Origin of the sequence: Pandoraea pneumonica (assembly GCF_049918595.1) — a bacterium.
GTDB lineage: Bacteria > Pseudomonadota > Gammaproteobacteria > Burkholderiales > Burkholderiaceae > Pandoraea > Pandoraea pneumonica_A.
On record NZ_JBNCRZ010000007.1, the window covers coordinates 115344 to 171746 of the forward strand.

The 56403-nt window shown below is 61.7% G+C and carries 57 protein-coding genes, 1 tRNA gene and 1 riboswitch (2 of these 59 running past the window's edge); of the genes, 13 read left to right on the top strand and 45 right to left on the bottom strand.

What is annotated here, in order from left to right:
• Nucleotides 1-755: the 5' portion of a CobW family GTP-binding protein gene (locus ACPWR9_RS23520; protein ID WP_426301232.1), read on the bottom strand. Its footprint begins 340 nt before the window's first position; 755 of the gene's 1095 nt are visible here — the first part of the coding sequence; its start codon is at nucleotides 753-755; the stop codon falls past the left edge of the window.
• Between the two features lie 359 nt (nucleotides 756-1114).
• Here ACPWR9_RS23520 and ACPWR9_RS23525 point away from each other — a divergent pair, with 359 nt between their 5' ends.
• The 7 genes from ACPWR9_RS23525 to ACPWR9_RS23555 all read left to right on the top strand — a co-directional run bounded on the left by ACPWR9_RS23525 (nucleotide 1115) and on the right by ACPWR9_RS23555 (nucleotide 9325).
• Nucleotides 1115-2512 (top strand): Rieske 2Fe-2S domain-containing protein, encoded by a 1398-nt coding sequence (locus ACPWR9_RS23525; protein ID WP_426301234.1) that lies wholly within the window; start codon nucleotides 1115-1117, stop codon nucleotides 2510-2512.
• On the top strand, nucleotides 2505-3527 hold the full coding sequence (locus tag ACPWR9_RS23530) for a protocatechuate 3,4-dioxygenase (RefSeq protein ID WP_426301236.1): 1023 nt from the start codon (nucleotides 2505-2507) through the stop codon (nucleotides 3525-3527). Before ACPWR9_RS23525 ends, ACPWR9_RS23530 begins: the two co-directional genes overlap by 8 nt.
• A gap of 63 nt (nucleotides 3528-3590) precedes the next feature.
• Nucleotides 3591-4868: a Rieske 2Fe-2S domain-containing protein gene (locus ACPWR9_RS23535; RefSeq protein WP_426301238.1), complete on the top strand. Its 1278-nt coding sequence runs from the start codon at nucleotides 3591-3593 to the stop codon at nucleotides 4866-4868.
• A gap of 79 nt (nucleotides 4869-4947) precedes the next feature.
• Nucleotides 4948-5967: an amidohydrolase family protein gene (locus ACPWR9_RS23540; protein ID WP_150682298.1), complete on the top strand. Its 1020-nt coding sequence runs from the start codon at nucleotides 4948-4950 to the stop codon at nucleotides 5965-5967.
• A gap of 18 nt (nucleotides 5968-5985) precedes the next feature.
• Nucleotides 5986-6969 (top strand): PDR/VanB family oxidoreductase, encoded by a 984-nt coding sequence (locus tag ACPWR9_RS23545; protein ID WP_426301240.1) that lies wholly within the window; start codon nucleotides 5986-5988, stop codon nucleotides 6967-6969.
• Nucleotides 6970-7020: 51 nt separating this feature from the next.
• Nucleotides 7021-8514 carry an aldehyde dehydrogenase family protein gene (locus tag ACPWR9_RS23550; protein WP_426301242.1) on the top strand — a complete coding sequence of 498 codons (1494 nt, stop codon included), beginning with the start codon at nucleotides 7021-7023 and terminating at the stop codon, nucleotides 8512-8514.
• Entirely contained in the window at nucleotides 8498-9325 is an 828-nt protein-coding gene (locus ACPWR9_RS23555) for an HD domain-containing protein (protein ID WP_426331128.1), read from the top strand. Before ACPWR9_RS23550 ends, ACPWR9_RS23555 begins: the two co-directional genes overlap by 17 nt.
• A gap of 135 nt (nucleotides 9326-9460) precedes the next feature.
• Here ACPWR9_RS23555 and ACPWR9_RS23560 read toward each other — a convergent pair whose 3' ends face one another.
• The 10 genes from ACPWR9_RS23560 to petA all read right to left on the bottom strand — a co-directional run bounded on the left by ACPWR9_RS23560 (nucleotide 9461) and on the right by petA (nucleotide 22305).
• A complete protein-coding gene (locus ACPWR9_RS23560; protein ID WP_426301246.1) occupies nucleotides 9461-10378 on the bottom strand; it encodes a restriction endonuclease in 918 nt (305 codons plus the stop codon).
• Between the two features lie 4 nt (nucleotides 10379-10382).
• Complete coding sequence (locus ACPWR9_RS23565; RefSeq protein ID WP_426301248.1) at nucleotides 10383-11678, bottom strand: hypothetical protein; 1296 nt, start codon at nucleotides 11676-11678, stop codon at nucleotides 10383-10385.
• Nucleotides 11675-13141, bottom strand: coding sequence for an N-6 DNA methylase (locus tag ACPWR9_RS23570; RefSeq protein WP_426301250.1), 1467 nt, complete (start codon nucleotides 13139-13141; stop codon nucleotides 11675-11677). Before ACPWR9_RS23570 ends, ACPWR9_RS23565 begins: the two co-directional genes overlap by 4 nt.
• Nucleotides 13142-16519 (bottom strand): type I restriction-modification system endonuclease, encoded by a 3378-nt coding sequence (hsdR, locus tag ACPWR9_RS23575; RefSeq protein ID WP_426301252.1) that lies wholly within the window; start codon nucleotides 16517-16519, stop codon nucleotides 13142-13144.
• Between the two features lie 1578 nt (nucleotides 16520-18097).
• Nucleotides 18098-18173: transfer RNA gene (locus ACPWR9_RS23580), tRNA-Thr, on the bottom strand.
• A gap of 125 nt (nucleotides 18174-18298) precedes the next feature.
• Nucleotides 18299-18760, bottom strand: a complete 462-nt coding sequence (locus ACPWR9_RS23585; RefSeq protein WP_426301254.1) for a ClpXP protease specificity-enhancing factor — start codon at nucleotides 18758-18760, stop codon at nucleotides 18299-18301.
• Nucleotides 18761-18858: 98 nt separating this feature from the next.
• The gene (locus ACPWR9_RS23590) at nucleotides 18859-19470 is read right to left on the bottom strand and encodes a glutathione S-transferase N-terminal domain-containing protein (protein ID WP_426301256.1); all 612 of its coding nucleotides are present in this window, start codon (nucleotides 19468-19470) and stop codon (nucleotides 18859-18861) included.
• 83 nt (nucleotides 19471-19553) lie between these two features.
• Nucleotides 19554-20273, bottom strand: coding sequence for a cytochrome c1 (locus tag ACPWR9_RS23595; protein WP_426301258.1), 720 nt, complete (start codon nucleotides 20271-20273; stop codon nucleotides 19554-19556).
• 29 nt (nucleotides 20274-20302) lie between these two features.
• A complete protein-coding gene (locus tag ACPWR9_RS23600) occupies nucleotides 20303-21688 on the bottom strand; it encodes a cytochrome b (RefSeq protein WP_426301260.1) in 1386 nt (461 codons plus the stop codon).
• Between the two features lie 2 nt (nucleotides 21689-21690).
• Entirely contained in the window at nucleotides 21691-22305 is a 615-nt protein-coding gene (gene petA, locus ACPWR9_RS23605; RefSeq protein WP_150682382.1) for a ubiquinol-cytochrome c reductase iron-sulfur subunit, read from the bottom strand.
• 306 nt (nucleotides 22306-22611) lie between these two features.
• On the opposite strand from petA, the gene mscL reads away from it, so the two are divergent.
• A complete protein-coding gene (gene mscL / locus ACPWR9_RS23610) occupies nucleotides 22612-23058 on the top strand; it encodes a large conductance mechanosensitive channel protein MscL (protein ID WP_426301262.1) in 447 nt (148 codons plus the stop codon).
• 58 nt (nucleotides 23059-23116) lie between these two features.
• Here the strand turns inward: mscL and ACPWR9_RS23615 are convergent, their stop codons facing one another.
• Nucleotides 23117-23866 carry a Nif3-like dinuclear metal center hexameric protein gene (locus ACPWR9_RS23615; RefSeq protein ID WP_426301264.1) on the bottom strand — a complete coding sequence of 250 codons (750 nt, stop codon included), beginning with the start codon at nucleotides 23864-23866 and terminating at the stop codon, nucleotides 23117-23119.
• A gap of 18 nt (nucleotides 23867-23884) precedes the next feature.
• Between ACPWR9_RS23615 and ACPWR9_RS23620 the strand changes: the two genes are divergently transcribed.
• Entirely contained in the window at nucleotides 23885-25102 is a 1218-nt protein-coding gene (locus ACPWR9_RS23620) for a Do family serine endopeptidase (RefSeq protein ID WP_150682306.1), read from the top strand.
• A 135-nt stretch (nucleotides 25103-25237) separates the two neighbouring features.
• On the opposite strand, the gene tatC is transcribed toward ACPWR9_RS23620, so the two are convergent.
• The 26 genes from tatC to ACPWR9_RS23750 form a co-directional block, all read right to left on the bottom strand.
• On the bottom strand, nucleotides 25238-26032 hold the full coding sequence (gene tatC / locus ACPWR9_RS23625; RefSeq protein WP_426301266.1) for a twin-arginine translocase subunit TatC: 795 nt from the start codon (nucleotides 26030-26032) through the stop codon (nucleotides 25238-25240).
• Nucleotides 26033-26097: 65 nt separating this feature from the next.
• The gene (gene tatB, locus ACPWR9_RS23630; protein ID WP_426301268.1) at nucleotides 26098-26640 is read right to left on the bottom strand and encodes a Sec-independent protein translocase protein TatB; all 543 of its coding nucleotides are present in this window, start codon (nucleotides 26638-26640) and stop codon (nucleotides 26098-26100) included.
• A gap of 12 nt (nucleotides 26641-26652) precedes the next feature.
• A complete protein-coding gene (gene tatA, locus ACPWR9_RS23635) occupies nucleotides 26653-26895 on the bottom strand; it encodes a Sec-independent protein translocase subunit TatA (RefSeq protein ID WP_150682309.1) in 243 nt (80 codons plus the stop codon).
• A 276-nt stretch (nucleotides 26896-27171) separates the two neighbouring features.
• Nucleotides 27172-27546 (bottom strand): histidine triad nucleotide-binding protein, encoded by a 375-nt coding sequence (locus ACPWR9_RS23640; RefSeq protein ID WP_426301270.1) that lies wholly within the window; start codon nucleotides 27544-27546, stop codon nucleotides 27172-27174.
• Between the two features lie 36 nt (nucleotides 27547-27582).
• The gene (locus ACPWR9_RS23645) at nucleotides 27583-27900 is read right to left on the bottom strand and encodes a hypothetical protein (RefSeq protein WP_150682383.1); all 318 of its coding nucleotides are present in this window, start codon (nucleotides 27898-27900) and stop codon (nucleotides 27583-27585) included.
• Nucleotides 27901-28039: 139 nt separating this feature from the next.
• Nucleotides 28040-28396, bottom strand: a complete 357-nt coding sequence (locus tag ACPWR9_RS23650; RefSeq protein WP_426301272.1) for a phosphoribosyl-ATP diphosphatase — start codon at nucleotides 28394-28396, stop codon at nucleotides 28040-28042.
• 5 nt (nucleotides 28397-28401) lie between these two features.
• A complete protein-coding gene (gene hisI / locus ACPWR9_RS23655; RefSeq protein WP_426301274.1) occupies nucleotides 28402-28800 on the bottom strand; it encodes a phosphoribosyl-AMP cyclohydrolase in 399 nt (132 codons plus the stop codon).
• Nucleotides 28801-28817: 17 nt separating this feature from the next.
• A complete protein-coding gene (gene hisF, locus ACPWR9_RS23660) occupies nucleotides 28818-29591 on the bottom strand; it encodes an imidazole glycerol phosphate synthase subunit HisF (protein WP_150682313.1) in 774 nt (257 codons plus the stop codon).
• A 38-nt stretch (nucleotides 29592-29629) separates the two neighbouring features.
• Nucleotides 29630-30379, bottom strand: coding sequence for a 1-(5-phosphoribosyl)-5-[(5-phosphoribosylamino)methylideneamino]imidazole-4-carboxamide isomerase (gene hisA, locus ACPWR9_RS23665; protein WP_426301276.1), 750 nt, complete (start codon nucleotides 30377-30379; stop codon nucleotides 29630-29632).
• A gap of 188 nt (nucleotides 30380-30567) precedes the next feature.
• Complete coding sequence (hisH, locus tag ACPWR9_RS23670) at nucleotides 30568-31206, bottom strand: imidazole glycerol phosphate synthase subunit HisH (protein ID WP_426301278.1); 639 nt, start codon at nucleotides 31204-31206, stop codon at nucleotides 30568-30570.
• Complete coding sequence (locus ACPWR9_RS23675) at nucleotides 31203-31829, bottom strand: MarC family protein (RefSeq protein WP_426301280.1); 627 nt, start codon at nucleotides 31827-31829, stop codon at nucleotides 31203-31205. The genes hisH and ACPWR9_RS23675 overlap by 4 nt, the downstream gene beginning before the upstream one ends.
• 110 nt (nucleotides 31830-31939) lie before the next feature.
• Entirely contained in the window at nucleotides 31940-32527 is a 588-nt protein-coding gene (hisB, locus tag ACPWR9_RS23680) for an imidazoleglycerol-phosphate dehydratase HisB (RefSeq protein ID WP_150682317.1), read from the bottom strand.
• A 27-nt stretch (nucleotides 32528-32554) separates the two neighbouring features.
• On the bottom strand, nucleotides 32555-33619 hold the full coding sequence (gene hisC, locus ACPWR9_RS23685; protein WP_426301282.1) for a histidinol-phosphate transaminase: 1065 nt from the start codon (nucleotides 33617-33619) through the stop codon (nucleotides 32555-32557).
• A gap of 113 nt (nucleotides 33620-33732) precedes the next feature.
• Nucleotides 33733-34143, bottom strand: coding sequence for a hypothetical protein (locus ACPWR9_RS23690; protein ID WP_426301284.1), 411 nt, complete (start codon nucleotides 34141-34143; stop codon nucleotides 33733-33735).
• 166 nt (nucleotides 34144-34309) lie between these two features.
• On the bottom strand, nucleotides 34310-35632 hold the full coding sequence (hisD, locus tag ACPWR9_RS23695; protein ID WP_426301286.1) for a histidinol dehydrogenase: 1323 nt from the start codon (nucleotides 35630-35632) through the stop codon (nucleotides 34310-34312).
• Nucleotides 35629-36309 (bottom strand): ATP phosphoribosyltransferase, encoded by a 681-nt coding sequence (gene hisG, locus ACPWR9_RS23700; protein ID WP_150682321.1) that lies wholly within the window; start codon nucleotides 36307-36309, stop codon nucleotides 35629-35631. Before hisG ends, hisD begins: the two co-directional genes overlap by 4 nt.
• Nucleotides 36306-37646: a UDP-N-acetylglucosamine 1-carboxyvinyltransferase gene (murA, locus tag ACPWR9_RS23705; RefSeq protein ID WP_426301288.1), complete on the bottom strand. Its 1341-nt coding sequence runs from the start codon at nucleotides 37644-37646 to the stop codon at nucleotides 36306-36308. The genes hisG and murA overlap by 4 nt, the downstream gene beginning before the upstream one ends.
• Nucleotides 37643-37882: a BolA family protein gene (locus ACPWR9_RS23710; RefSeq protein WP_150561111.1), complete on the bottom strand. Its 240-nt coding sequence runs from the start codon at nucleotides 37880-37882 to the stop codon at nucleotides 37643-37645. Before ACPWR9_RS23710 ends, murA begins: the two co-directional genes overlap by 4 nt.
• 19 nt (nucleotides 37883-37901) lie before the next feature.
• Complete coding sequence (locus ACPWR9_RS23715; RefSeq protein ID WP_150682322.1) at nucleotides 37902-38657, bottom strand: ABC transporter permease; 756 nt, start codon at nucleotides 38655-38657, stop codon at nucleotides 37902-37904.
• Nucleotides 38654-39580 carry an ABC transporter ATP-binding protein gene (locus ACPWR9_RS23720; protein ID WP_426301291.1) on the bottom strand — a complete coding sequence of 309 codons (927 nt, stop codon included), beginning with the start codon at nucleotides 39578-39580 and terminating at the stop codon, nucleotides 38654-38656. The genes ACPWR9_RS23715 and ACPWR9_RS23720 overlap by 4 nt, the downstream gene beginning before the upstream one ends.
• A 319-nt stretch (nucleotides 39581-39899) precedes the next feature.
• Nucleotides 39900-40157, bottom strand: coding sequence for an STAS domain-containing protein (locus tag ACPWR9_RS23725; protein WP_150682324.1), 258 nt, complete (start codon nucleotides 40155-40157; stop codon nucleotides 39900-39902).
• Nucleotides 40158-40161: 4 nt separating this feature from the next.
• On the bottom strand, nucleotides 40162-40782 hold the full coding sequence (locus tag ACPWR9_RS23730; RefSeq protein WP_426301293.1) for an MlaC/ttg2D family ABC transporter substrate-binding protein: 621 nt from the start codon (nucleotides 40780-40782) through the stop codon (nucleotides 40162-40164).
• A 193-nt stretch (nucleotides 40783-40975) separates the two neighbouring features.
• The gene (locus ACPWR9_RS23735; protein ID WP_426301295.1) at nucleotides 40976-41860 is read right to left on the bottom strand and encodes an MlaA family lipoprotein; all 885 of its coding nucleotides are present in this window, start codon (nucleotides 41858-41860) and stop codon (nucleotides 40976-40978) included.
• A gap of 5 nt (nucleotides 41861-41865) precedes the next feature.
• Nucleotides 41866-42429 (bottom strand): outer membrane lipid asymmetry maintenance protein MlaD, encoded by a 564-nt coding sequence (gene mlaD, locus ACPWR9_RS23740; RefSeq protein WP_426301297.1) that lies wholly within the window; start codon nucleotides 42427-42429, stop codon nucleotides 41866-41868.
• A gap of 55 nt (nucleotides 42430-42484) precedes the next feature.
• The gene (gene mlaE, locus ACPWR9_RS23745) at nucleotides 42485-43252 is read right to left on the bottom strand and encodes a lipid asymmetry maintenance ABC transporter permease subunit MlaE (protein ID WP_426301299.1); all 768 of its coding nucleotides are present in this window, start codon (nucleotides 43250-43252) and stop codon (nucleotides 42485-42487) included.
• Nucleotides 43249-44061 carry an ABC transporter ATP-binding protein gene (locus tag ACPWR9_RS23750; protein ID WP_426301421.1) on the bottom strand — a complete coding sequence of 271 codons (813 nt, stop codon included), beginning with the start codon at nucleotides 44059-44061 and terminating at the stop codon, nucleotides 43249-43251. Before ACPWR9_RS23750 ends, mlaE begins: the two co-directional genes overlap by 4 nt.
• Before the next feature lie 269 nt (nucleotides 44062-44330).
• Here ACPWR9_RS23750 and ACPWR9_RS23755 point away from each other — a divergent pair, with 269 nt between their 5' ends.
• Nucleotides 44331-44885 (top strand): GNAT family N-acetyltransferase, encoded by a 555-nt coding sequence (locus ACPWR9_RS23755; protein WP_426301301.1) that lies wholly within the window; start codon nucleotides 44331-44333, stop codon nucleotides 44883-44885.
• 2 nt (nucleotides 44886-44887) lie between these two features.
• Here ACPWR9_RS23755 and ACPWR9_RS23760 read toward each other — a convergent pair whose 3' ends face one another.
• Genes ACPWR9_RS23760 through ACPWR9_RS23775 form a run of 4 tightly spaced genes read right to left on the bottom strand, consistent with a single transcriptional unit; the run spans nucleotide 44888 to nucleotide 48302 of the window.
• Entirely contained in the window at nucleotides 44888-46117 is a 1230-nt protein-coding gene (locus tag ACPWR9_RS23760) for a thiamine phosphate synthase (protein WP_426301303.1), read from the bottom strand.
• A complete protein-coding gene (locus ACPWR9_RS23765) occupies nucleotides 46114-46956 on the bottom strand; it encodes a thiazole synthase (protein WP_426301305.1) in 843 nt (280 codons plus the stop codon). Before ACPWR9_RS23765 ends, ACPWR9_RS23760 begins: the two co-directional genes overlap by 4 nt.
• Before the next feature lies 1 nt (nucleotide 46957).
• Entirely contained in the window at nucleotides 46958-47155 is a 198-nt protein-coding gene (gene thiS, locus ACPWR9_RS23770) for a sulfur carrier protein ThiS (RefSeq protein ID WP_150682331.1), read from the bottom strand.
• A 16-nt stretch (nucleotides 47156-47171) separates the two neighbouring features.
• Complete coding sequence (locus ACPWR9_RS23775; protein ID WP_426301307.1) at nucleotides 47172-48302, bottom strand: FAD-dependent oxidoreductase; 1131 nt, start codon at nucleotides 48300-48302, stop codon at nucleotides 47172-47174.
• A gap of 139 nt (nucleotides 48303-48441) precedes the next feature.
• A riboswitch (TPP riboswitch) is annotated at nucleotides 48442-48568 on the bottom strand.
• A gap of 273 nt (nucleotides 48569-48841) precedes the next feature.
• Between ACPWR9_RS23775 and ACPWR9_RS23780 the strand changes: the two genes are divergently transcribed.
• From ACPWR9_RS23780 to ACPWR9_RS23790, 3 genes are all read left to right on the top strand, one after another.
• Nucleotides 48842-50650 (top strand): ABC transporter ATP-binding protein/permease, encoded by a 1809-nt coding sequence (locus ACPWR9_RS23780; protein ID WP_426301309.1) that lies wholly within the window; start codon nucleotides 48842-48844, stop codon nucleotides 50648-50650.
• A gap of 220 nt (nucleotides 50651-50870) precedes the next feature.
• A complete protein-coding gene (locus tag ACPWR9_RS23785; RefSeq protein WP_426301311.1) occupies nucleotides 50871-51611 on the top strand; it encodes an SDR family NAD(P)-dependent oxidoreductase in 741 nt (246 codons plus the stop codon).
• 141 nt (nucleotides 51612-51752) lie between these two features.
• Complete coding sequence (locus ACPWR9_RS23790) at nucleotides 51753-53012, top strand: MFS transporter (protein ID WP_150682334.1); 1260 nt, start codon at nucleotides 51753-51755, stop codon at nucleotides 53010-53012.
• A 206-nt stretch (nucleotides 53013-53218) separates the two neighbouring features.
• Here the strand turns inward: ACPWR9_RS23790 and ACPWR9_RS23795 are convergent, their stop codons facing one another.
• The 3 genes from ACPWR9_RS23795 to ACPWR9_RS23805 all read right to left on the bottom strand — a co-directional run.
• Nucleotides 53219-54169, bottom strand: coding sequence for an SMP-30/gluconolactonase/LRE family protein (locus tag ACPWR9_RS23795; RefSeq protein ID WP_426301313.1), 951 nt, complete (start codon nucleotides 54167-54169; stop codon nucleotides 53219-53221).
• Nucleotides 54166-54990 (bottom strand): NAD-dependent epimerase/dehydratase family protein, encoded by an 825-nt coding sequence (locus ACPWR9_RS23800; RefSeq protein ID WP_426301315.1) that lies wholly within the window; start codon nucleotides 54988-54990, stop codon nucleotides 54166-54168. Before ACPWR9_RS23800 ends, ACPWR9_RS23795 begins: the two co-directional genes overlap by 4 nt.
• Nucleotides 54991-55124: 134 nt before the next feature.
• A protein-coding gene (locus ACPWR9_RS23805; protein WP_426301318.1) for an MFS transporter crosses the window boundary here: on the bottom strand, nucleotides 55125-56403 show its 3' portion. 32 nt of this gene lie beyond the right edge of the window; the window shows 1279 of its 1311 coding nt (coding positions 33-1311); its start codon lies off the right edge, out of view; its stop codon occupies nucleotides 55125-55127.

The window sequence follows — 56403 nt, forward strand, 5'->3', positions numbered from 1 at the left end:
TTGCCGGGCAAGAGCGTGCGCGGTGTGCAATCGGTGCACGCTTGCGTGCCATGGGTGTTGCACACCGATCGATAGCGCGGCGACGATGTGTCGTGCCATTGCAGGGTCGCGTGTGCCACGTTGTCTGCCGCGTGCATGCCGAGGCCCAACACTTCCGATGGCGCGATGCGGCCGTGTTCGCACAGATGCTGCGACGCCGCCGGGTTTCGCTGCGCCAACGTCGCGCGAAGCGCGTCGAGCGCATCGCCTTCGACAAGATCGACCTTCGTGATGAGCAACCGGTCCGCGAGCATCACCTGACGCTGCGCTTCCGGCTGCTGCGCAAGTTGAGACATCGCATGCGCGGCGTCCACCGTGACGATGACCGCATCGAGCACAAATCGCTTCGATAACGCAGGGTCACGCAACAGTGTCGCCACTACGGCGCTAGGGTCGGCCAGTCCGCTGGTCTCGATAACGATGCGCGAGAACGGCGCAATGTCACCGCCTGCCAACTGCGCGTGCAGCGACAGCAACGTCTCGCTCAAATCGTCGCGCACGGCGCAACACACGCAACCGCTCTCGAGCAGCACCGTGTGTGCGTCGAGCGTCTCGACGAGCAGATGGTCCAGCCCCACTTCGCCAAACTCGTTGACGATCACCGCCGTGTCGCTCATGCCCGGGTGCGCGAGCAATGCTCGCAACAAGGTGGTCTTGCCGCTTCCGAGAAAGCCCGTAAGAAGCGTGACCGGCAAGCGGGTGTCGGTAGCTGACATGGTCGATTCGATGGGTGGTGATGACGATGAACTGGGTAGGAAATCGGACGTTCGGAACATGGTGGTCGCAGCGTAGGGCACGTCCGGCCGCGAGATATTGACGCTGATCAAGCGGCACACGCGCAGAAGTATAATGCGCATACAGTATGTTTGTAAGCGTGTCCCGTCAATAGGCGAAACCGCCTAAATTCGGGGGTTTGCGCGAAACCTCCGGGTAATGACAGGGGCACGGAAGGCCGCCAAGGGATGGCAAATCGCACGACAAAGGGCGTTGACACGCCAAATAAACACGCATACAGTATGCGCAAATGCACTGTTGAAAGCGGTGCGCATCCCACAAGAAACGGACGGAGACATCCATGCTCAGCGAGGCAAAGAACCAGTTGTTGACCCAGGTCGGGCCAGGCACGCCAATGGGCGATTTGCTGCGGCGTTACTGGCATCCGATTGGCGCCGAGAGCGAGTTCGATGAGATTTCGGTGCGGCCTGCGCGGTTGTTCGGCGAAGACCTCGTGCTCTACAAGGACCTGTCGGGAAACTACGGGCTGGTGGATCGTCAATGCCCGCACCGTCGCGCGGATCTGGCCTACGGCTTCGTGGAAAAGTGCGGACTGCGATGCAACTATCACGGCTGGCTGTACGACGAGAAGGGCCAGTGCACCGAGCAGCCGTATGAAGACATTGCCAATCCGCAGGTGCGCCTGAAAGACCGCATCAAGATCAAGTCGTATCCGGTACAGGTCAAGGCCGGCATGATCTGGGCCTACATGGGGCCGCTGCCTGCGCCGCTCGTGCCGACGTGGGAGCCCTTCACGTGGGCGAACGGTTTCCGTCAGGTCGTCATTTCCGAAGTGCCCTGCAACTGGTTCCAGTGCCAAGAGAACTCCATTGATCCGGTGCATTTCGAATGGATGCATTCGAACTGGAGCGTGCGTTTGCGCGGCGATACCGGCCCCTACTCTCCCACGCACACCAAGCTCGGTTTCGAGGAATTCGAGTACGGCCTGATTTACAAGCGCGTTCGCGAAGACACCGACGAGAAGCATCCGCTGTGGGCAGTGGGCCGTCTGGCGCTGTGGCCGAATGTCTTCTGTTTGGGAGATCACTTCGAATGGCGCGTGCCTATCGACGACGAAAACACGTTGTCGATCACTTGGGCCTTCAACCGCGTGCCGCGCGAACGCGAGCCGTACGTGCAAGAGAAAATCCCCGCGTGGTACGGCCCGGTCAAAGACGAGGCGACTGGGCAGTGGATCTCCAGTCACGTGATGAATCAGGACTTCGTTGCATGGGTCGGGCAAGGACGCATTGCCGATCGGACGCAGGAAAATCTCGGCGCGAGCGACCGGGGTATCGCAATGCTTCGTCGGCACTTCTTCGATGAACTCGACGCCGTTGCACAGGGCCGCGATCCGAAAGGGCTCGTGCGCGATGAGGCTAAGAACGCCCGCATCGAACTGCCGGTGGCCGCTCGCCGACTCTTCGTCGACGGTCTGACACGCGATGAGCTCAAGGCGCATCCGATCATCGGCAAACACCTCAAGGAATACGCGTTTCAGGCTGGCCAGCCTGAGGCCATCAAGCGTGCGTTCCACGACGCGATGGGGGTGCGTGTCGACGCGCAGGGCAACGTGGTCGACGCCGACTTGACCGGGCAAGCGGGGCAAGCGAGCCAAGAGAACCAGGCGAACCTATCGCGCGAGTCTGGTCGCCAGACGTACCCGATTCATCCGATCCGGGACGAGCGCCATGACTAAGATCGTGCTGGCCGTGGGCACGTCCCACGGGCCGATGCTCTCCACGCCACCTGCCGACTGGGATCTGCGCGTACGCGCCGACCGCGCCGAGTTAGCGCATCCGTTTCGCGGCCAGACCTATAGCTTCGACGAACTGATGACGCTGCGTGCGAGCGAAGACCTCGAAGCACAGGTCACGCTCCCCGCGCGCGAGGCCCATGCGGCGCGCTGCAATGCCGCCCTCGAAGTGCTTTCGCAGGCACTACACGACGCGGCACCCGACGTCGTCGTGATTGTCGGCAACGATCAGCGTGAAGTCTTCGGTCCTGCGATCACACCCGCGTTGTGGCTCTACGGTGGCGAGTCGGTCTTCGACGAACCGGTGAGCGCCGCGCGTCTCGCGAAGATGCCACCGGGCATCTCGATCTCGTCGGCGGCCATCAAGCCGGGCACACGCACGGAGTATCCGGCGCATGCGCCGCTCGCGCGCCATCTCGCGACGGCCTTCACCGAATACGGGCACGACATCACCCTCTCGACCGAAGTCCCGCAGCGCGGCAACGACGGTCCGACCGGCATGCCGCACGCCTTCGGCTTCGTCTATCAACGGCTCATGCATGGCCGCGTGCCGCCGCATGTGCCGATCATGCTCAACACGTTCTATCCGCCAAATCGGCCGCGCGCCACGCGTTGTGTCGACCTCGGGTTGGCGCTGCACGACGCCCTAAGCGCGTGGCCTGACGACGTGCGTGTCGCGCTGATCGCGTCCGGTGGATTGAGCCACTTCGTCATCGACGAAGACTTCGACCGAGCATTGCTCGACGCGATGGCGCGCGGCGATAACGCGTATCTGCGCAGCATCGACGAGACGTTGCTGCAATCGGGCACGTCGGAAGTGAAGAACTGGCTGCCGGTCATTGCCGCGGCGAATGCCGAAGCGATGACGATGCAACTGGTCGACTACGTGCCGTGCTACCGCTCGGCGGCGGGCACGGGCAATGCCATGGGCTTCGTGCTCTGGCACCCGGCCAACTAAGGCCACCGGCCGCGCACACCCCGCAGAGGGTGACGCGCCGGCCCCACCTGCAAGGAGGCAGGCATGCTTTCCAGGCAAGACAACGAAACCCTCACCCGAGTCGGTCCCGGCACACCCATGGGCGAACTGTTCCGCCGCTTCTGGCTGCCCGCGCTGCTCTCCGAAGAGATCGCCGAGCGCGACGGCGCACCCGTACGCTTGCGCTTGCTGTGCGAGGACCTCGTCGCGTTTCGCGACACCGAAGGACGCGTGGGCATTGTGGATGCGTATTGCGCACATCGCCGCGCCGGACTCTTCTTCGGCCGCAACGAAGACTGCGGCTTGCGTTGCGTCTATCACGGCTGGAAGTTCGATGTGAACGGACAGTGTGTGGAGATGCCGTCCGAGCCGCACGAGAACCCCCAGACGCACAACGTTCGTATCAAGGCGTATCTCACGGCTGAACGGAACGGTGTGGTGTGGGTGTACATGGGGCCGCGCGAGTCGGTGCCCGCGTTGCCCGACTTCGAATGGTCGCGGCTGCCCGAGCGGCAGCACACGGCGACCAAGCGTCTGCAATCGTGCAACTGGGCGCAGGCCGTCGAAGGCGGTATCGATTCGAGCCACATCTCGTTCCTGCACAGCCGCACCGAACCGGTGGCAGGAGCGCCGAGCAATCGCTATCACGCGTCCGACCGTCACCCGGTATTCGAAGTGAGCGACGCCGGACACGGTCTTGTGATCGCGGCACGCCGTCATGCCGAGCCCGGCATGTACTACTGGCGCGTCACGCAATTCCTGCTGCCCTGCTACACGATGATTCCGCCCGTGGGCAATTTTGCGGAGTCGAGCAAAGAGCCGTACGACGGTCACGCCTGGGTGCCTATCGATGACGAGACCACGTGGACGTGGTCGTTCAGCGCAAGTCCTGCGCGCGCTTATCGCGACGAGGAAATCGCGTTTCGCGGCGGACGTCAGGGCTTCTGGGGGCCGGTCGACGACGGCTACCAACCGTTGCTGCATCGGGGCAACGACTACGCCATCGACCGCACGCGCCAGCGCACGTCCAACTTCACCGGCATCGAAGGTATCCCGAATCAGGATGCCGCCGTGCAGGAGAGCATGGGCCCCATCGTGGATCGGTCACAGGAGCGGTTGGGCGCGTCAGATCGCGGCATCGTGCGCTTTCGCCGGTTGATGCTGGGTCTGGCACGTGATCTCGCGCAAGGGCAAGTGCCCAACTGTGCGACCGATGGCGCGCTCTACAACGTTCGCCCGGTGTCGATGCTGCTACCGCAGGACACGCCAGTGCTCGAGGGTGCGGCAGCGCTACTGCGCGGGGCACCGACACCGACTGCGTGACGACGCCATCACAACGCATTTCGCATTCGCCATTTCTTTTCCATCGCAACCCCGTCTCAACCTGACACCGGAGTTCAGCATGATTATCGATTGCCATGCCCACGTAAGCGCACCGACCGAACTGTGGGCCTATAAGGCCAGCCTGCTGGCGAGCCGTGGCTCGCACGGCCGCGGACGCATCAATGTTTCCGACGACGAGATTCGCGCCGCCGCCAATCGCGCAGAGACGTGGCCGAAGGGTCACCTCGACTACATTCGCGATCACGGCACCGACTTGCAATTGGTCTCGCCGCGTCCGTTCCAATTGATGCAGTCGGAGAAGCCCGCGAAGCTGGTGCACTGGTTCACCGAAGAGTGCAACAACATCATCTATCGCCAGACGCAACTGTTCCCGCAGACGTTTGCCGGTGTCGCCGGTCTGCCGCAAACGGCGGGCGATCCTATCGAGCAGGCGTTGCCTGAGCTTGAGCGTTGCATCAATGAGCTGGGCTTTGCAGGGTGTCTGCTCAATCCCGATCCGTTCGAGAACGGCGTTGCGGAAGCGCCGCCGCTGGGCGACCGTTACTGGTATCCGCTGTACGAGAAGCTGTGCGAGTTGGATGTTCCTGCGCACATTCACGGCACCGGATCGCGCTCGGAGCGCGTGCCCTACTCGTTGCACTTCATCAACGAGGAAACGATTGCCGTGTTCGGTCTGGTGAACTCCGACGTGTTCAAGGACTTCCCGAATCTGAAGATCGTCGTGAGCCACGGTGGCGGTGCGGTCCCCTATCAGATCGGTCGCTTTGACGCACCGACGCTGCGCCGCCCGAACGGTCAGCGCTTCTCGGAGCGTCTGCGCAATTTGTACTTCGATACCGTGCTGTACACCGAAGAGGCGCTTTCGCTGCTCATCAAAACAGTTGGGGTCGATCGCTGTCTGTTCGGCACGGAATGCCCGGGTGTCGGCTCGGCGGTCAATCCGGCGACGGGCCGCTCGATGGACGACGTGCGCTCGCTCATCGACAAGCTCGACTGGCTGAGCGCGGACGACCGTCGCAAGATTTATGAGGACAACGCGCGTCACGTCTTCCGTCTGCCCGCCAAGGTCGCGGCATAACCGGCTGCGAGCCTCGCCATGAACATGTCCGACTTCACCGACACGTTGATCGTCCACGTCGCACGGCGTGAGCAGGAGACGGCGGCCATTGCCGTCTTCGAATTGCACGCGTCCGACGACAGTGCGCTGCCGCCGTTCACGGCTGGCGCTCACATCGAGTTGTTCCTGCGCGACGGGTTGTCGCGATGCTATTCGCTGCTCAACGATCCGAGCGAGCGGCATCGCTATGTCATTGGCGTGAACCGCGATGCGGCCAGCCGTGGCGGTTCGGCCTTTGTGCACGAGCATCTGCACGAAGGCGCGATGCTCAAGATCAGCGCGCCACGTAATCACTTCCCACTCGACGAGACGGCTGCGCGCAGCGGGCACACCGTGCTCGTAGCCGGAGGGATCGGGGTCACGCCGTTGTTGTCGATGGCGGCCAGGCTTGAGGCGATGCAACGTCCTTGGACGCTGCATTACTGTGCGCGCAGCCGGGAGACGGCAGCGTTCGCGGAGCGTCTGGAGTGTGGCGCTTTTGCACACGGGCGCGTCGAGTGGCATTTCGACCGGGCGCCGGGACAAGGGTCGCTCGACCTCGGGCGACTCGTCGATGAAGTGTCTGCTGGCACACATCTGTATTGCTGCGGACCGTCGCCGATGTTGAAGGCGTTCGAGGCGGAGGTGGCACGCCGTGCAGATTGCCACGGACATGTGGAGTATTTCGCGGGTGTCGGCACACCGGAAGGTTCCGCAGGGCAATACGAGGTGGTGCTCGCGAAGAGCGGAAAAACCGTCGTGATTACGCCGGGAAAAACGATGCTCGATGCGTTGCTCGACGCTGGCGTAGACGCCCCGTATTCTTGTCGCGAAGGCGTTTGCGGGACATGCGAAGTTGCCGTGCTCGAAGGCACGCCCGAGCATCGCGACCTCGTGTTGAGTCAAGACGAACGGGCCAGCGGGCGCACCGTCATGACCTGCTGCTCCGGCTGCCGGGGCGACCGGCTGGTGCTCGATCTGTAGCAACGCCTATCACTATCAATGCGCCCGGAACAGGGCGCTGGAGGAGACGTCATGCAAAGCGGTTTCACTCATACCATCGACGGTCGCGGCGAGCCGAGCGACACCTCGTTCGATGTCATCAATCCGGGCACTGGGGCACCGTTCGCCAAGTGTCCGGATGGGTCCCGCGATCAATTGGATCGTGCCGTAGCGGCTGCGCGCCGTGCGTTCAGCACTTGGCGTGAGACGACGCCAGCCGAGCGGCGGGACATGCTGCGTGGATTTTCCGAGGCGCTTAAGGGGCGCAGTAAGGAGATTGCGACGTTGCTGACTCGCGAGCAGGGTAAGCCTTTCCCGCGTGCACAGGATGAGCTCAACCGTGCGTTCACCAATCTGGAAGGGTTGCTCGCGATTGATCTGAAGCCCGAGTTGTTGCGCGATAACGAGCGCGGTCACGTTGAGCTGCAATATCACCCGCTCGGTGTGGTCGGCGCGATTACGCCGTGGAATGTGCCCGTGTTGCTCGCGCTGCCGAAGATCACGCAGTCGCTCTACACGGGTAACACCATCGTGCTTAAACCGTCGCCGTACACACCGCTCACGACGCTGCTCATTGGCGAGATCGCGCGCGAGCATTTCCCGCCCGGTGTGGTGAACGTCGTCGCCGGAGGGAATGATCTGGGTGCTTGGATGACTGAGCATCCGGGCATCGATAAGATTTCTTTCACTGGGTCTGTCGCAACCGGTAAGCGGGTGATGGCGAGTGCGGCCAGCACGCTCAAGCGCGTGACGCTGGAGCTTGGCGGCAACGATGCGGCGATCGTGCTCGACGACATCGATGTGAAGGCACTCGCGCCGCGTCTGTTCTGGGCCGCGTTCGGCAATAGCGGGCAGATTTGCATGGCGATCAAGCGGCTGTACGTGCATGAGAAGGTGTACGACGCCGTGTGCGAGGCGCTGGTGGAGATCGCTCGCCGGGTGAAGGTTGGTGAAGGTTTTGAAGAAGGTGTGCTGATGGGGCCGGTGCAGAACCGCATGCAGTACGAGCGGGTACTGGAGCTTATTGAGGACACGCGACGCCAGGACGCACGCATTTTGTGTGGTGGCGAAGCGTTGCCGCGCCCGGGGTATTTCATTGCGCCGACTATCGTGGCGGATATCAGCGAGGGGACGCGGCTTGTGGACGAGGAACCGTTCGGGCCGGTGTTGCCGGTGATTCGGTTTAGTGATGTGGATGACGTGGTGCGGCGGGCGAACAGCACGCGCTTTGGACTGTCGGGGTCGGTTTGGAGTGCGGATCCTGCGCGGGCGCGAGAGATTGCACAACGGCTCGAAGTGGGGACGGCGTGGATCAATCACCACGTAGGCGTGGAATACGACGTGCCGTTCGGTGGCACGAAGGAGTCAGGCATCGGGCGTGAGTACGGCGCGCAGGGCCTGAAGAACTACACCGAGACGCGGGCGGTAAGTGTGCCGATTTTGCCGCCGATGGCACCGATGGCTCCCAAGGCACCTGTGGCCGCCGCTGCGCAGGCAGTGCCGCCGGTCAATGCCACGCAGCGCTGAGCGCGCCTACGAATCGTTCAGGAGAGACGACATGTCCACCACGAATGCGCCGGGGCATCCCGGCATGAGTCTGTCGGCGCGTGCCGATGCGCTAGAACATCGCATGATCGAGGAGCTCGACTGCAAGATCGTTCGCTCGGTGATTTTCACCTCAGGCGATCGCGATCCGACGGCACCGATCATGCCGCCTCCGGGTGGAAAGCCCGATCCGCGACACTTTTTAATGGGTGACGATCCGCGTCTGCAAAAGATGCCGGAACGCCCCACGTTGCTTGATTTCTTCCGCCATCGCTTTGCGCCCGCGAACCACCTGCTGCAAAGCGCGACGCACGCGCTTAAGGCCGGGCATGATGAAAAGACGATTCTGGCTTGTCTGCTGCACGACATCAGCGTGTCGGGGTTTATTCGCGCGGATCACGGCTACTGGGGAGCGCAGTTGATCGCGCCGTATGTCGATGAGGAAGTGAGTTGGGCGATTCGGTATCACCAAGCGCTGCGGTTCTTCCCGGATGCTTCTGTCGGCTACGACTATCCTGAGGCGTATATCCGGTATTTCGGTGGGGATTATGAGCCGGAGGACTACGTCAAAGCCGACTGGGAGTACGCCCGTAATCACAAGTGGTACATGACGAGCCGATTGATCACGCTGAACGACATTTATTCGTTCGACCCGAATGCGGAAGTGAGCTGGGATCCGTTTATTGACATCATCGGGCGGCATTTTAAACAGCCGAAGGAAGGGCTCGGGTTTGACGGATCAGCGTCGGCGCATATGTGGCGGACGATTATCTGGCCGACTAAGTTTTTGTGATGGGGTGGGGGTGGGGATTTTGATATGAAGCCCGCCGCCTAATACCGCCCGGCGCGCCACCGACGGCGTAAACGCAAATGGGGTTACGTGAATATCACGCAACCCCATTTGCTTTATTTGGTGCCGGCTGCCGGACTATTCTTCCGCGAAGAAATCCTCGTCGAGTCGCTTGAATTCGATCGTGCGGCTGACACGTACGCCCACGCCATATTCGATCATCAGGTCGGTCAGCCGGTCCCCGTCAATCAGGATGACCCGCTGTGCGAGGTGTTTGACGTAATCCCTCGCCTGGCTGCTGAAGGTGGTGGTGGTAACGAACACGCCCTTGGTAGCGCCATGGCCAACCAGACTGCCGACGAAGGCCTGTACGTCGGGGCGGCCAACCGTTGCATCGGCATAGCGTTTGGCCTGCACATAGACCCGGTCCAGCCCCAGCCTGTCTTCATTGATGACGCCGTCCACACCGCCATCACCTGAACGGCCGAGCTGGGTGGCCGCATTCTTGTGCGACCCACCATATCCCATAGCGATCAGCAGATCGACGATCAGTTGCTCGAAAAAGGCCGGGCTGTTCTCAATGATGCGTTCCAGCATTTCCGTTCGCAGCGCCGATTGCACAGCCTGATGGGCCGCCTCGATTTGCTCCTCGGGAGTGCCGGTTTCAACCGATGGGGCGATGACAGCAGGCGAGGCATCGCCGTCGGCCGATTTCTGTCCGCTGTAGAACTCGCGGAAACACTCATAATCCTTCAGCTCGTTCACGCCGATGCGCGCGGGATTGGATGCCAGCCGCGCCCGCCCCTCATCGGTCGCGATGAAACGCCCACGCTTCGGCGAGGCGACAAGGCCCGCCTTGGACAGGTAGAACTTCGCCCAATGGACGCGGTTGTGGAGCAAGCGTTGCCGTCCGCTCGGCAGCATTTCTTCACGTTCAGCGGGACTGAGGCTGAGATCGTCGGCAATGCGTTCGGCGGCATCGGGCACGCGCTGCTCGCCGGTGGCGGCAAGGCGCAGCACCGGCAGCATCAATGTTTGGTAATCGGGGATGGCCATGAGATCAGGCAGCCTTCGTGCGGCCGCGCTTGGGCTTCGGCGCGGCAGAGCGTTCTGCACGGATGCGATCGAGCAACGCGCTGGCGGGTTCGTCAGTTGGGTCTTGCGGGACCAGTTCGCCCTTGAAGGCCTTGGCCAGCACTGCTTGATCGAGATGGTCGATTAGCTTGCGAGCACTTGTGGCGTCGTTGACTAGACGGTCGATCCATGTGAAGGCGGATTTTATGCTTGCGATCCGCTCCATTTGCGCAGCGATACTCGGCAAAGGCAGCTCAAGAGTTTGAAGCTCTTGTGCGTTGACGTTGTTAACCCCGCTAGTCGATTTTGCGGCGCTGGTTATGGTATTACGTGCGACAGAGGATTGCAGGAACCAATGCAAGTACTCCGGCAGGCACCGAGTGGAATCAAGGCGCAAGCGAATGAGATAACCTGCAAAAAGCATTCCTGCTGCGCGATCATCGACAACAGCCGAACGTCCTACGAGGTCTAGGCTACCGTTAGAGCGGATAACCAATATATCGCCTGTTCGCAGTTCCAGCTTCAAAAGCTCCTTTTCGTCAAAATCCGCGGATTTCATGTCTCCGAGATCGATGCGACCGCCCTGCACGTTGGGAATGCGTAGGACAGGAACAGCACCGCCATCGTAATTACATTTCTTGGCCGTGCCGTAGCGAATGTCAGTGATAACGTCGCCGACGCGGGCCAACTCCGCATCACCCCGAAAGGCGGCGGCGAGGATGGCCTGTTTGTATTTCTCGACGAGGCGGGGGATGTGGTCGAGATGTTCGCGGGCGCGTCTGGTTTTGCCCGCGAGGCTGTCAATCTTCGCCACGATCCGCCGCTGTTCAGGGAGGGGGGGGACAGGAATTTTTATCCGTGCAGCTTCCGCTGGTCTAGCGCGCGTCAATGATCCCCCAACACCGGCGATCGTTTGCATGAATTGTTCATGGAACCCATCCGACAACACATATCGACGCAGAAATTCGGATTCTAGGCCGTGGCCGCGAAACACGATCCATTCACTAGAGGCAATCTGACGTCGTTCATCGGCGGCCGGAACAGTCCAACCGCGACGAATATGGGGGACTATCTTACAAAGCAAAACGTCCTCTGGCTGCACGACTTGTTTGGTGCTGCCAATTTCGCGCCCGAAAACGTCTTCTGGTTGATACTCGGTGTAAGAAGGTACGCTGTACAAGGCGAAGCGTTCGTCAGCGCATTTCCTAGGGTCAAGCGTCGATGTTCGGGCCTGACAATCGCCAATCGTCGTTTCAGCCCACCCCTGCGGCAAATCACTCATTGCACTGGCTCCACGGCCAAAGCAGCCTTCTCAACGCCATCAAGTTCCAACTCATCCGCCAGTGTTTCAACTTCCTCCAGCGCAGCCTTCAAATGGCCAATAATCGCGGCGGCAATGTCCTCCGGTTCGATCAGCGCCTCTTCTGTCTCCGCCTCGGTGTCGCGAAGCCAGCTTATGTCGAGATTGTCATTGCGAGCGACAATGGCGGCACGGTCGAACTTGCGCCAGCGGCTGTCTTCGCCCTGATCCTGCCGTGCGGCTTTGCCATTGACATCAGCGCCGTAGGCAGCCTCGAAATCAGCGAAGTCGGCCATGGAAAGCGGACGGGACTTGCCATAAGCTGGTCCGTTCGCCCGCATGTCATAGACCCAAACGGCCTTGGTGTTGCCCTTGTCACTCTTGCCACGTCGGAAGAACAGCACGTTCGTCTTGACACCCTGTGCATAGAAAATGCCGGTCGGCAGGCGCAGGATCGTGTGCAGGTCGCACAACTCCATCAGCCAGGTGCGCAGGCGGCGGCCGGTGTTGTCCTCGAACAGCACGTTGTCAGGAATGACCACGGCAGCGCGCCCGCCGGGGGCCAATGCGCGCACGATATGTTCAACGAAAGCAAGCTGCTTGTTCGATGTATCCGCCGTAATCGAGAAGTCGGATCGAGTCGGACGACCACCACCCTTCTTGGTGCCGAAGGGCGGATTGGTCAGGATCAGATTGGCCTTGGGCAGCATCTCGCCATCCGGCGAGAGCGTGTCGATATTCTCCATGCCGCCCTCGATGCCGTGCAGCAGCAGATTCATCATGCTCAGGCGATGGGTATCGGGCACCAGCTCTGCACCGGAAAAGGCATTATTCCGCTGGAAAAAAGCCTGTTTCTCGGTCAGCGTGTAGAGATCATCGGTGTGATCCTTGATGTATCGATCGGCGGCGACAAGGAAGCCCGCCGTTCCTCCTGCCGGGTCCTGGATCACCTCCCCGGGTTGGGGTTGCATTAGGCGCACGATGCAGTCGATAAGCGGGCGAGGCGTGAAATATTGCCCAGCGCCGGATTTCTTGTCCGCCGCGTTCTTTTCCAACAGGCCTTCATAGAGGTTGCCCAGTCCCTCTTCCCGAGCGGAAAACCAGTCGAGTTGATCGATGTGGGAGGTCAGCGCCTTGAGGTTCGTCGGCTTGCGCAGGCGAGTCTGTGCGTCGACGAAAATCGCGCTGACCAGTTTGTCCTTCGCCTTGCCGAGTTCAAGCAGCATCGCCTTGTAATAATCGAGCTGTTCCATACCCTCGCGCTTCGCGAGCAGGCTCCAGCGCCACCCGTCCGGCAGCCGCTCCTCCTTGCCAGTTTCCTCCAGCATCTTGAGGAACAGCAGGTAAGTCAGCTCCGTCACATATTCGTTATAGGTGACGCCATCGTCACGCAGGACGTTACACAAGCCCCAGAGCTTGGCGACGATATCAGTGGTGGTGCTCATTTACGCGGTCTTCTTCCACAATTCTTCATTAATCCCGGCGAGGATGCTTTCAAGCTCCCCTCCGAACACTTTATTTAGGCGACTGAAGCCACCATCGGCGATGAACGGCTCCTTGTCGATGGCGGAGCGGTCCACCACAATTTCCTTTTCAATCTGTTCGCCGATCCGCTTGAGCCAGCGCTTCTGCGGATCTGTCCATGCGCGGCTCGCAATGATCGCACGCATCGCGTCTCGCACACGGTCTTCATAGGGAATCAGAGCATCGCCCAGCGCAGCCTGACGGACGAAACCGATGACCGAGGCGGCGATTTCCTCGTTGCGTGCATCGGCCCAGGCACGACGCAGATTGGCGTCCGAAAAGCCCTTGGCGTCGAGCGCAAGGCGCAATTCCTTCAGATCGGCACGGGTCAGATCGCGAGGACGCTGCACGACAAGCTTCAGCGCAGCGATCGTGTTGATATTATCGCGCACGAAGGCGGCGAAACTGTCCAGAAAATCCTCTGGCTTCGAGGCGCTCCCATAACCGCGCGACACATCGACGACCTGATCCGGGTGATTGGAAATCGGGACATATCGGGGATTGTCGCCATCTGCCTGCGAATCGAGGATGGGGCCGATCGCAGCGTGGTCCTTCAGCCATGCGGCAAGGCCTGCTGCATTTCCGGAAACGACCCGTTGCAACATAGCCTCCGGCGTCTCACCTGCTTTAGCCTCGAACTGCTGCCTCGCCTCGCTGCTCAGCTTCTTGATCCGGCGGCGTAGCTTCACCGCGAGCTGTTCGCGAATGGCCTCCCGCTGCACATCGTTTTCCGCTTCCGTCATTTCCCGGACAAGCTGAGCGAAGCTGATCGACGGGTTGACGACGACAGGCTTCATCTCGGTCATGCTCTGGAGGTGCGGATAGAGATCGACGGCGTCGAAAATCCGGAAAACCTCTTTGCCGATTTCCGGACACTGGCGCGTCGCCCGACCAATCATCTGCTCATACAGGATGCGGCTGTTCACCCGGCGCAGGAACACAAGGTTCGTGATCTTCGGCACGTCGATGCCGGTGGTGAGTAGATCGACGGTCACCACGATTTGCGGATTGGCATCATTGCGAAACGAGCGAATCCGGTTCTTCACCTCGTCCACGCTACCGGTGATTTTCTTCACCGCGGCGTCATCTATGTCGCCATAAGCCTCGGCAAAAGCGGTCTTGATGGCGCGGACCACAATATCCGCATGGGCATCGGTGGCGGCGAAAACCAGCGTTTTGCCGGGTAGCGCCGGATCAATGTGCCGCGCCAGTTCCTCCGCGACGACGCGATTGAACTCTTGGGTAATGACCTGCCGGTTAAACGCCTCGACGTCGAAACGGATCTCGTCTGGAGCATGGGCTAGATCGATCTCACCAGTCTGAGTGTTGAGTCGCTCCAGTTCCTCGTCCTTCTCGAACTTAATACCGGAACGCGCCAACGCGGTTTCGATTCGGATCGGCGGCTCATGGTCGATTAGGAACCCATCGACCACCGCCTCGCGATAGGAATAGGTGAAGACCGGATCACCGAAAATATCGGTGGTATGGAGCGCAGGCGTGGCCGTCAGGCCAATCTTTACCGCGTCGAAATAATCTAGCACGCGCCGATATTTGGAGATGTAATCGTCCTGGCCCCGGAAACTGAGTTCGGCGTCAGACATTTCCCGATCGAGCAGGTAGCCGCGATGGCATTCGTCGATGACCATCAGGTCATATTGGTCAACGGGCGGTACGGACGCCGTATCCGCAGCGAACAACACGCGCTTCACCAGCCCCTGAATCGTACAGATGTGGACTTTGGTCTCCACATCGGGCGTGACGTCGCCAAGCCCCTTGAGGCCGAAGATTTCCGAGAATGTCTTGCCGGAGACGACCTTGGTGGTCGAAAACTCGCCCTTAGTCTGATCGCCAAGGGCGCTGCGATCGACGACGAAGCAGATGCGCCGGAATCGCTTGGCCGACAGCAAACGGTACAGCATGGCGATGGCGAGCTTGGTCTTTCCGGTGCCGGTTGCCATCGCGACTAAGACCGCCCGTTGCTCAGCAGACAAGGCTTTCTCCACCGAACGGATCGCGCTTTCTTGATAATGGCGCAGTGGAAATCCGAATGCGAACGGTTGCGCTTGCAGGGCGGCGTCGGCAGCATCTTGATCGACTTCAAGCTGCCCCATCAGTCCGTCTGGTGTCGGCCAGTCGACCAATGCACGCCGATGGTTTGCCGCGCGGCGGGTGTCGCGGAACCAGATGCCGCTCTCGGTTTCAATTTGCTTGAGATAGGATCGCCCATTCGCGCTGAACACAAATGGCACCTTGTGCTCACCCCACGGGACACCCGCATAATTGAAATCGGCGCTGTCCTTGATACCGGCCGAATAGCGCTCAGCTTGGTCGATCGCAGCTGACACGTTCTTGCGTCGCCGCTTCGCCTCAACAACGCCGACTAGGGTGGTGCCGACAAACAGAGCGTAATCAGCGGGGCCATTTGCGGTTGGCCATTCAGCGATTGCGAGATTACGGCCTTTGGCTGGGCGAACACCATTGCTGTACCGAAGATCACGAGTATCGACCTCCCATCCGCGGTCGCGCATCTGCTGGTCGATGAGCGCTCGTGTTTCCGCCTCGTCGAGGTCAATCTTCGCCGCAGCCTTTTCACCCCGCTCCAGCAATTTGGCTGCCTCAGCTCGAGGGGCGGCTTCCGCCTCAGCTTGAAGTGCGGCGAGCTTGCTTTGGACCTCTGCCTTCTCGGCATCAATGTCCTCAGCGATCTTTTCCCAGACGGCACGCTCCTCAGCCTCGCGCGCCAATCTCTCTTCTACCGCCTCACGGGCGTGAGCCTGTTCCTCGGCGACAAGGCGTGCGCGAGCCGCATCGCCCTCCGTTTCCGCAACTCTTTTCCTGAGTTTTTCAATCTCTTCACGCAAAGCAACCGTCGCATCGACGGGCTGGCGTGGCGGCACAAAGGCACCCGATCGAAAGTTCGCATCTCGGCCATAGGTCCGATGAAACCAAATGCCGAGCGTCCAAGCGAGCTTTAGCGCCGTAAGCGCGGTGGAATGGTCACCCGTGGCATCATGCACAGCGCTGTTGCCGGCCTTGCGCAGGGCGTGAAAAATATCACCGGCTTCCTTTGGTAGCAGTCGGTCATACGACAGCCGCCGCAGCGTTTCTTCGAATGTTTCCCGCTCGTCACGATAAACGGCGTGATGGGCAGCGACTAGCTGCGCCATCAACTCAGCAAACTGGCGCAGCTTGATGATCGCTGTGGAGGGATCACTAGGGAAATAGCTCTCCGCAAGGCTACCGAGGAGGACTAATTTTTTATTGTGCAGTGCCAAGAAACCAAAGTTCAACGAATCCACTCTTCCTCCCCGTGCATTACAAGTGGCTATGCGCAATGAAAGTCATGGTTGCCGTTTCTTCATCGTCGACTTGGCACCCCGACATCCTGCAGCGCGTCCGCTACAAGTCCAGCTTCTGATCTTCTGTTGAGACCCGCGCAGTGTCGATTTGCTGTTTCATTGAAACACCCGGGGCGTTGAAAACTTACGAGAATGTTAACTCTACAATGCGGGTTTTGAAAATTTCTGCCGCAAATTTTTGACGTGTCTTGAAAACCACGGTAAGGCGCATAACACGGTACGAATCGACCAGCATGCGGTTGTCGGAGATATTGGGGAGGCTGCGTGCGGACTTGGCGGCGGCGTCGAAAGATTTCGGCCTGGGGGAGCAGGAAAGCAAAGGTCGATGAAAAATCCCCCGAAAACCCACAGCAGACGGTGATATGTAATCGTTTTGGAAACGTCTGAAATCGGCCGTAACTTGTCGTTTAACATACCTATGCGATTCGCTGTCAATTTGACAAATCGCATATCGGAAACGTGGCAATGACATGTCAAATCTGTGGGCGGTCACTCGATCAGGCCGAAGACCCTTTGTCGATAGACTGCGGCGGTGATTGCTGGGGTTGTATCGGTGAAATTGAGGCAGATGCGGGTGACGCGGAATCGATTGAACAGGTTCGAAAAGAACGCGCTCACGGACTACGCTCGGGTTTGATAGTCCCGGAAAAGTAGCCAGCACCAGCTTCGCTGTCCGGCCACTACCGGCCAAGAGCCGTCAGCGGACGGTCGCACTTTGATCGATGACACTCTACCCAAAATTTACGGGGAAAACGTCATGCCGAACTTAGAAGCGAGAGCTTTATCGCCAGAAGAGCGCGCCGTCTTCGCAATAGCGCCGCTTTTCAGTGCGGTTGTATGGGGTGGCGCATGTATTCTTGGTCGGTGGCATCACGACTTCTACACTCCGGCGCCCATAATCGTGACACTGTCCTTTACTGCGCTAACAGGGCTTCTATACTGGCCCCTTTCGATATTTCTTAGCCGCCGGTATGTTGTCTGGCGACGGCGCTCCAAAAACATTTTTCTTCGTCTACTAATAGTGGGAACGATGTTCGGAACTGTCATCGGATATGCGCTAACTGGCATTGCGCGCGGGTATCTCTACGGTGGGTGTTTAGTTGGCGCAATCGTGGGTTTCGCGCTTGCTGTTGGAACATTCACGGCGCGGCGAGGAAAGGTTACGCCGATACAGATTTACGCAACAGGCATATCGTTTCTGATCGTTGCCGCGGCTAGCATCCAACTCTCTGGAGCCAGCATTTACGTTGGCAACTTGTAGACATAGGTGAGCAGCCAGACGTGAATCTGAACGTTGCCCCCTCGAGACCAACATGGCGACATGCGTGTGCCGCCTCTTGAGCACACCGTGAAGATCTGGGTGACACCAGCCTCACACGAACAACTTAATCGCGCTCAGTAAGCCTCAAACGTTGTCCTTCTGAGTCAAATGGCGAACGGAACACACAACGCTCCGCAATTCGGAGAGGAAAACGCAAAAGGGGTTACGTGAATATCACGTAACCCCTTTGCTTTATTTGGTGCCGGCTGCAGGACTCGAACCCGCCACCTGATGATTACAAATCAACTGCTCTACCAGATGAGCTAAGCCGGCGAAGTCGCACATTGTAACCGATTCATCGGTCGTTGCGACTACCTGTCAGTGCAAAATCCTTCACAACTTTGCCCGTTTGGGGAAACGCTCAGAAAGCGCCGCCCCACCCGTTCGCACGCTGCAAATTACTTCACCACCTTCAGGTGGCCACGCGGCGCATTACCGCCCGCAGCCCCGTTGCCGCCAGGACGCGGCGGCTCCGGATCGTCCTCTGCCGACTCGGGCGACGACGGCACCGATTCCAACTCCGGTCCCCCTTCCGCCTGTGACTGCTTGTCGACCGGGAATGCCATCCCCTGGCCATTCTCGCGTGCATAAATCGCCAACACGTTCGGCACCTGCACCTCAACCTTCTGCGAGATGCCGCCAAAGCGGGCGCTAAATTCAATCCAGTCGTTGCCCATCTGGAGTCCGCTCGTGGCATCGAAGCTGATGTTCAGCACGATCTCGCCATCTTTCACAAACTCGCGCGGAACCCGCGTCTTGGCATCGACATGCACGGCCAAATACGGTGTGTACCCGTTATCGGTACACCACTCGTACAGCGCGCGCAGTAAATAAGGCTTGGTAGACGTTTCAGGAGGCATAAGACATTGCGTCCCCCACGGTCAGGCGACCTGCCAACTTCAGCAGGTCAGCCCGCACCCGCGGGGAATCGACACATTGGCGACGCATGGGCGACGTTTTAACGACGCATGACCTTTTCGGACGGCGTCAGTGCTTCAATGTACGCCGGACGGCTGAAAATACGCTCGGCATACTTCATCAACGGGGCAGCATTCTTCGACAACTCAATGCCGTAGTGATCCAGACGCCACAACAGCGGCGCAATCGCCACGTCCAGCATCGAGAACTCCTCACCCAGCATGTACTTGTTCTTCAAGAAGATCGGTGCCAATTGCGTCAGACGATCGCGAATCGACAAACGAGCCTTCTCGTGATTCTTCTCTGCGCCCTTGCCCTTCTCGTTCTCGAGCGTGCTCACATGCACAAACAGCTCTTTCTCGAAATTGAACAGGAACAGGCGCGCACGCGCACGCTGAACCGGGTCCGCCGGCATCAACTGCGGATGCGGGAAACGCTCGTCAATGTACTCATTGATGATGTTCGATTCGTACAAGATCAGATCGCGCTCGACAAGAATCGGCACCTGACCGTACGGATTCATCACCGCAATGTCTTCCGGCTTGTTGAACAGATCGACGTCACGGATCTCAAAATCCATGCCTTTTTCGAACAGGACCAGCCGGCAACGCTGGGAGAAGGGGCAGGTCGTGCCCGAGTACAAAACCATCATAGCGCGTCTTCCTTAAAAACCAACGGGGCCGGGGTGGGAAACCGACGCTTCCCTGACCCTGGCCCCGTCGTACAGACGTTATTTTACTTCACGTCCTTCCAATAGGCCGCATTCAGGCGCCAGGCAAGCACCGTAAAGAGTCCCAAGAACAACAAAACCCAGACGCCAAGCTGCCGACGCGTGCGCTGCGCCGGCTCCGACATCCAATCCAGATAAGATACCAGATCAGCCACGGCAGAATCGAATTCCACCGGTTTCATCGTCCCCTGAGTGATCTGCACGAACTGTGCCGGGCCATGTTCCGCGCCCTCCACATGCTTGAGCCCACGCTGCCCCTGCAACTGCCAGAACGGGTTCGGCATGCCCACATTCGGGAACGCCACATTGTTCCAACCCGTCGGCCGTGCATCGTCACGATAGAACGTACGCAGGTACGTATACAGCCAGTCCGTCCCCCGCGCCCGCGCCTCCACCGACAAATCCGGCGGCGCCGAACCAAACCAGTCCTTCGCATCCGCCGCACGCATCGCCACCGTCATCGTCTCGCCAATCTTGTCCGTCGTGAAAAGCAGATTGTTCTTGATCTCCGCTTCCGACAACCCCAGATCCTTGAGACGCGAATACCGCATCGATGCCGCCGAGTGGCAGTTCAAACAGTAATTCACGAACAGCTTGGCCCCGCGTTGCAGCGATGCCAGATCGTCCACGCGATTAGGCGCCGAATCGAGCGGTCCGCCCTCTTCCGCCATGGCCGGCGCCACAAAACCGCTGAGGAGCGCCAGGATGAGCAACAGTTTTTTCATCTTGATATCCCTAGTCGACTTGAGTGCGCTCAATGCGCCGCAAAGGTAACGCGCTCCGGCACCGGCTTGAACGTGCCGCGTTTGCTCCAGATCGGCATCAGCCAGAAAAATCCGAAGTAATACAGCGCGCCAATTTGCGAGATCGCAGTCTTCACGGGCGTCGGCTCCTGGATACCCAGATAACCCAGCACAGCAAAGATGACGACGAGGATACCCAACAACACTTTGTGAAACCCCGGACGGTACCGGATCGACTTCACCGGGCTCTGGTCCAGCCACGGCAGGAAGAACAGCGTCACCACCGCGCCGCCCATCACCACCACGCCCCAGAACTTCGCCTCGATCAGGAACATCGCCAGCAACAGCAGCACGATGCCGCCCGACCCCGCGACCTTCGTGGTCACCGCAGCGCGCCCCTTGATCCACCACACTGCCGCAACGATCACGGTCAGCGCCATCAAGATGTGCTTGAAGTCATCAGTCGTCGCACGCAGCATCGAATAGAACGGCGTGAAGTACCAAACCGGTGCAATGTGCGGCGGCGTCTTGAGCGAGTCGGACGGGATGAAGTTGTTCGCTTCGAGGAAGTAACCGCCCATCGTCGGCGCGAAGAACACGATCGCCGAGAACACCATCAGAAACACCCCCACGCCCATGATGTCGTGCACGGTGTAATACGGATGGAACGGAATGCCGTCGAGCGGCCGCCCATTGGCGTCCTTCTTGTCCTTGATCTCGATGCCGTCGGGGTTGTTCGAGCCCACTTCGTGCAACGCAATGATGTGCGCCACGATCAGGCCGATCAGCACCAGCGGAATCGCAATCACGTGAAACGCGAAGAAGCGGTTGAGCGTCGCGTCCGAGACGACGTAGTCGCCGCGAATCCACAGCGAGAGGTCCGGGCCGATGAACGGAATCGCCGAGAAGAGGTTCACGATCACCTGTGCGCCCCAATACGACATCTGACCCCACGGCAGCAGATACCCGAAGAACGCCTCGGCCATCAGGCACAAGAAGATCAGGCAGCCAAACACCCACACCAGCTCGCGCGGCTTACGGTACGAACCGTAGAGCAGCCCGCGGAACATGTGCAGATACACCACCACGAAGAACATCGACGCCCCCGTGGAGTGCATGTAGCGGATGAGCCATCCCCATGGCACCTCGCGCATGATGTACTCGACCGACGCAAACGCAAGGTTGGCGTCCGGCTTGTAGTTCATCACCAGGAAAATGCCGGTGACGATCTGGATCACCAGCACCAGCATGGCCAGCGAGCCGAAGAAATACCAAAAATTGAAGTTCTTAGGGGCGTAGTACTCGGAAGCGTGTTCCTTCCAAAGCTGTGTCAGTGGGAACCGACGATCGATCCAGCCCAGCAAGCCCGTCGTGTCGACCTGTTTGTCGGCGGCCATGGTTACGCTTCTCCTTTTTCGTCTTTACCGATCACGATCTTGGTGTCGTTCACGAACATGAAACGAGGAACGTCGAGATTCTTCGGTGCCGGCTTGTTCTTGAACACGCGGCCCGACATGTCGTACGTGGAACCATGGCACGGGCACAGGAAGCCCGGGTCGTGACCCAGTGCAGGAATGCTGTTGGCTTCGTAGGGCCCCGAAGGAATGCAGCCCAGATGGGTGCAGATGCCGACGACCACGAGCAGATCCTTATGCTCGGCACGCGCACGGAACGCGTTCTTGCAATAGTCGGGCATCGGGTAGGAGAAGGTCTCCTTGGATTCCGGATCGGCGAGCTCGCCGGTCACTTTGGACAGCGAATCCATTTCCGCCGGCGTGCGGCGCACGATCCACACCGGCAGACCACGCCACGCCACGGTCATCTTTTCACCGGGCTTGAGATTGCTGATATCGGCCTCGACTGGCGCACCGCCTGCCTTGGCGCGCTCAGACGGTTCCAGGGAACTGACGAAAGGAACTAGTGTTGCAACGCCGCCCACGCCTCCAGCTACGGACGTTGCAATCAGCAGATTCCGGCGGCTACTGTCGACGGCCTTTTCTTGATTGTCACTCATCACAAGCCCCACACGGTTGATTTGGTATTTCCGTCAACCTTAAATCATACGCGAGCGTAAATGCCTGAAACAACGGCAAAACGCCCCAGTCTCCTAGTGGTTTTCGCGTATTTTCAAAGGATTAACGTACCCTGCGGGCGGCTAATGCTCACCCGGGGTTTCGCTTCTGGGATGCTGCACGAGAGTCGCTATGATCGCCGCTTTCGTTGACGCGTGCACGACATTTAGTCATCATTTTCCCTGTCTCATCCCGGTGACAGCTACAGTGCGCGCCCCCGGCCCTCATTAAAACAGCGGAGGAATGGCATGAGCTTCATGTCGGAATTCAAGGAATTTGCCGTCAAAGGCAATGTGGTCGATCTGGCCGTCGGTGTGATCATCGGCGCAGCATTCGGCAAGATCGTCGACTCGGTCGTCAAAGACCTCATCATGCCGATCGTCGGCGCCATCTTCGGTGGTCTCGACTTCTCGAGCAAATTCATTCTGCTCGGTGCCATCCCGCCCGACTTCAAGGGCAACCCCACGTCGTACGCCGATCTGACCAAGGCCGGTGTTGCCGTCTTCGGTTACGGCAACTTCATCACCGTGGCCATCAACTTCATCATTCTGGCTTTCATCATCTTCGTGATGGTCAAGCAGATCAACCGCCTCAAGCGCCCCGCCCCGGCAGCGCCGGCAGCGCCGGCCCCGACGCCGGAAGACATCGTTCTGCTGCGCGAAATCCGCGACAGCCTGAAGAAGCAGAACGGCTAAGCCCGACGCAACACGCTGTCGGCCGCGCACCTTGCGTGACGGCCGACAGCGGTTCGGCTCACACCGGGTTCGACAGGTCGAAGAACTTGTGTTCGAGGCCGAAGCGTTCGGCGACGTGCTCGCCCACCGCCTTCGCCCCGCCACGCTCCGTCGCGTGGTGACCCGCCGCCAGATAGCCAACGCCGCTTTCCGCCGCGAGGTGGGTCGTCGGTTCCGACACTTCACCGCTGATGTAGACGTCCGCACCCGCCGCGATGGCCGCTTCGAAGAAGCCCTGCGCGCCGCCCGTGCACCACGCTACCCGGCGCACTTCACGGTCAGGATCGCCCAGCAAGAGCGGCGTGCGACCTAATGTCGCAGCCACGTGCGCCGCCAGGGTGCCTAACGTCGTGGGCTGCGCCGGCGCACCGAGCCATCCGAGCTGATCGGGTCCGAAACGGCCGCCATCGTCGGCGAAACCTAGCAGTTTGCCGAGCTGTGCGTTGTTGCCCAGTTCAGGGTGCGCGTCGAGCGGCAGATGGTAGGCAAACAGGTTGACGTCGTTGTTGATCAACACACCCAAACGGCGGCGTTTCATTCCGACAACACGGGCATCTTCGTTCTTCCAGAAGTAACCGTGATGGACGATGACGGCGTCGGCCCCCCACTCGCAGGCGGCCTCAAGGAAAGCCAAGCTGGCGGTCACACCGCTGGCGATTTTACGGACCTCAGGACGCCCTTCGACCTGTAGGCCGTTCGGGCAGTAATCGCGAAATTGCGCGATTTGCAGGGTATCGTTCAGATACAATTCGAGTTCAACACGATTCATATAAGGTCTCGCTCTTTCATGCTCAGACGCTTCTGGCTACTGTTCGCGCAAGCGGTCACCGTGCTGCTTGCGTTGCTCTTCATCATCGCCACGCTCAAGCCGCAGTGGCTGCAACGCCAGGGTTCGTTCGGCAAACAGCTAGCAAATCCGATCATCGCCCTTCAAGAAGTCGCACCCAGTTTGTCGGACAAGCCGGCAACGGGCTCGTATGCCGACGGCGCGCAGAAGGCCATGCCCGCGGTCGTCAGCATTTTTTCCAGCAAGGAGCAAAAGCAGAATCGCGACCCGCGCCTCGATGATCCGCTGTTCCGATACTTCTTCGGCGACGGCGGCGGCACGGTGCGGCAAGACCCGGTCTCGAGCCTCGGCTCGGGCGTGATCGTCAGCAGTGAGGGCTATATTCTCACGAATCATCACGTGGTGGACGGCGCCGACGAGATCGAAGTCGCCCTCGCCGACGGCCGCAAAGCCCGCGCGAAACTCGTCGGCAGCGACCCCGAAACCGACTTGGCTGTGCTCAAGATCACGCTGGATAACCTGCCCGCGATCACGCTCGGCCGCATGGATCAGGTGCGCGTCGGCGACGTGGTGCTCGCCATCGGCAACCCGTTCGGCGTCGGCCAGACGGTGACGATGGGGATCATCAGCGCACTTGGCCGTAACCACCTCGATATCAGCACGTTCGAGAACTTCATCCAGACGGATGCGGCGATCAACCCGGGTAACTCGGGCGGCGCGCTGGTCGATGTGAACGGCAACCTGCTCGGCATCAACACGGCGATCTACTCGCGCAGCGGCGGCAACATGGGGATTGGCTTTGCCATCCCGGTGTCGACGGCGCGCTCGGTACTCGAGAGCATCATCACCAGCGGCACGGTCACGCGCGGTTGGGTAGGGGTAGAGCCGCAGGACATCACGTCCGATATCGCCGAATCGTTCGGTTTGCAGCAGGATTCGGGCGTGATCATCGCCGGTGTCGTGCAAGGCGGACCGGCGGACAAGGCAGGCGTGCAGCCAGGCGACATCCTGACGAAGGTCAACGACGAGTCGATCCGTGACACGACGGAACTGCTCAACGTGATCGCGCAGATCAAGCCGGGTACGCAGGCGAAGATCCACGTCACGCGCAAGAAGAAAGAACTTGATCTGACCGTGACGATCGGCAAGCGCCCGCCGCCGCCCAAGCGTCCTGCGCAAGACGAGGACGACAACAGCGACGATAACAGCGCCGATTGATGTCAGGTCGGAGTCGGCGCCGGGTTGCTCCCGGCCGCACCTGATCGAAAGGCACACCGCAATACAAAAACGGCTGCACGAAAGTGCAGCCGTTTTTGTTTGTGCCTTTGGACGTCGCCGCTTCAGCAAGCCAACTTACGACGCCGTCTTCTCACTTTCTTCGCTGTCTTTACCGTCTTCCGCCTGCCCCTGCTTAACGAACAGCCGGACCGCAATCAGCCCCAGTTCGTAGAGGATACAGAGCGGCACGGCAAGCATCAGTTGCGAGAGGATGTCCGGCGGCGTCACAACGGCGGCCAGCACAAACGCCCCGACGACCACATACGGGCGAATCTGCTTGAGCTTAGCGAGGCTCACGACGCCCATGCGCGCCAACACCACGACGACCACCGGCACTTCGAAGGTCACCCCGAACGCCATGAACATCGTGAGGACAAAACTTAAGTAATTGTCGATATCGGTGTTCATCTCCGCGCCAAGTGGCGCGTTGTAGTGCGCGATGAAGTGGAACACCGTCGGGAACACGAGGAAATACGCGAACGCCATGCCGATCAGAAACAGCGAGTAGCTGCTGATCACGAGCGGCATCACCAGCTTCTTTTCGTGCTGATACAACCCCGGGGCGATAAACGCCCAGATCTGATAGAGCACGATCGGCAACGCGATCACGAAGGCGACCATCAACGTGACTTTCATTGGCACGAAGAACGAGCCGGTGATGTCCGTGACGATGAGCTTGCCGTCGGCCGGCAGCGATTGCGTGAGGGGACGGGCGAGCAGCCGGAAGATGTCCGGTGCCCAATACACCAGCGAGAGGAACACCACGATCACCGATGCGCCCGCGCGAATGATACGGTTGCGCAGCTCGATCAGGTGCGAGATGAATGTCTCTTCGGTGCCCCCGTCAGGGGTTTGCTTGTCGTCGCTCACGTCGACTTATCCAGGAATGAGGCCAGTACGGCGCAAGGTAGCGGAAAGTAAGGTGCGCAGGCGCCTCAGAAGAACTTCATCGGCCGGCGCAGTTTGGCTGGCGTATGACGCGCGACGCGTGCCGCGCCCGACTGCACTTTCGTGCGCGTGGCGCTCGCCTGCTTGAACCACACCGGCGTTGCATTCCGACGTACGCGCCAGTTGCGGCGCTTGGTCGACGCGCGAATACCGGACGTAATGACCGGTTCGGCGAGGTAGCTGTCGGAATAGCCAGTCGCGGCATCGGTGCCGCCTCCAGCCATCTCGCTCGACGACGTGCCCGTGGCGCTCGCCCAGGCTTCGTTAAGCGACGATTCCTGCTCATGCAGATGTTTCTGAACGGTGCTCTGGGCGCTGCGTGCCGCGTCCTCGAACTGGCTTCGCATATTACGAAGTTCGTCGAGCTCCATCTCGCGGCTCACCTCGGCCTTCACATCGTTGATGTAACGCTGGGCGCGGCCAAACAGCGCACCTGCCGTGCGGGCCACCTTCGGCAGGCGCTCGGGACCGATCACGACCAGCGCGACAACGCCGATCAGCATCAGTTTGGAAAGGCCGAGATCGATCATGTCGACGCCGACTTAGCCTTGCTTGTTGCTGCTTGTGTCCTTGGCCTGCACGTCGATGGTCGTCGAATCGCGCAGTTCCTTGGCCGTCGTCGGGTCTTCCTTGGCAGCCGGCGTTTCGCCTTCCTTCATGCCGTCCTTGAAGCCCTTGACTGCACCGCCGAGGTCGCTGCCCATGTTACGCAGCTTCTTGGTGCCGAAAACCATCATCACGATCACCAGCACGATCAGCCAGTGCCAAATACTCAACGAACCCATGACCACTCTCCTTGCGTAACTCGCCCCGGCCGCCGTGCGGCGAGGGGTCTTATCGGACGATGTCGCCCGATGCCTTTTTTTGCCCCGAGTGCGACGCGATGTGCCCCATTGTGGCACATCGAGCGTCACGTCCAGCATCGTAACCGGGTCGGGCGCCGGGTAGAAATAAATGTTTCGTGAAACCTTTCCCGATGCGGTGTCAGCGCACCATATGCCCGTGAATTGCAGTGATTTTTCGCCTAACGCGCGCCTCACCGGCACTTCACGTCATCTGTCTCACATGCGCTTCCAAGGCCGCGGTCCGGCCAGAATATGCATGTGAAGATGATAAACCTCTTGCCCGCCACCCGGACCGTTGTTCACCACCACCCGGAAGCCGTTGCCGTCAACGTTCTCGGGGTCGCCGTCATAGTGATAGCCTTGCTCTGCGGCCAACTTCGGCGCAAGCAGCAGCATCTTGCCGAGCAGCGCCTGATCTTCCGGCTGACAATCCTGCAACGTGGCGATGTGCTTGCGCGGCACCATGAGCAAGTGCAGGTCGGCCGCCGGATTGATGTCCTTGAACACGATCACGTCGTCGTCGGCATACACCTGCGTGCTCGGGATCTGCCCGGCGACGATTTTGCAGAAGATACAGTTGTCGTGCGTCATGCTTATGTCGTCCTCTCCAATGCGGGGATATCTGGCTCAGGCGCGCGCCGCGTACATCGGCTTGTTGTCGTTCAGATAGAGCCAGCCCTTGACGATGCGGTACAGCGTCCAGATGCCGAGCACCCACAGAATCGCGAAGCCGACCATCACCACGGCGAGCGCCACACCCAGCACGCCCCACAGCACCGACCACCAGAATGTGCGGATCTGCCACGTGAAATGCGACGCGTAGAGCGTGCCGACAGCATCGTCGCGCTTGATGTAGTTGATGATGATCGCCACGATCGCGGTGACGCCGCCCGTCAGCCAAAACAGCGCATACAGCGCGTAGAGCACGTGCGTGAGCTTGCGCATCGCGCGCTCCTGCTCGGACGTGGGCGGATTGACGACGTACGGATTGTTGCTGCCCGAGGTGCCCGTCGTGCCGGGCGTCTGCGGATCGTTCATGGAGGGTCTCCCTGGCGGTTGCCGGTTACCGATGGCCGGTGGTCGGTCAGTCGGCGTGTTCGCCGCGCGTGCTGCGCTGCGATTTTTCCGTCAGCCCCGAGAGCCCTTCGCGGCGCGCCAGTTCGGCGAGCACTTCGTCCGGGCTCAGGTCGTGATGGGCGAGCAGCACCATGCAGTGGAACCACAGGTCGGCCGTCTCGTTGACCAGCTTCTGGCGCAGATTGTCGGCCCCGCCGATGCGGATGTCCTTGGCAGCGAGCACCACTTCGGTGGCCTCTTCGCCGATCTTCTTGCAAATCGCGTCATCGCCTTTGTGGAACAGGCGAGCGACGTACGATTTGTCCGGATCGCCGCCGCGACGCGACGCAATCACTTCGGCAACACGCGCAAGCGTATCGTTCATGGCGCTCACTTATAGATCTTGTGCGGGTCTTTGAGCACCGGCTCGACGGTGGTCCACTGACCATCCTCGACAGTGCCCTCGAACTTCTGGAAGAAACAGGAATGGCGGCCGGTATGGCACGCAATGCCATCGATTTGCTCGACTTTGAGCAGCACCACGTCTTCGTCGCAATCGAGACGGATCTCATGCACCTTCTGCACGTGGCCCGACTCTTCGCCCTTATGCCACAGGCGTTTGCGCGAGCGCGAGTAATAGACGGCTTCGCGGGTTTCGACCGTGCGCGCGAGCGCTTCCCGGTTCATCCACGCGAACATCAGCACGTCGTTGCTGCCGACTTCCTGCGCGATCACGGGCACGAGGCCCTGCGCGTCCCAACTTACCTTGTCCAGCCAGTCTTGCGTCATGATCCGTCGATTCCCGTTCAGAGCCGTACCGAAATGCCCTTGTCGGCCATGAAGCGCTTGGCTTCACCGACCGTGTGCTCGCCGTAATGGAAGATGCTGGCGGCGAGCACGGCATCGGCATGGCCTTCGGTCACGCCGTTGGCCAGATCGGCCAGCGATCCCACACCGCCCGAGGCGATCACGGGGATGCTCACAGCGTCCGACACGGCGCGCGTGAGCGCCAGATCGAAGCCGCTCTTGGTGCCGTCCCGGTCCATGCTGGTGAGCAGAATCTCGCCCGCGCCGAGCGCTGCGATCTTCTTTGCCCAGTCCACCACGTCGAGCCCGGTAGCTTTACGGCCGCCATGCGTGAAGACTTCCCAACGCAACGGTTCGCCGTCGGCCGAGACGCGCTTGGCGTCGATCGCCACAACGATGCACTGCGCACCGTGCTTGGCCGACGCGTCGGCGATCAGTTGCGGATTCGCCACCGCCGACGAGTTCATGCTGACCTTGTCGGCACCGGCATTGAGCAAACGGCGCACGTCGGCGACTTCGCGCACGCCGCCACCGACCGTCAGCGGAATGAAGACCTGCGCCGCCACCGATTCGATGATCGGCAGAATCAGGTCGCGCCCGTCGGACGTTGCCGTGATGTCGAGAAACGTCAGTTCGTCGGCGCCCTGCTCGTCATAACGACGGGCGATCTCGACGGGGTCACCCGCGTCGCGCAGTTCGACGAAATTGACGCCCTTGACCACGCGGCCGGCCGTCACGTCCAGGCACGGAATGATGCGTTTAGCGAGAGCCATGATGTAGGCACGCGAGACGGCCGCAGCCGTAGTCTCGCTTATGCCGCTCCTTCGGAAAGCTCGTCGGCACGCGTTTGCGCCGCCGAGAAATTCAGGTCGCCCGAGTAGATCGCACGGCCGCAGATGACGCCTTCGACGCCTTCGTTCTGCACGTTGCACAGTGCGTCGATATCGCCCAGGTTCGACAAACCGCCGCTGGCGATCACCGGCACCGTCACGGCCTGCGCCAGGCGCACGGTCGCTTCGATGTTGATGCCTTGCAGCATGCCGTCACGGCCGATATCCGTGTAGATGATCGACTCGATGCCGTAGTCTTCGAACTTGCGCGCGAGGTCTACGACTTCGTGGCCGCTCAGCTTGCTCCAGCCATCGGTGGCCACTTTGCCGTCCTTGGCATCGAGACCCACGATGATGTGCCCGCCGAACGCGCTGCACGCGTCCTTCAGGAAGCCGGGGTCCTTCACCGCCGCCGTGCCGATGATCACGTACGACAGGCCGTCGTCGAGATAGCGCTCGATGGTGTTGAGGTCGCGAATACCGCCGCCCAGCTGCACGGGGATGTCTGCGCCCACTTCGGCAATGATGGAGCGGATGGCAGCCTCGTTACGCGGCTTGCCGACAAATGCGCCGTTCAAGTCCACCAAATGGAGGCGGCGTGCACCTTGCTCGACCCAATGTCGGGCCATAGCAGCGGGGTCCTCCGAGAAAACAGTGGCTTGATCCATGTCGCCTTGTTTAAGGCGCACACATTGACCGTCTTTAAGGTCGATGGCCGGGATGAGCAGCATAGGCAATCGTGAAACGTCGCTAGTGGGAAGTAAAAGGAATTCGCGAAAAACGCGGACAACACAAAACCGATCCCTGACCTGCAAGGCGCCGGCACTTCGGGATCGGAATATTCAACATGACACAGTATAAGCTGGCTGCGCCGACAGGCCCGGGCGCCAAGGCGCCGCACGGGTCCCATTCAGGCGAATTAAGGTTTCCACTGTGCAAAATTGCGGTAAAGCGCAAGTCCTGCCTGAGCGCTCTTTTCCGGGTGGAACTGGGTGGCGAAGATGTTATCCCGCGCCACGGCACTGGTAAAGGGCACGCCGTACACCGTCTCGCCCACCGTCAGCTCGGCCTTGGCCGGCAAGACGTAATAACTGTGCACGAAATAAAAATAGCTGTCGTCGGGCACGCCAGCCCAGATCGGGTGAGCCTGCGACTGGCGAACGCGGTTCCAGCCCATCTGCGGCACTTTGAAGCGCGAACCGTCGTCTTGCAACTGACCTTCCAGATCGAAGCGCATCACGCGGCCCGGCAGCAAGCCCAACGCTGGCGTATTACCTTCGTCGGAAATGTCGAACAGCATCTGCTCGCCCACGCACACGCCGAACATCGGCTTGGTGGCCGACGCTTCGACTACCGCTTCACGCAGGCCCGACTCGTTCAGGCAACCCATGCAGTCGCGCATGGCACCCTGGCCCGGCAGCACCACGCGGTCGGCAGCGCGAATCTCGGCGGCGTCGCTACTGATGCTCACGTCGGCTTCCGGCGCGGCAGCACGCAACGCCTGATAGACCGAGCGCAGGTTGCCCATTCCGTAGTCGACAATCGCAATCTTATTCATCTCAAACCCGGCAGCAGTATTTTCAAACCATCGATAATGAATTCCACGGCCAGCGCCGAGAGGATCAACCCCATCAGACGCGTGCCGATGTTGATACCCGTGCGGCCCAGCCAGCCCTCGATCCGCCCGGCACTGCGCAGCGCCACCCAGCACACCGCCCCGACCCCCGCGCCAATCGCCATGAGCGCCAGAATCTGCGCCCATCCGGCGGCACGGCCCGAGTAAATGATCACGGTACTAATCGTGCCCGGCCCGGTGAGCAGCGGAATGGCCAGCGGCACCACGGCAATGTTCGGCCGCTCTTCCGCTTCGTGCCGCTCTTCAGCCGTCGCGCGCGTGTTGCCGGTCTGCGCGTTGATCATGTTCACTGCCATGAGCAGCATGATCACCCCGCCCCCCACTTCCAACGACGCAATCGAAATGCCGAAGAAGCGGATGATGTGCTCGCCGAACAATCCCGAGCCCGCCACCACGAGCGCCACGGCGATGGCCGCCACATTGATCGTATGGCGTTTCTCTTCGCGCGTCTGCGAGGACGTCAGGCTGATGAACAGCGGGATCGCCCCCAACGGGTTGATCAGTGCCAGCAGCGAAATGAAGAATTTGAAGGCGTCGAGCGTCATCTGGGGGCACGCGGCGCCGGCATTCCGGCCGGTCAGAAAATCGTCGCTGGGACGCCGGTCACCACGACCGGCGGGCTAACTCGCTTGTTCCGCTTATTCGGCTTATTCGCTTACAGGCTGCCCTTCGTGGACGGCACGACACCTGCGGCGCGCGGGTCGATCTCGACCGCCATGCGCAGCGCACGGCCAAACGCCTTGAACACCGTTTCGCACTGGTGATGGGCGTTGATACCGCGCAGATTGTCGATATGCAGCGTCACGCCAGCATGATTGACGAAGCCACGGAAGAATTCGATGGTCAGGTCGACGTCGAAGTTGCCCACGCGCGCACGCGTGAAGGGCACATGGAATTCGAGACCGGGACGGCCCGAGAAGTCGATCACCACGCGCGAAAGCGCTTCGTCGAGCGGCACATAGCTATGGCCGTAACGCACGAGGCCCTTCTTGTCGCCGACGGCCTTGGCCACGGCCATGCCCAGCGTGATGCCGACGTCTTCCACCGTGTGGTGGTCGTCGATGAAGGTGTCGCCTTTGGCTTCGACTTCCATGTCGATGAGGCCATGGCGCGCGATCTGGTCGAGCATGTGGTCCAGAAACGGTACGCCGGTGTCGAGCGTCTTCCGGCCGGTGCCGTCCAGATCGATCTTGACGCGTATTTGCGTTTCGCTGGTATCGCGAACGACTTCCGCAATGCGCATGATGGTGAGTTCTCGTCGTGTAGCTTGTTAGAGTGATGCGGCCAGGGCTTCGACCATCGTCGCATTCTCCGTGGGGGTGCCGACCGTCAAACGCAGGCAATTGGCCAGCAATACGTGCATTTTACCCACGTTTTTGATCAATACCTTACGGGCGAGCAGGCCCGCGAAGGTTTTGTCGGCATCCGGCACCCGCACGAGCAGAAAATTCGCGTCGCTGGGGAATACGGTGACGCCCGGCAGCGCCGCCACGGCGGCCGCCAGACGGGTGCGCTCGGCGCGCAGGTCGGCCGCTTGCGCGTCGAGCACGTCGAGGTGATCGAGCATGAATTCGGCACACGCCTGTGTGAGCACATTCACGTTGTACGGCGGGCGCACCTTATCGAACTGATCGAGCCACTCGGCACTGCCCGCCAGATAGCCCAGCCGAATCCCGGCCAGCCCCAGCTTCGAGACTGTGCGCATGACCACCATATTCGGGAAGTCCGCCAGACGCGGCATCCACGTCTTGCCCGCGAACGGCTGGTAGGCCTCGTCGATGACCACGAGGCCATTGCTGGCCGCACGCACCAGCGTCTCGATCTCGTCGTCAGCGAAGAGGTTGCCGGTCGGGTTGTTCGGATATGCCAGATACACCACCGCGCCCGGATGCGCCGCAATGGCGTTCAGCATGGCGGGCATGTCGAGCGAGAAGTCGGCCTTCAGCGGCACGCCCACGAACGGGATGCCCGCAAAACGTGCCGTCATCTCGTACATCACGAAGCCCGGCATCGGCGCGATGATCGCCGCGCCCGGGCGCACCGTGGCCGTCGCGATCATGGTGATGATTTCGTCCGATCCGTTACCCAGCAGCAGCTTCGCCCCAGCCGGTACGTGCATCGCATGGGCGAGCTTCTCGAGCAGCGCAGCCGGACGCGGTGCCGGATAGCGATTGAGCGCCACGTCGGCCAGACGATGGCCCAGCGCGGTGCGCAGGGCTTCGGGCAGGCCGTAGGGGTTCTCCATCGCGTCGAGCTTGAGCAGGCCGCTCGCATCGGGCACGGGATACGTGCTCATGGCGAGCACGTCGGGGCGAATCACTTGATCGACAGACATGTGGGTCGGACTACCTGTGTGGGCAAAGCGCGAATCGCTTGCGGGTTTCGTCAGCTACGTCGGTGAAATCGGCTAAATCAGTTAAATCGGATGCGTCGTGCGCCTGCGCCCCATCAGTTGAACGCGAAGGTGAGCAGCCCGGCGTCGGTCCCGTCAATCTTCACGGTGCAGCGGCGGCCAGTCTCGACACTGCCGAGCGCGTCGGTGATGCGTTGCACGCGCACGCCGGTTTGCCACGACAGCGCTTGCGCCACCGCCGGGCTCACTCGCGCGGGCGACTCCTCGGCTTCGCAGCGCATGGCCACCAGTCGGTTGCCCACGCGACCGAACACGCCGTGTGCCACTTCGTCGTCGGTGCCGCGCAAAGCGGTCTTGCCGTCCAGACGCAGCACATAGACGTCGTTATCGAACGCCTGACGACGCACACACACGGTCATGCGCTCGACGGACGTGCCTTCGAACGTCGCGTGCTGGCAATAGTTACCGGCGGCATACGCCGCGGAACTGGCAGCAGCGCCGAGCACGAAGAGTGCCGTGGCGCGAACAGCCGCACGCCACCCAGCCCGCGCGAGGCGGGCAGGTAGCAGCGATGAAACTAGGGATTGGGCTTGCGTTGCGCGAGTCCGACGCCGGGACGTAGCCGGCGCCGAAGCAGTTTGCGCGGCGGGCCACAGGGCGTCGTCGCGCATGTCAGGACTCGTGGTGCAGACGGAACTCGGCGCTGCGCGCGTGGGCCTGCAAGCCCTCGCCGTAGGCCAGCTCAGCAGCGATTTCGCCAAGCATGCGGGCACCGCCTTCGCTCACTTCGATCAGGCTGGAGCGCTTGAGGAAGTCGTACACGCCCAGCGGCGACGAGAAACGTGCCGTGCGCGAGGTCGGCAGCACGTGGTTCGGCCCGGCGCAGTAATCGCCCAGACTTTCGCTCGTGAATTTGCCGAGGAAAATTGCACCGGCGTGGCGAATCTTGTCGCCCCACTGTTGCGCGTTTTCCGTCGAGATCTCAAGATGCTCGGGCGCGATCACGTTGGCGATTTCGCACGCTTCGTTCAGGTCGCGCACTTTCACCAGCGCGCCACGGCCTTGCAGCGATGCAGCAATCACTTCGCGACGCGGCATCTCTTCGATCTGACGCTCCATCGACTGTTGCACGCGCGCGATGTAGGCCGCGTCCGGGCACAGCAGAATCGACTGCGCGAGCTCGTCGTGCTCGGCTTGCGAGAACAGGTCCATCGCCACCCAGTCCGGGTCGGTCGTGCCGTCGCAGATCACGAGGATTTCCGACGGACCGGCGATCATGTCGATGCCGACGGTACCGAACACGCGGCGCTTGGCAGCGGCCACGAAGGCGTTGCCCGGGCCGACGATCTTGTCGACGGCAGGCACGGTCTGCGTGCCATACGCCAGCGCGCCCACGGCCTGCGCGCCACCGATGGTGAACACGCGGTCGACCCCGGCGATGTGCGCCGCAGCCAGCACCAGCGGGTTCTGCACGCCATCGGGCGTGGGCACCACCATGATGATTTCCTTCACGCCAGCGACACGTGCGGGAATCGCGTTCATCAGCACCGACGACGGATACGCGGCCTTGCCGCCCGGCACGTAAATGCCCACGCGATCGAGCGGCGTCACCTTCTGGCCGAGCACCGTGCCGTCCGACTCGGTGTACTGCCAGCTATGGCTGCCGCATTCGATGCGTTGCTTCTCGTGATAGGCGCGCACACGCGCCGCGGCCGCTTCCAGCGCAGCACGGCGCTTGGGTTCCAGGCTTTCCAGCGCGGCTTCCAGCGCCGACGCAGGCAACTCCAGCGCGGCCATATCGGGCGCGCTGAGGCGGTCGAACTTGTTGGTGTATTCAATGACGGCTGCATCGCCACGCGTCTTCACGTCGGCGAGAATCTCGGCAGCCGCGCGGTCGATGGCGGCGTCTTCGCTCGCCTCGAACGCCAGCACGTCGCGAAGTTGTTTCGCGAAGCCGTCGGCAGAGGAATCGAGTTTGCGAATATCGAGTTTCATGCTGTTTGGCGGGAGGCCTGCTCGAAGGCATCCAGAATGGGCTGCAACGACTCGCGCTTGAGCTTGAGTGCAGCCTGGTTGATCACGAGGCGGGACGAGATATCCATGATCTCCTCCACTTCCACCAGGTTATTGGCCCGCAGCGTGCCGCCGGTGCTCACCAGGTCGACAATCGCGTCGGCGAGGCCCACCAGCGGGCCTAGTTCCATCGAACCGTACAACTTGATCAGGTCGACGTGCACGCCCTTGGCTGCGAAGTGCTCGCGCGCGGTCTGCACGTACTTGGTGGCCACCCGCAGGCGGGCGCCCTGGCGCACAGCGTTTGCGTAATCGAAGCCCTTCGGTACAGCCACAGACATGCGGCAGCGGGCAATGTTCAAATCGATCGGCTGATACAGGCCACCGCCGCCATGCTCGATGAGCACGTCCTTGCCGGCCACGCCGAAGTCGGCGGCGCCATATTGCACGTAGGTCGGCACGTCGGTCGCGCGCACGATGATCACGCGCAGGTTCGGGTCCGTGGTCGGCAGAATCAGCTTGCGCGAGGTCTCGGGGTCTTCCGTGACTTCGATACCCGCGGCGGCGAGCAACGGCAGCGTTTCCGTAAAGATACGCCCTTTCGAGAGGGCCAGCGTCAGCGGTTGGCTGAGCGGCTGGGCGGACTTGGCGGAACTCATGCAATCTCTCCCTGGCGTGCTTCGACACGCCGGATTCGCGCGCCCACGGCGCACAACTTAGCCTCGATACGATGATAGCCGCGATCGAGGTGATGAATACGGTCGACGAGCGTGCGGCCATCGGCGGTCAGGCCAGCCACGATCAGGCTGGCGGAAGCGCGCAGATCGGTCGCCATCACATGCGCACCCGACAGGCGTTCCACGCCGGAAATACGCGCCGTGTTGCCTTCGATGCCGATATTCGCGCCCAGACGCAGCAATTCCTGCACATGCATGAAGCGGTTCTCGAAGATCGTCTCGACGACCTGCGAAGCGCCCTCGGCAATGCAGTTCAGCGCCATGAACTGCGCCTGCATGTCGGTCGGGAACGCCGGATATTCCGACGTCTGAAAACTCACGGCCTGCGCGCGCCGATCCATCGACACACGCAGCCAATCCGCACCGGCACTCACGTTGGCACCGGTCTCGCGCAATTTCGCGATCACGGCATCGAGCGTGCCCGGCACCACACGACGCAGCGTGATATCGCCGCGCGTGGCCACCGCCGCACACAGGAACGTGCCAGCTTCGATACGATCGGGCACCACGTCGTGCGTTGCACCATGCAAGCGCGCCACCCCGGTCACCACCAGACGCTCGGTGCCGATGCCTTCGATCTTCGCGCCCATCTTCACGAGCAGATTCGCCAGATCGGTCACTTCCGGCTCGCGTGCGGCATTGGCCAGCACGGTGACGCCGTCGGCCAGCGTGGCCGCCATCAGCAAATTCTCGGTGCCGGTCACGGTGATCATGTCGGTCACGAGCGTCTCGCCGCGCAGGCGGGCGGCTTTCGCCACGATATCGCCGTGCGTGAGCGTGATCTCGGCGCCCATCTTTTGCAGGCCCTTGATGTGCTGATCGACCGGGCGCGCGCCAATGGCGCATCCGCCGGGCAGCGACACACGAGCCTCGCCACAACGCGCGAGCAACGGGCCCAGCACGAGAATCGACGCCCGCATGGTCTTCACCAACTCGTACGGGGCAGCCGCCTCGGTGATCTGCGACGCGTCGAGCGTCACCGATTCGCCGTGGCGTTCGACCTTCACGCCCATGCGCGCGAGCAACGTGAGCATGGTGCGCACGTCGTGCAGATCGGGGACGTTGCCAAGCACCAACGGCTCGGCCGTCAGCAGACTTGCACACAGAATCGGCAGTGCAGCGTTCTTCGCACCCGATACCGTAATTTCTCCCGCCAGCCGCTCGCCGCCCTCGATTTCGAGGTGGTCTGCGGCCACACGCTCGCCGGCGGCGGACTCGCCGTTACCGGCTGCGCCGGCGCTCTCTTGCGTAATCCTCATTGCGCCTGATACTCCGCGGGCGTCAGGGTCTTCATCGACAACGCATGAATTTCTGCCTTCATGCGATCGCCCAACGCGGCGTACACCAGTTGATGGCGCGCGATGAGACGCTTGCCTTCGAACTGCGCGCTCACAATGGTCGCAAAGAAGTGCTGACCGTCACCTTCGACGGCGACGTGCTCGCAAGCCAAACCGGCTTCGATGTACTGCTTGATTTGTTCTGGGGTGGGCAGCATTTGCCGATCCTAAGAGAGTTCAGTGACGCAGTTTGTAGCCGCGGCGCAGCAAGTTCAGCGCCACGGTTGCGAGTATGAGGAACGTCGCGCCGACGACCGCGAGGCTCGTGACCGGCGAGACGTCGGAGACGCCGAAGAAGCCGTAGCGGAACCCGTCGATCATGTAGAAGAACGGGTTGAAGTGCGAGACGGCTTGCCACAGCGGCGGCAACGAATGAATCGAATAGAACACGCCCGCGAGGAATGTTGCCGGCATGATCAGGAAGTTTTGGAACGCGGCGAGCTGGTCGAATTTCTCCGCCCAGATACCCGCGATCAAGCCGAGCGTGCCGAGAATCGCGGCGCCCAAAAACGCGAAGCCGAGAATCCACAGCGGGGCGGCAAACGTCAGGTGCGTGAACGTCACCGTCACCAGGAACACACCGAACCCCACACACAGCCCGCGCACCACAGCGGCGAGCACATACGCGCCGTACATCTCCCAATGCGAGAGCGGCGGCAGCAGCACGAACACCAGATTGCCGGTGATCTTCGACTGAATGAGCGACGACGAACTGTTCGCGAACGCGTTCTGCAACACGCTCATCATCACCAGCCCCGGCACGAGGAAGGACGTGTATGTGATCTGGTCGTAGACCTTCACACGGTCTTCGAGCACGTGCCCGAAGATCATCAGATACAGCAGCGCGGTCAGCACCGGCGCCGCCACGGTCTGGAAACTCACCTTCCAGAAGCGCAGCACTTCTTTATAGAACAGCGTGCGAAAGCCGATCATGCTGCCACCTCCTGCGCACGCGCGCCCGACATGATCTGCACGAATACGTCCTCGAGATCGGCCTTCTGAATTTCAATGTCTTCGACGATGCCACCCGCCGCGCGGCAGGTCGCGAGAATCGACTCCACCTCGTCGCAACCGGCCAAACGCAAGGCGAACTGACGCCCGCCCGTGTCTTGTCCGTCGACCAGCAGCGGACGCAGCGATTCGGGCAGCGTGCCCTGACGGAAGCGCAGCACCAGACGCGTGCCTGCAAAGCGCTGCAACAACGACGCCGTGCGCTCGAGCGCCACGACTTCGCCGCGCTTGAGCATGGCGATGCGATCGCACAGCGCTTCGGCTTCTTCCAGATAGTGCGTGGTGAGGACGATGGTGTGACCTTCTCGGTTCAGACGCGAGATGAACTTCCACAGCGTCTGACGCAGTTCGACGTCGACCCCAGCGGTCGGCTCGTCGAGCACGATCACCGGCGGGCGATGCACGAGCGCCTGTGCCACGAGCACACGACGCTTCATACCGCCCGAGAGCTGGCGCATGTTGGCGTCGGCCTTGTCGGTCAGATCGAGGTTGGCCATCACTTCGTCGATCCAGTCGTCGTTGCGCGTCAGCCCGAAATAGCCGGACTGAATGCGCAGCGTCTCGCGCACCGAGAAGAACGGATCGAAGACGAGCTCCTGCGGCACCACGCCGAGCTTGCGGCGGGCGTTGCGGTAGTCGCGCACGACATCGTGGCCGAGCACGCTGATGTTGCCGGTGTCGGCACGGGCCAGGCCCGCGAGAATGCTGATGAGCGTCGTCTTGCCGGCGCCGTTGGGCCCGAGCAGACCGAAGAATTCACCTTCTTCGATCGAGAAGCTGACGCCTTTGAGCGCCTGCAACGCCTGATAGCGTTTTTTGACGTTACGGATTTCGATGGCGGCCATGGGCTGCACGCGCCCGTCTTGGCGGACGCGCCATTTTTTGTAGCTCCGGGCACCGCGCGCCGCGCGCACAAACCGGGGAGGATGGCGGCAATGACGGCGTCGATGCCCTGACGGAGGGTTACCGCCCGATAGACGGCAGAAAACCCCTGATTATAAAGGAAGCGGCAGCCCCCCGTGCTTTTGCCCGGTTGGCCGCCCCACAAGCCGCCTGCCAAGCGCTTACCTGCTGGATTCGACAGGCGCAGGGCAAAAAAAAGCGCCGTCTCTCAACGGCGCTTTTTCGTTGGGGCATCAACCCCGCAAACGGTGCACCGGCCAATCAGCTCGAGAGCAGATGGTCGACGCCATACACCAGCGCGAGGCTGGCCAAGCCGGTCGGCAAGTTAGTGAACGCCAACGTCGCCCCACGTCGGCCCGCATGACGGCGCAAGGCCAGCAGCACGGCGAGCGCCGACGAATCGAAGTGCGTGAGCCCCGCGCAGTCGACATGGGTTTCACCCGCGTCGATGCGATCGATGGCCTGCGCAAGCACTTCGCCGGCAGTGTCGTGAGTGAGGTCGGTTTTCAAAGCGAGCATGCGCTTACTTACCGCCCGAGAGTTGCTGGTTGCGCGTCTTCAAGAACTGGATCAGGCCGTCGATACCGTTCTTGTTGATCTGCTCAGCAAACTGGCTGCGATACGTTTGGATCAGCCAGGCGTTGAACACGCTCATGTCGTACAGCTTCCATTCACCGCTGTCCGTCTTATACAGACGGTAGTCCAGTTCGAACGGCTGGCCGTTATTGAGCACGCTGGTGGAGACCACCGTGTCGGTGTCACCCGGCTGCATACGGAACGGCTTGTACTGAACTTGTTGATCGCGGATCGATGCGATCGCGCCAGCGTACGTGTACAACAGCAGTTTGCGGAACTCGGTCGTGAGCTGCTCGCGCTGTTGCGGCGTGGCCGTTGCCCATGCTCGGCCGGTAGCCAGTTGCGTGGTCTTGCCGAAGTCGGCATGCGGCATGATCTTCGTTTCGATCAGCTTGGTGATGCTGTTCAGATCGCCGCGCTGAATATTCGGATCGGCCTTGGCCGCGGCCATGACTTCGGTCACGGTCTGCTTGACCAGTACGTCCGGCGCCTGAGCCTGTGCCATCGCCGAGCCAGCAGCGGTAAGCGTCATGAATGCCATGACGGGAATGAGCCAGAACTTCTTCATTGTGGACTTCCTCTTTCGAGTGACGAGTGTTGCGGGTTTGGATACCCGCGTTACGTCTGGAGTTCGCGGAATCTCGACGGCGCGTTGTAACAAACTGTTGCCTGGCGGGCCTGCCGAGGGCATCCCACATGGCGGGATGCTGCGCGTTTTGGATATACGACGCCGCACACGTGAGCGTGCGGCGTTCAGATCATCAGCGACGGAACGGCAGACCACCCGGCACCATCGTGCCCGGCAGCGGCGAGCCTTGCGGCGATTGCGGTTCAGCCGAAGCACCGGAGGCCGGTGCCGCCGCTGGCATCGGTTGACCGCCTGCACCTGCCGCAGCACCTGCACCTGCCGCAGCACCAGCGGCACCGTCTTCTTCCTCGTAGTTCGGCAACGCGGTATTGCCCGATGCGCCACCGTTGATCAAATACTTGCGGCGCGCCAGATAAGCGTCACGCGTGAACGAATACGGATCGAGCGCCGCCGCTTCGAGCAGGTTCGACGCGTCGAGCAGGTTCGCGCGCGTGTTGACCAGACGCACGCCGTACAGCGAGTAGCTCACCCAATCCGGCTTGATATACGACGTCGGGTCGAGGTACAAATTCGCTGCCATCCCGGCCGTGTCGCGCACCGTGCTCGGGCCGAGCAGCGGCAGCACCAGATACGGGCCGTCGGGCACGCCCCACTTGCCCAGCGTCACACCGAAGTCCTGGCTGTGCTTGGGCAAGCCAGCAGGCGTTGCGAAGTCGAACAGACCGCCCACACCGAAGAAGGTGTTGATCGTCAGGCGCATCAAATCCTGTACGGCAGCGGTCACTTGCAACTGCAACAGGTTGTTGGCGAAGTTGTAGACGTCGCCGACGTTCGAGAAGAAGTTCGTGACCATGTCGCGCCCGGGCTGGGGCACCACGAAGCGGTAGCCCTTGGCCACCGGGGTCATGACAGCCTTATCGAGCTTGTCGTTGAACGTGTACATCGAACGGTTGAACCCTTCGATGGGGTCGGTCGGCGTGGGGTTCGTGACAGTGGCACAACCAGCCAGCGTCAGGGCGCCGACGGCCAGCACTGCCGAAGTACGGAAGCGGGTCATTTCTTTTATTTTCCTTGGTTAGCCGTTGCCCCTTGCCCCGGCGCGGCAGCCGGTGCAGCTGGCGCCGCCGGTGCTGCCGGAGCCGCAGATGCGCTCCCCGGTTGAGCCCCGCCGGCATCCGCCGCCTTGTTATACAGGAACTGGCCGATCAGGTTTTCCAACACAATTGCAGACTGCGTGAGCGTGATCGTATCACCGGCTTTCAACATTTGATCGTCACCCCCGGGTTCGAGCCCGATGTACTGCTCGCCGAGCAGGCCCGAGGTGAGAATCTTCGCCGATGAGTCTTTCGGAAACTTGTACTGCGAGTCGATATTGAGCGTGACGCTGGCCAAATAGCGTTTGTCGTCGAACTGAATCGACGCCACGCGGCCAACCACCACGCCCGCACTCTTGACCGCCGCGCGCGGCTTGAGTCCGCCGATATTGTCGAAGCGCACGGTCACCGGGTAGGTGCTCGAGAACGACAGCGAACTCATATTGCCCGCCTTGAGCGCGAGAAACAGCAGCGCCGCGAAGCCGAGAACCACGAACAGGCCGACCCAAAAGTCGAGGGGGTTTTTTTTCATTGTGTCAGTGTGCGCAATCAGTCTGTGTATGTCTTAGGCGATGCCGCCCGGCGGTTTAGCTGAACATCAACGCCGTGAGCAGGAAGTCGAGCGCCAGCACGGCAAGCGACGCCTGCACCACCGTGCGTGTCGTCGCGCGCGAGACACCCTCCGGCGTCGGCTGGGCTTCAAACCCCTGATACAACGCGATAAAAGTCACGGCGATACCAAACACGACGCTCTTGATCACGCCGTTGGCGACATCCGCCCAGACGTCGACGCCGCCCTGCATTTGCGACCAGAACGCACCGCTGTCGACGCCGATCATTTGCACGCCGACCAGATAACCGCCGAAGATGCCGACCGCAGAGAAAATCGCCGCGAGGATCGGCATCGCGATCACCCCCGCCCAGAAGCGCGGGGCGACGACGCGCGCGATCGGATCGATCGCCATCATCTCCATCGCGGTCAACTGTTCACCGGCTTTCATCAAACCAATCTCAGCCGTGAGCGAAGTGCCCGCGCGTCCGGCAAACAAGAGCGCGGTGACCACCGGGCCGAGTTCGCGCACGAGCGAGAGCGCCACGAGCAACCCGAGCGCCTGCTCCGAGCCGTACTTGTTGAGCGTGTAATAGCCTTGCAGCCCCAGTACGAAGCCGACGAACAAGCCCGAGACCGCAATGATCACGAACGAGTAGTTGCCGACAAAGTGGATCTGATCGGTGACCAGACGCGGGCGGCGCAGTAACGCAGCGCTCGAGCGCAGCATGCGCAGGAACAACCGCGCGCCATAACCCAGACGCTCGACGTGGCTCCGGACAAAACTGCCGATCGCCGTAATCATGCGCGTCCTCCGATACCGAAGTCTTCCGCCAGCGGCAACGCGGGGTACTGAAACTTCACCGGGCCGTCCGGTTGGGCGTCGATGAACTGACGCACGGTCGGGTCCTGCGATGCCCGCAACTCGTCGGGCGTGCCCTCGGCCCCGATACGGCCTTCGGTAATGAAATAGATGTAATCGGCGATAGCAAAAGTCTCTGCGACATCGTGCGACACGATGATCGACGTGGCGCCCAACGCATCGTTGAGCTTGCGAATCAGGTTCGCCGTAATCCCCATCGAGATCGGGTCGAGACCGGTGAACGGCTCGTCGTACATGACGAGGTCCGGATCGAGCGCGATCGTGCGCGCCAAGGCCACACGTCGGGCCATACCACCCGAAATTTCGGCCGGCTTCATGTCACGCGCGCCACGCAGGCCAACCGCGTTGAGCTTCATGAGCACCAGGTCGCGAATCATCTCTTCGTCGAGACGCGTATGTTCGCGCAGCGGAAACGCCACATTGTCGAACACCGTCATGTCGGTGAAGAGCGCGCCGAACTGAAACAGCATGCCCATGCGGCGGCGCAACTTGTACCAGCCGTCGTGATCGAGCGACGCGACATCGGTGCCATCGAAATCGACGGTGCCCTGACTGGCGTGCACCAGCCCGCCGATCAGGCGCAGCACGGTGGTCTTGCCGCAGCCGGAACCGCCCATGACCGCAATGACCTTGCCGCGCGGAAACCGCATATTCAGCCCGGAAAGGACGAGACGTTCGCCATAACCGAAGCTAACGTCGCGCAATTCGAGCAGATTTTCCGTATTCGGGATAGGCACGTTTCGGGTCTTATAGTGCGGCGCAAAACGCCAATTATAGGGGGGAATGCTGATCGATGCCGTCCAAGGGGAGGCAGTGACAGGCAGTCCTGGCAGTTGCCCGCGGGATTTTACAGGCGGCTGGCTCGCCCCGCAGAATCTCGTTCCAATGGCTGTAACGAGGAAAAACGTAACCGTGCCAAGGACTTACGAGTCACCTGCCCCGCGCGGGTGTTGCGCAGTTGCTACAATATGCCGCTTTGGGCAATAAACCATTGATTGTTATGAAGTCTGTCCCGCCAGCCGACGAGGTCCGCCCACCGGCGTTGGCCGCGCAATTCCAGACACGTCCGATGCTTGCTGCCGACCTTCCCCAAGTGTTGGCGGTGCAAGCGCAAGCCTACGGCGATGTGATGTTGGAATCGGAAGCCACGCTCGGCTCCCGGCTGGCACTGTCACCGGCCACGTGCTGGGTGGCGGTGGATGAGGCGGCCATCGTTGCCGGTTATCTGTTCACGCACCCGTGGCGACTGGCCGCCCCGCCGCCGCTCGATACCGTGCTCGACGCCCTGCCCGACGCCCCCGACTGTTGGTACGTCCACGACATGGCGTTGGCGCCCCGTACGCGAGGCGCGGGCGTCGCCGCCCGGCTGTATGCCGCCGCATTGGCCTCGGCCCAGTCGTTGGGGCTCGATGCGTCCGCGCTCGTTGCGGTGCAGCAATCCCAAGGTTTTTGGGCGCGTTTCGGGTACGCAGCGGCGACGGATGTCTCGCCGCTCATCGCGTCGAAGCTAGCCGGGTACGGCGACGGCGCGGTGTTCATGACGCGCACTTTGTAACGTCACCCTCGCTTCGCAAACTCCTGCTGCATCCCCTTCACGGCAGCAGCCACATCGGCAGCCTCAGTCACGGCACGTACGACAGCCGTGCATCCCACGCCGGTCTCGAGCACCTGCGGCAAGTTCTGCGCATCGATGCCGCCGATGGCGACGAGCGGGTAATGCGGCGCAATCAACTTCACATAACGCGCCAGCTTGGCCAACCCCTGCGGCGCCGTCGCAATCACCTTAGTCGTCGTCGGGAACACCGCCCCCACGGCCAGATAGCTCGGACGGAAGTGGTGTGCCGCCAGAATCTCGTAATAGCCGTGCGTGCTGACGCCTAAGCGCATGCCGCTCGCGTGCAGCGTTTGCACTTCGTCGGCCGAGAGCGCCGCCATGTCTTCCTGCCCCAGATGCACGCCGTAAGCGTCCGCCTGCATCGCTTCGCGCCAATGGTCGTTGATGAACCATGCGCTGTCATGCGTCACGCGCTTGCCTGCTGCAACCGTACGCGCAATCTCCGATTTGAGTGCAGGATGCGCCGGATCTTTAACGCGCAGCTGCACGGTGCCGACCTGCAAGTCGGCCATGCGCTCACACCAATCGGCATTGGGCAGCACGGGATACAACCCGAGCCTTGTCGGGCACTCGGGAAACGCGCCGGGACTCGGCGCTTGCCCAACCACGGTCGGGAACGTCGCCAGCACGGTCGGCCAATCGCCCAACGCGTCGGCGTCTTCCGCACGCGCGTGGCTGCCATCGGTACGCCAAGCACGACCTAGGACGAGCGCATCGTGCGGTGCGAAACCGCAGTCGAGAAACGCCGCAAACGCCGAGAAGAACGCGGGATCGTCCACGCCCGCCACGCGATAGATTTCGCCGTCGGCATATAACGTGTCTTCCACGCCGCCGCGCGGCAGTGCGCGCGTGCACAGCACCACGGCACCCGCTGCACGCCACACGTCGATCTGCACTGACGTGCCGGTATCCAATGCCCCTTGCGGCGTCAGCGGCCACCAGAACACATCGCCTTTCGCGAACCCGCCCGGTGGCACTTGCGCATGCAGACGCCATTGCGCCGTGGTGCGCGCGTCCGGCCACGGGGCAAGCCGCGCACGGATGGCCGCAGCCGCCTGTTGCCACGCGAGCGCGAGTGGCGCGTCAGCGGGCAGACACTGCACGTGAGTCAGCGGAAATAAGTCGTGTGTGCGCGCGGACGTGGGCGCCGCAGCGCGGGCGGGCATCGTCATGAATAGTCCTTGTCGTGCCAGAACGGCACGCCGACCACCGGCGTGCTGGCTTCGGCGCTTTCACGCTCGGCCATCGGCCCGGCGAGCCACGCAGCACGTCCGGCCTTGATCGCGGTCGCAAACGCACCGGCCATCTCGACCGGCTGCGCCGCCAGTGCCACGGCGGTGTTCAGCAGCACGCCGTCAAAACCCCACTCCATCACCTGACACGCGTGCGACGGCAGGCCAAGACCGGCATCGACGATGAGTGGCGTGTCTGGCAGGCGATCACGCAACAACCGCAGACCATACGGATTGATCACGCCCTTGCCGGTGCCGATCGGCGCGCCCCACGGCATGAGCGCCTGACAACCCACGTCGAGCAGGCGGCGGCACAGCACCAAGTCTTCGGTGCAATACGGCAGCACTTTGAAGCCGTCGCGAATCAGTTGCTCCGCCGCAGTGACAAGACCGAACGGGTCGGGTTGCAGCGTGTAGTCGTCGCCGATGAGTTCGAGCTTGATCCAGTCGGTTTCGAACACTTCACGCGCCATCTGCGCGGTAGTGACAGCTTCCTGCACCGAATGGCAACCGGCGGTGTTGGGCAGCACTGGCACGGCGAGGCGGCGCAGCGTGTCCCAGAAGTGACCTTCCGACGTTTGCGAGCCCGAGAGTTGCCGACGCAGGGCGACCGTCACCATGCCGGGACGTGCCGTGTCGATCGAATCGTTGAGCGCCTGCAACGACGGATAACGCGAGGTGCCGAGCAAGAAGCGGCTGCCGAAGCGGGTGTCGTACAGCGTGAGCGCGTCGCGCGCGCTGCCTGCGGCCAGGTTGGCCGACTCGGTAAGTGCATTCATTTCAGCCTCCGGCGACCGGTTGCACGACGTCGACTTTGTCGCCCTGCGCGAGTTGGCGCGCGGCGTATTGCGTCTTGGGGACGAACTGTCCGTTCACGGCGGCCGCGAAGGGCGGCTTGGCGCCGTAAGCGGCGAGCGCTTCGGCAAGCGTCGCCGCATCGGCCACGCTCAGCGTCTGTTGATTGATCTGAATATCCATTACGTCGTGTTCCCTTTCAAGCCCGGCGGAACAGGTCCGGCCACGGCCGGCTTGCTCGCCACGTCTCCCAATCGAGCGCATGCTCAACGCCGGTTGGCGCGCTCTTCGTTTGCAACAAGGTTTGCGCCAGTGCGCAGGCTTCGCCGGTCACTGCCGGGGCCAGCAAATAGCCATGGCGGTAAAGACCGTTCACACGCAGCAGCCGGTCGCCGTCCCACTGCACGCGCGGCAGGTGATCGGGCAGCGCCGGTCGGCAGTTGACGTTTAGCTCGACAATGCGCGCCTCACCAAACGCCGGGTTAAGCGAATGCGCCGCCGAGAGCAGTTCGAGCGCGGAGCGCACGGTCATCGGCGACATGTCTTCCGATTCGAGTTCGGTCGCGCCGATCACGTAGAGATCGTTCTCTTTCGGCGCGATATAGATCGGATAGCGCGGATGCAGCAACCGCACAGGGCGGCGCAGGCCGATACCCGGCGCGTGAATGCGCACCACTTCGCCGCGCACACCGCGCAGTCGGGTGAGCGCGCCGCGTGCACCGAGACCCCGGCAGTCGATGACGAGACCGGCGTCGGGGTACGCCCCCTCGGCAATCTCGGTGTTCCAGTGAAGTTCGGCCCCGGCTTTCGCGAGTCCGGCGGCCAGCGCGCGCAGCAACTGGCGGTTATCGAGCTGGCCCTCATTGGGCAGCAGCCAGCCTTCCTGAAAGCGGCCAGCGAGCGCAGGCTCGACATCGGCCAACTGCGGGCCAGCGATACGCTCGACGCCGCCACGCAGCAGTTCGGGCGGCGCGTTGGCGCGCATGCGACGGTCGAACATGACGGCTTCGGCGCGATCGGGCTGATGCCACACGACCAGCGTGCCGTTGCGTTGGAAGAAGACGTGCTCGGGCAGTCCGTCGATCAGGCCGGGCCAGCGCTCGAGCCCGACGGCCCCCATTTCGACAATGCTCGGTTCAGCGACCGCAGCTTCGGCCAACGGCGCGAGCATCGCGGCGGCGACCCAGCCCGCGGCGGACGAACCATCGGCGTCGCCACGCTCGTAGAGCGCGACGCGGGCACCCGCACGAATCAGTTGCCACGCAACGAGACGGCCGGACAGCCCGCCGCCGAGGACGGCAACATCAGGGCGTGAAGTTGCGGGGCTCATACGCGCAGGGCTGCACACGTGGCGGCGTGCAGGCACAAGGGGGAATTCGATGGAATCTGTGGAAGGTAATGCGCGGGGTGCATGGGGTCCTTTCCTCATGAAAGCAAAAGGACGAAACGGTGCCAGGCACCTTACCCCACTGGAGGAGTCGGAAACTTCCCACGCCGGTATTACCCGGGTCGGGTGCAAAGGGTCTCTCTCAGCCCCGCATTTCGTCACGCATGGTACACACCCGCGTTCGATACGGAGCACCCCTGTTTCGCCCGGAGCCATTACAACATAGATGCCGACGCCCGTGCAAGCAGGCTTCCCCGGCGGGTGGACGCTCGCGGCGTCTCGTTTTTTGACGTTTTCCCAGGCGTTGTAACAGCGCGTAAACTGAAATTCGGCGTGACATGTGCCCTGGGCCGGGATTCGTGCAACACACTGATAACGACGGCGGTCAAACGAACCGTTGAGCACTGGTGAAACGCCGCCATGGCGCCACCGGGCACTCCCCATAACACGTTGCACCACTGCGGCAACGCCGCCAGACGATCATGGCCCACACGCCGACGCCACCCGTGCCGCCCTCCCCGCCGGAGGGTTCGCCGCCCTCGGACGCTGCCGCAACGGCAACGCCTGCCCCTACGCCACCGAAATCGCCCACGGCATGGCAGTTGATCCGCCCGTATTGGATCTCGGAGAAACGCTGGGAGGGGCGCCGTTTGCTGCTGTTAGTGGTGGCGCTGAATCTGGCGGTGGTGTTCATCAACGTGCGACTGAACGCTTGGAATGCGCGTTTTTACGACGCCCTCGACAAGCGCAACTGGCCGGTCTTCACGTCATCGCTGATGGAGTTCGCGGTCCTCGCGTTCAGCTTCATCATCATCGCGACGTTTCGCACGTACTTCCGGCAAATGCTGGAAATCAAGTGGCGGCAGTGGGTCACCGATACGAATCTGACGAAGTGGTTCACACGTCAGGCGTATTACCGCATCGAGCGCGATCACCTCGCCGACAACCCCGACCAGCGTATTTCGGAGGACATCCGCACGCTGGTGAGTTCGTCGCTAGCGCTCTCGCTCGATTTGCTCACGACGCTGGTCTCGCTGTTCTCGTTTGTGACGATTCTCTGGACGATCTCGGGCGCGGTGTCGTTTGCGCTTGGCACGATGAACGTGACGATTCCGGGCTACATGGTCTGGGTCGCGGCGCTCTACGCGGTGGTCGGCTCGTTCTTCATCTTCAAGGTCGGCCGTCCGTTGGTCGGGCTGAGCTATCGGCAGCAACAGGTGGAAGCCGACTTCCGTTTTCTGCTGGTGCGACTGCGTGAAAGCTCGGAGCAAGTCGCGCTGTATCGCGGCGAAGGCGCGGAGCTCTCGCGCCTGAAATCGGCGTTCGGTGCCGTGCGCGATAACTGGTGGCAGATCATGGTGGTCACGAAGCGGTTGATTTTCGCGAACTCGATTTACGGTCAGATCGCGATCGTGTTTCCGATCATGGCCGCTGCGCCGCGCTATTTCGCAGGCGCCTTCACGCTGGGCGTGCTGATGCGGATCATCGATGCCTTCGGGCAAGTGAGCGACGGATTCTCGTGGTTCGTGAACAGCTTCACGACGTTGGCCGATTGGAAAGCGACGATCAACCGGTTGCGTGAATTCACGCGCGTGATCGATGAACCGCCGCGTGCTGGCGGCATTGCGGTGGTCCCCGCCAATGACGGTGCCGCCCCCGCGTACACCGCCACCGATCTGCAACTCGCACTCCCCAATGGAACGCCGCTCGCCGATGTCGGCTCATTCGCCTTCGCGCGCGGTTCGCGCTGGCTGGTGCGCGGACGCTCCGGCTGCGGCAAGAGCACGATGCTGCGTGCATTAGCGGGCCTCTGGCCGTTCGGCAGCGGACGCATCGATATTCCCGCCAACGCTCGCGTCCTGTTTCTCTCGCAACAAAGCTATCTGCCGATCGATACGCTCAAAGCCGCGCTCGCGTTTCCGTCACCTCCAGAGACTTTCTCCGACGAGCAATGCCGCGACGCACTCGCCGCCGTCAATCTCGGGCAGTACAGCGACGATTTGCAAACGGTCGCGCATTGGGCACGACGCCTCTCCGGCGGCGAACAACAACGCCTCGCCGCCGCACGTGCGCTCCTGCAAAAACCCGACTTCCTCTTCCTCGACGAAGCCACTAGCGCACTCGACGTTGAAACGGAAGAAGCCGTGTACGACGCGCTTCACACCCACCTCCCCGACACCACCATGGTCAGCGTCGCTCACCGCGAGACGCTCAGCCGTTTCCATCAGCACACCATGACGTTGCATCCCGTCGAGGAGATTTCTCCACCGCGTGCCGTTGGCGCGGCTTAGCCTCCCGCTTAGGGGCAGCTTAGGGTGCCGCTCGGCACCCTTTTTCAACATCCCTACAACGGTATTGCGCGCGACTTTGTTCACTTCCTAATTAATATTGACGCAGCTATTCCACCCCTTTCCCCCTTTGGCATAATCACACGCACCCTCCGCTCTACCCGGGTCCATTGTGATTACCCCAACTTCTCCCTCTGACTCACCCGTCAGACGCACTGTCGTCGTGACCGGTGCCGCTTCAGGTATCGGGGCCGCCATCGCCCGACACATCGCCTCACCCGAAACACAACTCCTGCTGCACACTCGCGGCGCCTCCACCGAAAGCCAACAACGACTCGCCGACGTTCGCACCACGTGCGAATCGCTTGGCGCTCGCTGCGCGGTATGGCTCGGCGATCTCTCTGATGTGTCCGCCGCCGCACGATTGATCGATGCCGCACACGACGCCTTCGGGCCGGTGGATCAGATCGTCAGCAACGCAGGCTTCGCCACACGACAGTCCTTCGCCGACATCGACGACGACGCGCTTGCCCGCACGCTTGCTGCCATGCCCGGCACCTTCGCAGCGCTCCTGCGCAGCGCCTTGCCCGACCTGCAACGCTCATCTCGCGCCAGCATCGTGGCTGTCAGTTCATTCGTCGCGCACCGGTTCGCGCCAAATGCAGCCGGGTTTCCCGCGACCGCTGCCGCGAAAGCCGCCATCGAAGCGCTCGCGAAAAGCGCCGCAGCGGAGTACGCGCGCGCAGGCATCACGATCAATTGCGTCGCGCCCGGCTACACCCGCAAAGACGGCGGACACTCCGCTATGGACCCCGCCGCCTGGCAACGCGCCGCCGACGCCACCCCCACCGGCCGCCTGTGCGAACCCGACGACGTCGCCGCACTCGCGGCGTTCCTGCTCGGTCCCCACGCACGCCAAATCACAGGACAAGTGATTCACGTCGACGGCGGCCTCACGATTTAAGGACTCAGAGACAAACACCTTGCGACGGCATAGGTGAGCGCACCACGCGGGACATGCAGGACATGCAGCACACGTAGCAAACGCGGCACTCGCAGCACACGCACACATAACGACAAGTACACGATTCACCGAGGAGTCTTCATGGCATTCTTTTCCTGGTTCAAGGAACTCAATACGAAGGAACGCAAAGCCCTATATGCGGGCTTCGGCGGCTACGCCGTCGACGCGTTCGACTTCATGATCTATTCGTTTCTCATCCCCACACTGATCGCGGCATGGGGCATGACGAAAGGCGAGGCCGGCATGATCGCGACCAGTTCGCTGATCTCGTCCGCCGTCGGCGGCTGGCTCGCTGGCATCCTCGCGGACCGCTACGGGCGCGTTCGCGTCCTGCAATGGACGATCGCCACGTTCTGCCTGTTCACGTTCCTCTCGGGCTTCACGAACTCGTTCTGGCAACTGCTCATCACGCGCACGTTGCAAGGCATCGGCTTCGGTGGGGAATGGACGGTGGTCACGATGATGATGGGCGAAATGATTCGCTCGCCCCAACACCGCGCGAAAGCGGTCGGCACGGTGCAAAGCAGCTGGTCGGTGGGTTGGGCCGCTGCCGCACTGCTCTACTGGTTCTTCTTCGCGGTGCTCGATGAAGGCACGGCGTGGCGCGCCTGCTTCTGGATCGGCATTCTGCCCGCCGTGTGGATCACGTATGTGCGCCGTAATGTGTCGGATCCCGAAATCTTTACGCAAACGCGCAAGAAGATCGCCGAGGGCAAGCTGCAAGGGAATTTCACGCAGATCTTTTCGCCCGAACACCTGAAGACGACGATTCTCGGCAGCCTGCTTTGCTCGGGCATGCTCGGCGGTTACTACGCCATAACGACGTGGCTGCCCACGTATTTGAAAACCGTGCGCGGTCTGTCAGTGTTCAACACGAGCGCGTATCTGATCGTGCTGATCGTCGGCTCGTTCGTGGGCTATATCGTCGGCGCGATTCTCTCTGACAAACTCGGCCGTCGCGGCGCGTTCATCTTCTTCGCGATCGCCTCGTTCGTACTCGGCATGGTCTACACGATGCTGCCGATTACCGACAGCGCCATGCTGTGGCTGGGCTTCCCGCTGGGCATTGTGGTGCAGGGCATTTTCGCGGGCATCGGCGCGTATCTCACGGAGTTGTATCCGAACCATATCCGCGGCTCTGGCCAGGGCTTTTGCTACAACCTCGGACGCGGCATCGGCTCGTTCTTCCCCATCGCCGTGGGCACGCTCGCCCAGACAGGCTCGCTCGTGAAAGCCATTGGCCTCGTCGCCGGTGGCGGCTATCTGCTGGTGGTGGTTTGCGCGCTGCTGCTGCCCGAGACGCGCGGCAAAGCACTCACAACGCCGGACTTCACGCACTGATCGCATCACGCACCGCCCGGCAACACACGTGCCGGGCGCGACGCTCTGTGCCCTGAATGGCAAAACGGGATGCCGAAGGCGCGAACCACTGCGCCGTCGACATCCCGTTGCCTCACCGTGCCGCCGCCCGAACCACAGCGGCGGCGCCGGAACACTACCGCGGTACGCGCCACTTTTGCGCGGCGTCGCGACCGTCAGACCCCCGCCTACACACCCGCAACCGGCCCCGCCTGCAACACGCCCGCGTACGGCGTTTCCGGTAATCCTTGCACGCCGCATCGCACGGCAAACACGTGACCATCGTGCTCGTTCGCATTCGCCCCGGGGCGGATGGACGTGACGAAAAGCGTATCGTACTCCCGTCCGCCAAACGCGCACATCGACGGCTTGGACACCGGCAACACGATCTCCCGGTCGAGCACACCCGCAGGCGTGAACCGCAGCAACCGGCTGCCGTCGTTGGCGCATGTCCAATAGCATCCGTCGGCATCGACGGCTGCGCCATCGGGTCGGCCCGGATACCGATTCATGTCGACAAACAAGCGCTGCCCGCTGATCGCGCCGCTGTCGATATCGAAGTCGAACGCCCACACGAAGCGTCGCGTCGGATGCGAATCGCTCAAGTACATCGTGCGGCCATCGGGCGAAAAACCCAGACCGTTCTGTGTCACCAGACCATCGACCAGTGGTGCCGATAATTTGCCTTCGCCATCGAAGCGGAACAGCGCACCGGCATCGCTCGCTAACGACATGTCCTGCACCATCGTGCCCGCCCAAAAGCGGCCCTGCCGATCGCACCGCCCATCGTTGAAGCGCATGCCCGGCGCCGGAAAAGCCGGGGCCGCGAGGCGATGAAACTGCGCGGTGTCGACGACTTCCGAATCGCCCAGACGTACCGCAAACACCCCCGTCTCGGCACCGGCGAGCAACGTGCCCGCGGCGTCGAACGTGAAGCACGCGACCTGCTCGGGGAACGTCCACTGTCGATGCGCGCCATCGGACGGCGTCAGCCGGTGGAGTTGTTTTGCCGGGATGTCCACCCAGTAAAGCGCCTGCTCGTCATCGCGCCACAGCGGACTCTCGCCCACGGCATGCGGCGCAACGCGCGAAGGCTCAAGACGCTCGATGTGCTCGATGCGTTCGATCGACACGCTCATGCCTTCGGCTCCATCGGCCCCATCAATACGAACGGGCCGCCCTGATAGCGTTGCGTCCAGTCATCGAGTTGCGTGTCGGGTGCCTTCGCCGGGAACAGGCCCGCGAACTCGGCAGAACTGTCTTGCGGACGGTAGCCCAGGAACGATGCCTTGGTGTTGTCGACCCACAGCGTCGGGTTATCCGACACGCCGTAGACGATGGCATGGCCCACGCGGTTGGTGAACAACGAGCAACGCACCAATTCGGCCAGATCGCGATAGCTCAGGTAGGTGACCATCATGCGCGGGTTCTTCGGCTGCTCGAACGACGAGCCAATGCGCAGGCACACGGTCTCGAGACCAAAGCGATCGTAGTAGTAGCGCGACAAGTCTTCACCGAAACATTTCGACAACCCGTACATGCCATCGGGACGATGCGGAGCGTCGGTGTCGAGCACTTCGGTGACTTCATGGAAGCCAACCGCATGATTGGAGCTCGCGTACACGATGCGCTTCACGCCCTGCTTCTGCGCCGCGCTATACACGTTGTATAGGCCAAGAATATTGGCTTGCAGAATGTCGTCGAACGGCGCTTCGACGGAAATACCGCCCAGATGCACGAGGGCGTCCACGCCTTCGAGCAGCGCATGCACTGCCGCGCGATCCGCGAGATCGACTTGCATGGCTTCTTCATGCGGCGCGTCGGCGCTCACCGGCACGATGTCGCTCACGCGAACGATGTCGGCCCACTCGGCAAGCTTGCCGCGCAATTGTTTGCCGAGGTTGCCCGCCGCGCCGGTCAACAACAGACGGCGGAAGGGTTTGCCGGAAGTCTGGCTCATGTCACTCCTTGTTCATCGGTAGATCGCAATGCCTTCGTCGACGGACTCGTCGGCGCATCGCCACAACGAAATCGACACTGCGCCGCTCCCCCGTCAAGGCGTGCGGCGCAGTGCCCATCAACTATCGGTGCCGCTCACGCATTTGCCGTGCGCCCCACCTCCATACGCTGCGCCGGAGCCGGCGTGGCCGTGCCGGTGATGTGCGGCTTGACCACGGTCCACAAAATGACCGCGCCAATCAAGTCGCCCAGACCCAGCGCCACGAAGAACGGTGCATAACCAACAGCCGTCACGAACGCGCCGATCACCAGCGTGAACAGCAGGTTGCCGATACCGGCGGACAAGCCCGCCAGCCCGGTCACCGTCGCCACTTCGTTACGCGGGAACAGGTCGGCCGACATGGAAATCACGCTGATGGAAAGCGTCTGGTGCGCAAAGCCGCCAAGGCATAACAGGAAGATCGCCATCATCGGATCTTTGACGAAGCCCACGCCGCACATCGCCGTCATGATGATCGCGCCGATGGTGAACACCACGCGCTTGCCGTTGAAGATGGTGATCTTGAAATGCTTGTTGAGCCACACGGAAATCGTGCCACCCATCAGGCAGCCGATGTCGGCCGCCACGAACGGCAACCACGCCGTCGCCGCAATCGTCTTCAAATCGAATCCACGCGCCTGACTCAGATAGAGCGGCATCCAGAACACGATGGTGCCCCACACCGGATCGGCAAAGAAACGCGGCAGTGCGATGCCCCAGAAATTGCGCTGACTCAGGATCGCACGCAGATTCGGTTTGCGCGCGTCTGCGGCGGCATCGACGGCATTGCCTTCGTTGATGTAATCCGATTCGGCTTGCGTGAGCGCCGGATGGTCGGTCGGGTGACGGTAGAACGCGAACCACAGCACGCCCCACACCAAGCCCATCGCGCCTGCGATCACGAACGCGGTTTCCCAGTTGTAACGCAGGATCGACCAAGCGATCAGCGGCGGGGCGAGAATCGCGCCGATGGACGTGCCGATGTTAAAGATGCCCGCCGCGAACGCGCGCTCTTTCGACGGAAACCAAAACGCCGCGGCACGCATGCCCGCCGGAATGAACGAGGCTTCGGCCAATCCCAGCAAACCGCGCAGCACGAACAGGCCGACCCAGCCATCTGCCAGACCGTGCAACATGCACACGATCGACCACGCCACACCGCACAACAAGAAGCCCAAACGCAGGCCGATGCGGTCCATCAGATAGCCCGTCAACGGGGCGCCGATCGGGTACAGCACAAGGAATGCGCCGGTAATCCAGCCGTATTGCTGGGTGGTAATGTGGAGATCCTTCATTACCGTGGGGGCGGCAACGGCAAGCGAGCTGCGCGCAAGGTAGTTCATGACCGTGCCAAGTGTCAGCAGTCCGATCATC

Coding starts and splice junctions, on each gene's coding strand:
- ACPWR9_RS23525 (WP_426301234.1), top strand. CDS start 1,115: ATGCTCAGCGAGGCAAAGAACCAGTTGTTGACCCAGGTCGGGCCAGGC.
- ACPWR9_RS23530 (WP_426301236.1), top strand. CDS start 2,505: ATGACTAAGATCGTGCTGGCCGTGGGCACGTCCCACGGGCCGATGCTC.
- ACPWR9_RS23535 (WP_426301238.1), top strand. CDS start 3,591: ATGCTTTCCAGGCAAGACAACGAAACCCTCACCCGAGTCGGTCCCGGC.
- ACPWR9_RS23540 (WP_150682298.1), top strand. CDS start 4,948: ATGATTATCGATTGCCATGCCCACGTAAGCGCACCGACCGAACTGTGG.
- ACPWR9_RS23545 (WP_426301240.1), top strand. CDS start 5,986: ATGAACATGTCCGACTTCACCGACACGTTGATCGTCCACGTCGCACGG.
- ACPWR9_RS23550 (WP_426301242.1), top strand. CDS start 7,021: ATGCAAAGCGGTTTCACTCATACCATCGACGGTCGCGGCGAGCCGAGC.
- ACPWR9_RS23555 (WP_426331128.1), top strand. CDS start 8,498: ATGCCACGCAGCGCTGAGCGCGCCTACGAATCGTTCAGGAGAGACGAC.
- ACPWR9_RS23560 (WP_426301246.1), bottom strand. CDS start 10,378: ATGGCCATCCCCGATTACCAAACATTGATGCTGCCGGTGCTGCGCCTT.
- ACPWR9_RS23565 (WP_426301248.1), bottom strand. CDS start 11,678: ATGAGTGATTTGCCGCAGGGGTGGGCTGAAACGACGATTGGCGATTGT.
- ACPWR9_RS23570 (WP_426301250.1), bottom strand. CDS start 13,141: ATGAGCACCACCACTGATATCGTCGCCAAGCTCTGGGGCTTGTGTAAC.
- ACPWR9_RS23585 (WP_426301254.1), bottom strand. CDS start 18,760: ATGCCTCCTGAAACGTCTACCAAGCCTTATTTACTGCGCGCGCTGTAC.
- ACPWR9_RS23590 (WP_426301256.1), bottom strand. CDS start 19,470: ATGATGGTTTTGTACTCGGGCACGACCTGCCCCTTCTCCCAGCGTTGC.
- ACPWR9_RS23595 (WP_426301258.1), bottom strand. CDS start 20,273: ATGAAAAAACTGTTGCTCATCCTGGCGCTCCTCAGCGGTTTTGTGGCG.
- ACPWR9_RS23600 (WP_426301260.1), bottom strand. CDS start 21,688: ATGGCCGCCGACAAACAGGTCGACACGACGGGCTTGCTGGGCTGGATC.
- petA (WP_150682382.1), bottom strand. CDS start 22,305: ATGAGTGACAATCAAGAAAAGGCCGTCGACAGTAGCCGCCGGAATCTG.
- mscL (WP_426301262.1), top strand. CDS start 22,612: ATGAGCTTCATGTCGGAATTCAAGGAATTTGCCGTCAAAGGCAATGTG.
- ACPWR9_RS23615 (WP_426301264.1), bottom strand. CDS start 23,866: ATGAATCGTGTTGAACTCGAATTGTATCTGAACGATACCCTGCAAATC.
- ACPWR9_RS23620 (WP_150682306.1), top strand. CDS start 23,885: ATGCTCAGACGCTTCTGGCTACTGTTCGCGCAAGCGGTCACCGTGCTG.
- tatB (WP_426301268.1), bottom strand. CDS start 26,640: ATGATCGATCTCGGCCTTTCCAAACTGATGCTGATCGGCGTTGTCGCG.
- tatA (WP_150682309.1), bottom strand. CDS start 26,895: ATGGGTTCGTTGAGTATTTGGCACTGGCTGATCGTGCTGGTGATCGTG.
- ACPWR9_RS23640 (WP_426301270.1), bottom strand. CDS start 27,546: ATGACGCACGACAACTGTATCTTCTGCAAAATCGTCGCCGGGCAGATC.
- ACPWR9_RS23645 (WP_150682383.1), bottom strand. CDS start 27,900: ATGCGCAAGCTCACGCACGTGCTCTACGCGCTGTATGCGCTGTTTTGG.
- ACPWR9_RS23650 (WP_426301272.1), bottom strand. CDS start 28,396: ATGAACGATACGCTTGCGCGTGTTGCCGAAGTGATTGCGTCGCGTCGC.
- hisI (WP_426301274.1), bottom strand. CDS start 28,800: ATGACGCAAGACTGGCTGGACAAGGTAAGTTGGGACGCGCAGGGCCTC.
- hisF (WP_150682313.1), bottom strand. CDS start 29,591: ATGGCTCTCGCTAAACGCATCATTCCGTGCCTGGACGTGACGGCCGGC.
- hisA (WP_426301276.1), bottom strand. CDS start 30,379: ATGCTGCTCATCCCGGCCATCGACCTTAAAGACGGTCAATGTGTGCGC.
- hisH (WP_426301278.1), bottom strand. CDS start 31,206: ATGAATAAGATTGCGATTGTCGACTACGGAATGGGCAACCTGCGCTCG.
- ACPWR9_RS23675 (WP_426301280.1), bottom strand. CDS start 31,829: ATGACGCTCGACGCCTTCAAATTCTTCATTTCGCTGCTGGCACTGATC.
- hisB (WP_150682317.1), bottom strand. CDS start 32,527: ATGCGCATTGCGGAAGTCGTTCGCGATACCAGCGAAACGCAAATACGC.
- hisC (WP_426301282.1), bottom strand. CDS start 33,619: ATGTCTGTCGATCAAGTGATTCGCCCCGACGTGCTCGCCATGAGCACG.
- hisD (WP_426301286.1), bottom strand. CDS start 35,632: ATGAAACTCGATATTCGCAAACTCGATTCCTCTGCCGACGGCTTCGCG.
- hisG (WP_150682321.1), bottom strand. CDS start 36,309: ATGAGTTCCGCCAAGTCCGCCCAGCCGCTCAGCCAACCGCTGACGCTG.
- murA (WP_426301288.1), bottom strand. CDS start 37,646: ATGAGGATTACGCAAGAGAGCGCCGGCGCAGCCGGTAACGGCGAGTCC.
- ACPWR9_RS23710 (WP_150561111.1), bottom strand. CDS start 37,882: ATGCTGCCCACCCCAGAACAAATCAAGCAGTACATCGAAGCCGGTTTG.
- ACPWR9_RS23715 (WP_150682322.1), bottom strand. CDS start 38,657: ATGATCGGCTTTCGCACGCTGTTCTATAAAGAAGTGCTGCGCTTCTGG.
- ACPWR9_RS23720 (WP_426301291.1), bottom strand. CDS start 39,580: ATGGCCGCCATCGAAATCCGTAACGTCAAAAAACGCTATCAGGCGTTG.
- ACPWR9_RS23725 (WP_150682324.1), bottom strand. CDS start 40,157: ATGCTCGCTTTGAAAACCGACCTCACTCACGACACTGCCGGCGAAGTG.
- ACPWR9_RS23730 (WP_426301293.1), bottom strand. CDS start 40,782: ATGAAGAAGTTCTGGCTCATTCCCGTCATGGCATTCATGACGCTTACC.
- ACPWR9_RS23735 (WP_426301295.1), bottom strand. CDS start 41,860: ATGACCCGCTTCCGTACTTCGGCAGTGCTGGCCGTCGGCGCCCTGACG.
- mlaD (WP_426301297.1), bottom strand. CDS start 42,429: ATGAAAAAAAACCCCCTCGACTTTTGGGTCGGCCTGTTCGTGGTTCTC.
- mlaE (WP_426301299.1), bottom strand. CDS start 43,252: ATGATTACGGCGATCGGCAGTTTTGTCCGGAGCCACGTCGAGCGTCTG.
- ACPWR9_RS23755 (WP_426301301.1), top strand. CDS start 44,331: ATGAAGTCTGTCCCGCCAGCCGACGAGGTCCGCCCACCGGCGTTGGCC.
- ACPWR9_RS23760 (WP_426301303.1), bottom strand. CDS start 46,117: ATGACGATGCCCGCCCGCGCTGCGGCGCCCACGTCCGCGCGCACACAC.
- ACPWR9_RS23765 (WP_426301305.1), bottom strand. CDS start 46,956: ATGAATGCACTTACCGAGTCGGCCAACCTGGCCGCAGGCAGCGCGCGC.
- thiS (WP_150682331.1), bottom strand. CDS start 47,155: ATGGATATTCAGATCAATCAACAGACGCTGAGCGTGGCCGATGCGGCG.
- ACPWR9_RS23775 (WP_426301307.1), bottom strand. CDS start 48,302: ATGAGCCCCGCAACTTCACGCCCTGATGTTGCCGTCCTCGGCGGCGGG.
- ACPWR9_RS23780 (WP_426301309.1), top strand. CDS start 48,842: ATGGCCCACACGCCGACGCCACCCGTGCCGCCCTCCCCGCCGGAGGGT.
- ACPWR9_RS23790 (WP_150682334.1), top strand. CDS start 51,753: ATGGCATTCTTTTCCTGGTTCAAGGAACTCAATACGAAGGAACGCAAA.
- ACPWR9_RS23795 (WP_426301313.1), bottom strand. CDS start 54,169: ATGAGCGTGTCGATCGAACGCATCGAGCACATCGAGCGTCTTGAGCCT.
- ACPWR9_RS23800 (WP_426301315.1), bottom strand. CDS start 54,990: ATGAGCCAGACTTCCGGCAAACCCTTCCGCCGTCTGTTGTTGACCGGC.